At 67.8% G+C, this 56,421-nt stretch carries 57 protein-coding genes (2 of these 57 cut by a window edge); 39 read left to right on the forward strand and 18 right to left on the reverse strand.

Features of this window, described 5'->3' with window-relative positions:
* From F464_RS0103570 to F464_RS0103595, 6 genes are all read right to left on the reverse strand, one after another.
* Positions 1-356 carry the start of an AAA family ATPase gene (locus F464_RS0103570; protein ID WP_018988404.1) on the reverse strand. Its footprint begins 1,642 nt before the window's first position, so the window shows 356 of its 1,998 coding nt (coding positions 1-356); the start codon lies at positions 354-356; its stop codon lies beyond the left edge, outside the window.
* On the reverse strand, positions 353-817 hold the full coding sequence (locus F464_RS0103575) for a helix-turn-helix domain-containing protein (protein WP_018988405.1): 465 nt from the start codon (positions 815-817) through the stop codon (positions 353-355). The genes F464_RS0103570 and F464_RS0103575 overlap by 4 nt, the downstream gene beginning before the upstream one ends.
* Complete coding sequence (locus F464_RS27800) at positions 811-1,086, reverse strand: helix-turn-helix domain-containing protein (protein WP_018988406.1); 276 nt, start codon at positions 1,084-1,086, stop codon at positions 811-813. Before F464_RS27800 ends, F464_RS0103575 begins: the two co-directional genes overlap by 7 nt.
* Before the next feature lie 496 nt (positions 1,087-1,582).
* Complete coding sequence (locus F464_RS0103585) at positions 1,583-2,035, reverse strand: helix-turn-helix domain-containing protein (protein ID WP_018988407.1); 453 nt, start codon at positions 2,033-2,035, stop codon at positions 1,583-1,585.
* The gene (locus tag F464_RS27805; protein ID WP_018988408.1) at positions 2,032-2,301 is read right to left on the reverse strand and encodes a DUF4258 domain-containing protein; all 270 of its coding nucleotides are present in this window, start codon (positions 2,299-2,301) and stop codon (positions 2,032-2,034) included. Before F464_RS27805 ends, F464_RS0103585 begins: the two co-directional genes overlap by 4 nt.
* A gap of 95 nt (positions 2,302-2,396) precedes the next feature.
* Complete coding sequence (locus F464_RS0103595) at positions 2,397-3,761, reverse strand: tyrosine-type recombinase/integrase (protein ID WP_026295715.1); 1,365 nt, start codon at positions 3,759-3,761, stop codon at positions 2,397-2,399.
* Positions 3,762-4,090: 329 nt separating this feature from the next.
* Between F464_RS0103595 and F464_RS0103605 the strand changes: the two genes are divergently transcribed.
* From F464_RS0103605 to F464_RS0103635, 7 genes are all read left to right on the forward strand, one after another.
* On the forward strand, positions 4,091-5,752 hold the full coding sequence (locus F464_RS0103605) for a putative bifunctional diguanylate cyclase/phosphodiesterase (RefSeq protein ID WP_018988410.1): 1,662 nt from the start codon (positions 4,091-4,093) through the stop codon (positions 5,750-5,752).
* Positions 5,753-5,937: 185 nt separating this feature from the next.
* Positions 5,938-7,578 carry an acyl-CoA synthetase gene (locus F464_RS0103610; protein WP_026295717.1) on the forward strand — a complete coding sequence of 547 codons (1,641 nt, stop codon included), beginning with the start codon at positions 5,938-5,940 and terminating at the stop codon, positions 7,576-7,578.
* Positions 7,579-7,892: 314 nt separating this feature from the next.
* Positions 7,893-8,648, forward strand: a complete 756-nt coding sequence (locus tag F464_RS0103615) for an ABC transporter ATP-binding protein (RefSeq protein WP_018988412.1) — start codon at positions 7,893-7,895, stop codon at positions 8,646-8,648.
* The gene (locus F464_RS0103620) at positions 8,641-9,369 is read left to right on the forward strand and encodes an ABC transporter ATP-binding protein (protein WP_018988413.1); all 729 of its coding nucleotides are present in this window, start codon (positions 8,641-8,643) and stop codon (positions 9,367-9,369) included. The genes F464_RS0103615 and F464_RS0103620 overlap by 8 nt, the downstream gene beginning before the upstream one ends.
* 29 nt (positions 9,370-9,398) lie before the next feature.
* Complete coding sequence (locus F464_RS0103625) at positions 9,399-10,616, forward strand: ABC transporter substrate-binding protein (protein WP_018988414.1); 1,218 nt, start codon at positions 9,399-9,401, stop codon at positions 10,614-10,616.
* Positions 10,617-10,705: 89 nt separating this feature from the next.
* Positions 10,706-11,590: a branched-chain amino acid ABC transporter permease gene (locus F464_RS0103630; protein ID WP_018988415.1), complete on the forward strand. Its 885-nt coding sequence runs from the start codon at positions 10,706-10,708 to the stop codon at positions 11,588-11,590.
* Between the two features lie 69 nt (positions 11,591-11,659).
* Positions 11,660-12,589 (forward strand): branched-chain amino acid ABC transporter permease, encoded by a 930-nt coding sequence (locus F464_RS0103635; protein ID WP_018988416.1) that lies wholly within the window; start codon positions 11,660-11,662, stop codon positions 12,587-12,589.
* Between the two features lie 15 nt (positions 12,590-12,604).
* Here F464_RS0103635 and F464_RS0103640 read toward each other — a convergent pair whose 3' ends face one another.
* Positions 12,605-14,563 carry a flagellar assembly protein A gene (locus tag F464_RS0103640; RefSeq protein WP_018988417.1) on the reverse strand — a complete coding sequence of 653 codons (1,959 nt, stop codon included), beginning with the start codon at positions 14,561-14,563 and terminating at the stop codon, positions 12,605-12,607.
* A 136-nt stretch (positions 14,564-14,699) separates the two neighbouring features.
* Between F464_RS0103640 and thiL the strand changes: the two genes are divergently transcribed.
* From thiL to ilvA, 11 genes are all read left to right on the forward strand, one after another.
* A complete protein-coding gene (gene thiL, locus F464_RS0103645; protein ID WP_018988418.1) occupies positions 14,700-15,659 on the forward strand; it encodes a thiamine-phosphate kinase in 960 nt (319 codons plus the stop codon).
* A 21-nt stretch (positions 15,660-15,680) separates the two neighbouring features.
* Positions 15,681-16,160, forward strand: coding sequence for a phosphatidylglycerophosphatase A family protein (locus F464_RS0103650; RefSeq protein ID WP_018988419.1), 480 nt, complete (start codon positions 15,681-15,683; stop codon positions 16,158-16,160).
* 4 nt (positions 16,161-16,164) lie between these two features.
* Positions 16,165-16,644, forward strand: coding sequence for a nicotinamide-nucleotide amidohydrolase family protein (locus tag F464_RS0103655; RefSeq protein ID WP_018988420.1), 480 nt, complete (start codon positions 16,165-16,167; stop codon positions 16,642-16,644).
* Between the two features lie 85 nt (positions 16,645-16,729).
* Positions 16,730-17,764, forward strand: coding sequence for a recombinase RecA (gene recA, locus F464_RS0103660; protein WP_018988421.1), 1,035 nt, complete (start codon positions 16,730-16,732; stop codon positions 17,762-17,764).
* Between the two features lie 16 nt (positions 17,765-17,780).
* Complete coding sequence (gene recX, locus F464_RS0103665; RefSeq protein WP_018988422.1) at positions 17,781-18,230, forward strand: recombination regulator RecX; 450 nt, start codon at positions 17,781-17,783, stop codon at positions 18,228-18,230.
* Positions 18,217-18,939, forward strand: coding sequence for an LPS export ABC transporter ATP-binding protein (gene lptB, locus F464_RS0103670; RefSeq protein WP_018988423.1), 723 nt, complete (start codon positions 18,217-18,219; stop codon positions 18,937-18,939). Before recX ends, lptB begins: the two co-directional genes overlap by 14 nt.
* A 21-nt stretch (positions 18,940-18,960) precedes the next feature.
* On the forward strand, positions 18,961-20,409 hold the full coding sequence (locus F464_RS0103675; protein ID WP_018988424.1) for an RNA polymerase factor sigma-54: 1,449 nt from the start codon (positions 18,961-18,963) through the stop codon (positions 20,407-20,409).
* A gap of 29 nt (positions 20,410-20,438) precedes the next feature.
* Positions 20,439-20,765, forward strand: coding sequence for a ribosome hibernation-promoting factor, HPF/YfiA family (hpf, locus tag F464_RS0103680; RefSeq protein ID WP_018988425.1), 327 nt, complete (start codon positions 20,439-20,441; stop codon positions 20,763-20,765).
* 135 nt (positions 20,766-20,900) lie between these two features.
* Entirely contained in the window at positions 20,901-21,386 is a 486-nt protein-coding gene (gene ptsN / locus F464_RS0103685) for a PTS IIA-like nitrogen regulatory protein PtsN (protein ID WP_018988426.1), read from the forward strand.
* Positions 21,355-22,296, forward strand: coding sequence for an HPr(Ser) kinase/phosphatase (gene hprK / locus F464_RS0103690; RefSeq protein WP_018988427.1), 942 nt, complete (start codon positions 21,355-21,357; stop codon positions 22,294-22,296). The genes ptsN and hprK overlap by 32 nt, the downstream gene beginning before the upstream one ends.
* Before the next feature lie 86 nt (positions 22,297-22,382).
* Positions 22,383-23,903, forward strand: coding sequence for a threonine ammonia-lyase, biosynthetic (ilvA, locus tag F464_RS0103695; RefSeq protein ID WP_018988428.1), 1,521 nt, complete (start codon positions 22,383-22,385; stop codon positions 23,901-23,903).
* Here ilvA and F464_RS0103700 read toward each other — a convergent pair.
* On the reverse strand, positions 23,882-24,511 hold the full coding sequence (locus F464_RS0103700; RefSeq protein ID WP_018988429.1) for a 5-formyltetrahydrofolate cyclo-ligase: 630 nt from the start codon (positions 24,509-24,511) through the stop codon (positions 23,882-23,884). The two genes, ilvA and F464_RS0103700, sit on opposite strands and share 22 nt — an antisense overlap.
* A 39-nt stretch (positions 24,512-24,550) precedes the next feature.
* Between F464_RS0103700 and F464_RS0103705 the strand changes: the two genes are divergently transcribed.
* The 4 genes from F464_RS0103705 to F464_RS0103720 are packed head-to-tail and all read left to right on the forward strand — an operon-like array spanning position 24,551 to position 29,430.
* A complete protein-coding gene (locus tag F464_RS0103705) occupies positions 24,551-26,482 on the forward strand; it encodes a lytic transglycosylase domain-containing protein (RefSeq protein WP_018988430.1) in 1,932 nt (643 codons plus the stop codon).
* A 31-nt stretch (positions 26,483-26,513) separates the two neighbouring features.
* Positions 26,514-27,482, forward strand: coding sequence for a complex I NDUFA9 subunit family protein (locus F464_RS0103710; RefSeq protein ID WP_018988431.1), 969 nt, complete (start codon positions 26,514-26,516; stop codon positions 27,480-27,482).
* Positions 27,483-27,532: 50 nt separating this feature from the next.
* The gene (locus tag F464_RS0103715) at positions 27,533-28,189 is read left to right on the forward strand and encodes a glutathione S-transferase family protein (RefSeq protein ID WP_018988432.1); all 657 of its coding nucleotides are present in this window, start codon (positions 27,533-27,535) and stop codon (positions 28,187-28,189) included.
* Positions 28,189-29,430 (forward strand): multifunctional CCA addition/repair protein, encoded by a 1,242-nt coding sequence (locus tag F464_RS0103720; protein WP_018988433.1) that lies wholly within the window; start codon positions 28,189-28,191, stop codon positions 29,428-29,430. The genes F464_RS0103715 and F464_RS0103720 overlap by 1 nt, the downstream gene beginning before the upstream one ends.
* A gap of 39 nt (positions 29,431-29,469) precedes the next feature.
* On the opposite strand, the gene F464_RS0103725 is transcribed toward F464_RS0103720, so the two are convergent.
* Positions 29,470-29,664: a DUF2905 domain-containing protein gene (locus F464_RS0103725; protein ID WP_026295718.1), complete on the reverse strand. Its 195-nt coding sequence runs from the start codon at positions 29,662-29,664 to the stop codon at positions 29,470-29,472.
* A 167-nt stretch (positions 29,665-29,831) separates the two neighbouring features.
* On the opposite strand from F464_RS0103725, the gene F464_RS0103730 reads away from it, so the two are divergent.
* Both F464_RS0103730 and F464_RS0103735 read left to right on the forward strand, forming a co-directional pair.
* A complete protein-coding gene (locus F464_RS0103730; protein ID WP_018988435.1) occupies positions 29,832-30,638 on the forward strand; it encodes an alpha/beta hydrolase in 807 nt (268 codons plus the stop codon).
* A gap of 221 nt (positions 30,639-30,859) precedes the next feature.
* Positions 30,860-31,069: a hypothetical protein gene (locus F464_RS0103735; RefSeq protein WP_018988436.1), complete on the forward strand. Its 210-nt coding sequence runs from the start codon at positions 30,860-30,862 to the stop codon at positions 31,067-31,069.
* 103 nt (positions 31,070-31,172) lie between these two features.
* Here the strand turns inward: F464_RS0103735 and F464_RS0103740 are convergent, their stop codons facing one another.
* Positions 31,173-32,333 (reverse strand): class I SAM-dependent methyltransferase, encoded by a 1,161-nt coding sequence (locus tag F464_RS0103740; protein ID WP_018988437.1) that lies wholly within the window; start codon positions 32,331-32,333, stop codon positions 31,173-31,175.
* 109 nt (positions 32,334-32,442) lie between these two features.
* On the opposite strand from F464_RS0103740, the gene F464_RS0103745 reads away from it, so the two are divergent.
* The 8 genes from F464_RS0103745 (at position 32,443) to F464_RS0103780 (ending at position 42,981) form a co-directional block, all read left to right on the forward strand.
* On the forward strand, positions 32,443-33,189 hold the full coding sequence (locus tag F464_RS0103745) for a pteridine reductase (protein WP_018988438.1): 747 nt from the start codon (positions 32,443-32,445) through the stop codon (positions 33,187-33,189).
* Positions 33,190-33,242: 53 nt separating this feature from the next.
* Positions 33,243-34,235, forward strand: a complete 993-nt coding sequence (gene ttcA / locus F464_RS0103750; RefSeq protein WP_018988439.1) for a tRNA 2-thiocytidine(32) synthetase TtcA — start codon at positions 33,243-33,245, stop codon at positions 34,233-34,235.
* 124 nt (positions 34,236-34,359) lie between these two features.
* Positions 34,360-35,214, forward strand: a complete 855-nt coding sequence (locus F464_RS0103755; RefSeq protein WP_018988440.1) for an FHA domain-containing protein — start codon at positions 34,360-34,362, stop codon at positions 35,212-35,214.
* Positions 35,215-35,287: 73 nt separating this feature from the next.
* Complete coding sequence (locus tag F464_RS0103760) at positions 35,288-35,707, forward strand: YqaA family protein (RefSeq protein ID WP_018988441.1); 420 nt, start codon at positions 35,288-35,290, stop codon at positions 35,705-35,707.
* A gap of 21 nt (positions 35,708-35,728) precedes the next feature.
* On the forward strand, positions 35,729-36,088 hold the full coding sequence (locus F464_RS0103765; protein ID WP_018988442.1) for a RidA family protein: 360 nt from the start codon (positions 35,729-35,731) through the stop codon (positions 36,086-36,088).
* A gap of 146 nt (positions 36,089-36,234) precedes the next feature.
* Positions 36,235-40,134, forward strand: coding sequence for a DUF3683 domain-containing protein (locus F464_RS0103770; protein WP_018988443.1), 3,900 nt, complete (start codon positions 36,235-36,237; stop codon positions 40,132-40,134).
* A gap of 122 nt (positions 40,135-40,256) precedes the next feature.
* On the forward strand, positions 40,257-42,053 hold the full coding sequence (locus F464_RS0103775; RefSeq protein WP_018988444.1) for an ABC transporter transmembrane domain-containing protein: 1,797 nt from the start codon (positions 40,257-40,259) through the stop codon (positions 42,051-42,053).
* A 178-nt stretch (positions 42,054-42,231) separates the two neighbouring features.
* Positions 42,232-42,981, forward strand: a complete 750-nt coding sequence (locus F464_RS0103780) for a DUF5602 domain-containing protein (protein ID WP_018988445.1) — start codon at positions 42,232-42,234, stop codon at positions 42,979-42,981.
* Positions 42,982-43,027: 46 nt separating this feature from the next.
* Here F464_RS0103780 and F464_RS0103785 read toward each other — a convergent pair whose 3' ends face one another.
* The 4 genes from F464_RS0103785 to pyrE all read right to left on the reverse strand — a co-directional run bounded on the left by F464_RS0103785 (position 43,028) and on the right by pyrE (position 47,249).
* The gene (locus tag F464_RS0103785; protein ID WP_018988446.1) at positions 43,028-43,810 is read right to left on the reverse strand and encodes an NAD-dependent deacylase; all 783 of its coding nucleotides are present in this window, start codon (positions 43,808-43,810) and stop codon (positions 43,028-43,030) included.
* A complete protein-coding gene (locus F464_RS0103790; protein ID WP_018988447.1) occupies positions 43,807-45,882 on the reverse strand; it encodes a molybdopterin-containing oxidoreductase family protein in 2,076 nt (691 codons plus the stop codon). Before F464_RS0103790 ends, F464_RS0103785 begins: the two co-directional genes overlap by 4 nt.
* 112 nt (positions 45,883-45,994) lie before the next feature.
* The gene (locus F464_RS0103795; protein ID WP_018988448.1) at positions 45,995-46,624 is read right to left on the reverse strand and encodes a hypothetical protein; all 630 of its coding nucleotides are present in this window, start codon (positions 46,622-46,624) and stop codon (positions 45,995-45,997) included.
* Positions 46,602-47,249, reverse strand: coding sequence for an orotate phosphoribosyltransferase (gene pyrE, locus F464_RS0103800; protein ID WP_026295719.1), 648 nt, complete (start codon positions 47,247-47,249; stop codon positions 46,602-46,604). The genes F464_RS0103795 and pyrE overlap by 23 nt, the downstream gene beginning before the upstream one ends.
* 32 nt (positions 47,250-47,281) lie before the next feature.
* Between pyrE and F464_RS0103805 the strand changes: the two genes are divergently transcribed.
* The 6 genes from F464_RS0103805 to F464_RS0103830 all read left to right on the forward strand — a co-directional run bounded on the left by F464_RS0103805 (position 47,282) and on the right by F464_RS0103830 (position 50,331).
* A complete protein-coding gene (locus tag F464_RS0103805) occupies positions 47,282-48,064 on the forward strand; it encodes an exodeoxyribonuclease III (RefSeq protein WP_018988450.1) in 783 nt (260 codons plus the stop codon).
* Between the two features lie 226 nt (positions 48,065-48,290).
* Positions 48,291-48,602, forward strand: a complete 312-nt coding sequence (locus tag F464_RS0103810; protein ID WP_018988451.1) for a DUF883 family protein — start codon at positions 48,291-48,293, stop codon at positions 48,600-48,602.
* 4 nt (positions 48,603-48,606) lie between these two features.
* The gene (locus F464_RS0103815) at positions 48,607-48,990 is read left to right on the forward strand and encodes a phage holin family protein (RefSeq protein ID WP_018988452.1); all 384 of its coding nucleotides are present in this window, start codon (positions 48,607-48,609) and stop codon (positions 48,988-48,990) included.
* Entirely contained in the window at positions 48,987-49,304 is a 318-nt protein-coding gene (locus F464_RS27810) for a YqjK-like family protein (RefSeq protein WP_018988453.1), read from the forward strand. The genes F464_RS0103815 and F464_RS27810 overlap by 4 nt, the downstream gene beginning before the upstream one ends.
* A 116-nt stretch (positions 49,305-49,420) precedes the next feature.
* Positions 49,421-49,978, forward strand: coding sequence for a hypoxanthine-guanine phosphoribosyltransferase (locus F464_RS0103825; protein WP_018988454.1), 558 nt, complete (start codon positions 49,421-49,423; stop codon positions 49,976-49,978).
* Between the two features lie 11 nt (positions 49,979-49,989).
* Positions 49,990-50,331, forward strand: a complete 342-nt coding sequence (locus F464_RS0103830) for a DUF1840 domain-containing protein (protein ID WP_018988455.1) — start codon at positions 49,990-49,992, stop codon at positions 50,329-50,331.
* Positions 50,332-50,355: 24 nt separating this feature from the next.
* Here F464_RS0103830 and F464_RS0103835 read toward each other — a convergent pair whose 3' ends face one another.
* Positions 50,356-52,032, reverse strand: coding sequence for an FAD-dependent oxidoreductase (locus tag F464_RS0103835; protein WP_026295720.1), 1,677 nt, complete (start codon positions 52,030-52,032; stop codon positions 50,356-50,358).
* 206 nt (positions 52,033-52,238) lie between these two features.
* Between F464_RS0103835 and F464_RS0103840 the strand changes: the two genes are divergently transcribed.
* Entirely contained in the window at positions 52,239-53,045 is an 807-nt protein-coding gene (locus F464_RS0103840) for an IclR family transcriptional regulator (RefSeq protein WP_051092245.1), read from the forward strand.
* Between the two features lie 146 nt (positions 53,046-53,191).
* Here F464_RS0103840 and F464_RS0103845 read toward each other — a convergent pair whose 3' ends face one another.
* The 3 genes from F464_RS0103845 to F464_RS31875 form a co-directional block, all read right to left on the reverse strand.
* Positions 53,192-54,253 (reverse strand): protein-glutamate methylesterase/protein-glutamine glutaminase, encoded by a 1,062-nt coding sequence (locus F464_RS0103845; RefSeq protein ID WP_018988458.1) that lies wholly within the window; start codon positions 54,251-54,253, stop codon positions 53,192-53,194.
* Entirely contained in the window at positions 54,253-54,888 is a 636-nt protein-coding gene (cheD, locus tag F464_RS0103850) for a chemoreceptor glutamine deamidase CheD (RefSeq protein ID WP_018988459.1), read from the reverse strand. The genes F464_RS0103845 and cheD overlap by 1 nt, the downstream gene beginning before the upstream one ends.
* Positions 54,889-54,959: 71 nt before the next feature.
* On the reverse strand, positions 54,960-56,421 hold the 3' portion of the coding sequence (locus F464_RS31875) for a methyl-accepting chemotaxis protein (RefSeq protein ID WP_018988460.1). The gene runs 215 nt beyond the window's last position; the window shows 1,462 of its 1,677 coding nt (coding positions 216-1,677); its start codon lies beyond the right edge, outside the window — the gene reads right to left on this strand; the stop codon is at positions 54,960-54,962.

The raw sequence follows: 56,421 nt of genomic DNA on the forward strand, positions 1-56,421 counted from the left end.
GAGGACCTATGCCACGGGATCGAACGCAGGGTGGAACGAGTCGGCGCTACGCTGGTACGCGCGGAGGTATCGCGCCAGCCCGCAGCACGAGCCTTTGCGAACAACGTACCGGCCCCGACGCCAGAGCCGTTCATCGAACGCCATACCGCACGACAATCGGCCTCATCCTTGTAATTCGACGCGGTCGCACTCCACTCGTGCCAGTCGTCGAACTCGAGACCTGCCGCGCGGGCGGCCATGCCCACGCGCACCCACTCGACGCGCTCGCATCCCGCATCGATGGCCTGCAGCGCCGACCGAGCACGCACCCGATCGTCGCGCGCAAAAATGTTTTGGTCGTTCTTGACGAGTTTCAAGCCAGACCCCGCACGCGACGTACTTCAGCGACGTACTGCTGACCTGCGGCACCGGCAGCATGGATCGTTTCCGGCAACATGAAATATTCGGCGATCCGTGCGACCCGGCTGTCCGAGGTCGGAGCATCGATGTCATTTCTTTCGATCGACCAGCCCGCCGCGCGCAGCTTGAAAATGTGGTGAGCGGCACGAGACGATCCGTGACGCTCCCATACATCCTTGTGGGTCATTCGAATGCCGGCGAGCAGTTCCGCGAGAACTGCGCCCTTTACGCTGTTTGCACGCGGGAAGTCGGCTTGAACGGCTGCCGCGTTGGTCAAGCACGGCGCTGCCCTGTCTGCGCTGACAGGCGCAGTCGGCGCGTTATGCGATGCACCAACCACCACTTCAACGAAGTCAATGGTTTCGGTGTCGGGGCTCTGAGCACCGTCGACGGCGCGGCGATTCAAAGTGGTCAGCATGCTGCACCGCCTTTGCCGCCGGCGACGATGAACTGCTCGACATCCGCGGCAGGCCACAGCAGGAAGCGATTCGGACTTTTGATCGGCCTCAGGCCGAAGTAGTGCCCGTCGCGGCAAAGGGCCGCTCGCAGAGTGTTCGGCTTGACTTTAAGGAGCTCCGCAGCCTGTTCAGTGGAATAGTTGCGGAAGGCAAGGGGCGCATCACTGCCCCAGGGTGCGGGAATGGAACTGGAGTCGGCCGTTGCGGCCTTAGAAAACTTATCGCTCATAGTGTGTCCTGTTCGAGCAAATACCTCCCACGCAGCGAACTGCGTGGCACGTACTCGTTCGAAGGGGTCACATCACGTCGAAACGTGGGGAGCTGTCCTTCGCGGCCTGAGTGTTACCCACCTTCCTCGTCTTTCGCATTACGGCGAGCGTCTGAAGGTGCCCTTCTTGTTTTAGGGCGGCGCTGAGATTATTTAAATGATACCGGTGCCGCTAAATATCGGTCAATTTAAATAAACAAATGAAACTCAACAAGTTACGGAAGTTTAGCCAAACAACCCGCGTGAAACGGAACGCCTTCGTTCGGGTAACTGCGGAATTTTTCCGGTGACGGATCAACCGATATGACGCGCTCGATCACGCATACCGAAACCGCGCCACGGCACAACTTCACCTTCGCCTCAGCATTGCATGCCCAGTGCGCACCGAAAGTCTGCATGATGGTACGAATCTGCCCGCTCCATGATGGCATCGCCGCCGCGACTGGGGCGTGCCCGATCAGGCGGCGATACGCCACCTCTCCTGATCCCGCTGCGCGGTCATGGACTGATCCTCGCCTTCCTGGCGGTCGGTCTCGTTCCACTGCTCGATCAATTCCGCCAGCTTCGTCGTGCCGTCCGCGTGTTCCAGATAGAGCAGGCGCAACATGCGTTCGGCGGCCACGCTCGGGCGGCGACGGCTGCGCTCCCACAGCGAAACCGTTTGCTCGTCCACGCCCAGCGCATCGGCGAGCCGCTTCTGCGCCATTCCCATCTCGACGCGGAGGAATCGGATCTCGGGGCCCGAAAGGCGCTTGCGGTAATGCACGAGATGATGCGCAACGGCACGATGCAGTCCGTCGATATCTTCGATTTCGAGGCAACGGCCGACGCCCTCGACTTCCTCGAACCGGTAGCCGCTCGCCAGCCAGATACCTTTCAGTCCGCAGTCCTTGTATTCCAGCATCTTCATTCACCCTCGAAAGCGGTAGCGACGACAACCCATGCACCGTCGGGTTTCTGCTTGAGCACGACGCCCACTGTCAGGCACATCCCGGCGCTGCGTCCGCTCACGTTGCATCGCCAGTCTCCGCGCACGTCCTGATGCAGCGGCTCGGACACGGTCCCGGTACGCAGCACCTGAATAATCTGACGCCGGCCGATCTTTCGCTGCTGCATCCGTTCTTCGGCGTGCTGCGAGAACAGCAGGCGACGGCGCCCTTCCGCGGCCTCCTGCATCCATTGTCGAGCCTGGCGCTCGGAGGGCGGAAACGATTCAATCGGCGTCACCTACCGTACATTGTATGGGTTAATCGACCAAATTCAAGATTGCTTTAAGCACTGCGCAGCTGCACCACATTGGCGGGCGCAGTCACGCCCTTCTCGATGGCATCCAGCTTGTTCTCCCAAGCCGTCAGCGCAGCCGCTTTCTCGTCCAAATAGCTGTGTCGGTCGTAATGGGCGGCCTGCACGCCGCTGATGCCGTGGCTCAGCAACTGCGCGCGGATATCCTTGCTGATGCCCAGGCCGGCAAGCATGGTTTCAACCGTGCGGCGAATATCGCGAAGATCGAAGGATTCGCCACCGAGGTTGGCAGAGATTTCGGCAGCTCGGTTGCTCACCGTCTCACCCGTCATTGCCACGCGGCCGTGCGTCGAGAAAAGCCACAGACCGGTCGTGTCGGGTGCTCTACCCTCCTTGTCAGCACGTTCCTGCTCGCGTTTTCTGGCGCGTTCAGCCAACCCGGCGACCAGCCCCGCTGCCTTCGGCGCCAACGGCAGGAGATGTTCGCGTGCGGTCCGGCGCTTCCCCTTCCCATCCCACAATCGGAGCGTTGCCATGTCGGCGTTGTAGTCGCTCACTTTGGCGCGCAACAGTTGCGCCATGCGTTGGCCGCCAGCGTACAGGGCCAGTTTCAGGGCCTGGTCGGGTAGATCGTCACCCAAGGCCTTGAGGTAGGCACGCAATTCATCGACGGAAAGGGTGCGGTCGCCGCGCTGGACCGCAATCGCGGGGATGGCGTCGACGGGGTTGTGTTCGATGCCGAACGGGATCAGGTCGGCAGGCAGAGCGGAATCGAACGGCGCGCGCTTCGCGGCATTGAAAGCCGCGGACAGGTAGGAGCGCAGTACGCCAGCGGCCCGTTCCTTGCCGGCCTCGCGAACCTTGCGAACCGCCGCAGCGATTTGATGTGCAGTGACCTCGCGGGCCGGCATGCCGGCGGTCTCCGTGCTCAGATGGCACTTGAACAGGCTGCGAGCGGCGCTGGCGCTCTTGACCTTGCCGGCACGTTCCAGTGTAGATACATAGGCGTCGCACAAAGCGCGCAGGGTGTAACGCTGCCTGTGCTCCGCTTCGGCCTTGGCTGCCAGCTCCGCTGCTGCGGCGGCCGCTCGTGCGGCCTCGCGCGCTTCCTCTTCTTCACGCAGCGCCTCGCGCGGGTCGCGCCCTTCGTCGACCAGCTTTTGCCAAGCAAAGGCCTTCGCCTTCGCCTCGGGGAGGGGCACCGCCCCCACTTCCCCGATGGTGATGCGAATTTCCTTGTAGGCCAGCGTCGAGATGAAGATGAAAACCTTGCTCACCCCCCCACGAACGGGACGGCTGCGCACCGCCAGATGCGACTCCGTATCGCGTAACAACGCCTCCTTGGGGGGTCGCCAGTTGGCGATGCGGGTGTCTGTCAGTCGTTCCTTGGGCACGGCGGCCACCTTTGGGTAGGAATTGGGTAGGAATAGACTGCATTCTACGACATGCACCCATGTGCATCAATCCACTATTTCATATACCTATCAGTACATTACGTTCGCCGATGCATATCGATGAATTCCAAATTTCGGGGGGATTTTTGACTCTTAATCAATTGGTCGTAGGTTCGAATCCTACTGCCCCCACCAGATACCGAAAAGGCCAGCTCCCGGAGCTGGCCTTTTTGCTTTCCGCAACGCCCGCGACGCGGGCATATGACGATAAGCAAATCCAGCCTTCATCCGCTTCGGCATAATGGCCGGATGTGCACGAGAGGCGGATCATGACGGCCATCCAGGACTCAGGGCGACTTGCCCACATCGTCTTCCAGAACGCAGCCGAAGGCATCGCGATCACCGATCCCCAGGGGCGCATCCTGGCGGTCAACGGCGCCTTCACGACGCTGACCGGATACCCGGCCGGCGACGTCGTCGGCCACACCCCGGCGATCCTCCGCTCCGGCCGGCACGGGCGCGAGTTCTATGCGCGCATGTGGCTCGCACTGCGCGACGACGGTCGCTGGCAGGGCGAGATATGGAACCGCCGCAAGAACGGCGAGATCTACCCGGAGTGGCTATCGATCAGCACCGTGCGGGACGCGACCGGCGACGTGCTCCACTACGTGGGCGTGTTCACCGACATCTCCCGCATCATGGAGGAGCAGGTAAAGCTGCGCGATCTGGCCTACCACGACCCGCTCACGCGCCTGCCGAACCGCATGCTGCTGCGTGACCGCTTCGAACAGGCGGCGCGGCGCAGCCTGCGTGACGCGCGTCAGCTCGCGCTGCTCATGGTCGAAATAACGCCACAAGGCAAGGTGCCGAACGACCCCTTCCTCATCGCCGCGTCGGAGCGGCTGGCGACGCACCTGCGCGAAACGGACACGTTCGCGCGCTACGGCGAGAATGAATTCCTGGTACTGATCGAAGGCATCAACGGCCCGCGCGACGCCAGCGTGACGGCCGACCAGCTGCTCAAGGCCCTCGAGAAACCGCTCGCAGTGGACGATCTCGATGTCTATGCCGGCGCGAACATCGGCATCAGCCTGTACCCGATGGACGGCTACACGCTGGACGACCTCGCGACCGCGGCCGATGCGGCGATGCTGCAGGCGCGCGGCCAGCAACGCCGCGGGTTCCATTTCTACTCCGCCGAAATGACCGCCTTCGCGAACGAGCGCGCGACGATCGAACGCCAGTTGCGCCGCGCCATCGCCGATGGTGCGCTGGAACTCCACTTCCAGCCGCAGTTCGACGTCTCGGGCGACTCGGTGGTGGGCGTCGAGGCGCTGGCACGCTGGACCGATCCCGAACTGGGTATCGTCGAGCCCGAGCGTTTCATCCCGATCGCGGAAGACAACGGCCTCATCCACCCGCTCGGCGAATGGGTGATGCGCAAGGCCTTCACGCAATTCATCTCCTGGCAGGCGGCGGGCGTGGCGCCGCCGGTGCTGTCGCTGAACATCTCGGCACGCCAGCTCGAACGCGTCGATTTCGCCGACAGCGTCGCCGCACTCATCGCCGAGACGGGCATTTCGCCGCAGTCGCTGGAATTCGAGTTCCGCGAATCGGTGCTCTCCGACGTCGCCTACGTCGTACCCGCCCTCGAGACGCTCGACAGGATGGGAATCCGGCTGTCGATCGACGGTTTCGGCACGGGATTTTCGCCGCTCGGAAACCTCAAGACGCTGCCGATATCGAAGCTCAACATCGACCGCAGCTTCGTGAGCGGCATCGGCAGCAACCGCACCAACGACACCATCGTGCGCACGGTGCTGGGCGTCGCGCGCACGCTGGGGCTGCGCGTGATCGCCGAAGGCGTGGAGACCGAGGACCAGGCCGTGTTCCTGCGCGACCAGGGATGCGACGAGTTCCAGGGGCACCTCTACGGGCAGGCGGTGAGCGGCGAAGACTTCGTGCGGCGTTTCGCACGACCGCGAAATTGAGGGATTTCGCGCCGCATCCGTAACGGAATCGCCCATTACGGGCCGGAACAGTTTGGTGTGCTTAGGGGATTTGGGTACATTTGCGCCCAACCCCTCCAGGACTCCCACGGCCGGCAACGGCCACCCTCCCCGACAGGCGCCGGCAACGGTGTCATCGATCAACTACTCCGATAAAGAGGAAAATCGTGTCGAACAGTCCATATGAACAAGGCTTGGGCAAGAACGCGGCGAACTACGTGCCGCTCTCGCCCCTGAGCTACCTCGAGCGCTCGGCCTATGTGTATCCGCAGCGCACATCGGTGGTTCATGGCGGCCGCTCCTTCACCTGGGCGCAGACCTACGAGCGCTGCCGCCGCCTCGCCAGTGCGCTGGTGCAGAAGGGCGTCGGCCGGGGCGACACCGTCGCCGTGATGCTGCCCAACGTCCCGGCGATGTATGAAGTGCATTTCGGTGTGCCGATGACCGGCGCAGTCCTGAACACGCTGAACACGCGCCTCGATCCGGACGCGATCGCCTTCATGCTGGCGCACGGCGAGGCGAAGGTGCTGATCACCGACCCCGAGTTCGCGTCCATCGTCCGCCCCGCGCTCGAACGGCTCGACGGGCCGAAACCGCTCGTCATCGACACGCTGGATGCGGAGTACCCGGGCACCGACCGCTGCGGCGAGATCGAGTACGAGGACTTCATCGCCGGCGGCGATCCGAACTACGCGTGGAGCCTGCCGCAGGACGAGTGGGACGCGATCGCGCTGAACTACACCTCGGGCACGACCGGCAACCCCAAGGGCGTCGTCTATCACCACCGCGGCGCGTACCTGAACGCGGCATCCAACATCATCAGCTGGGGCATGCCGCAGCACGCGGTGTATCTGTGGACGCTGCCGATGTTCCACTGCAACGGCTGGTGCTTCCCGTGGACGATGGCGGCCAATGCCGGCGTGAACGTATGTCTGCGCAAGGTCGACGTCGCGCTGATCTGCGAGCTGATCCGCACGCACAAGGTCACCCACTTCTGCGGCGCGCCGATCGTGCACGGCATGCTGATCAACGCGCCCGAAGGCCTACGCGCGGGGATCGAGCACAAGGTCTCCGCGCTGGTCGCCGGCGCTGCGCCCCCGGCCGCGATCATCGAGGGCATGGAGCGCATCGGCTTCGACATAACCCATGTGTACGGACTGACCGAGACCTACGGCCCGGCCTCGGTGTGCGCGAAGCATCCGGAATGGAACGAGCTGCCGATCGCCAACCGCGCGGAGCGCAACGGCCGCCAGGGCGTGACCTACCACATGCAGCAGGCCATCTCGGTCATCAATCCGGAAACGATGGAACCGGTGCCAGCCGACGGCGAGACGATGGGCGAACTGATGTTCCGCGGCAACCTCGTCATGAAGGGCTACCTGAAGAACGAGAAGGCAAGCGAGGAGGCCTTCGCGGGCGGGTGGTTCCACACCGGCGACCTGGGCGTGATGCAGCCCGATGGCTACGTCAAGATCAAGGACCGCTCCAAGGACGTGATCATCTCGGGCGGCGAGAACATCTCGTCGCTGGAGGTCGAGGACGTGCTGTACCGTCATCCGGCGGTGATGACGGCGGCGGTCGTGGCGAAGCCCGATCCGAAGTGGGGCGAGGTGCCCGCAGCCTACGTCGAGGTCAAGGAAGGCGCCACCGTGACGGCCGAGGACATCATCGCGCACTGCCGCGAACACCTCGCGCGCTACAAGGTGCCGAAATACGTCGAGTTCTGCGTGCTGCCCAAGACCTCGACCGGCAAGATCCAGAAGTTCGTGCTGCGCGAGCAGGCGAAATCGACGTCCGCGATCGAGTAACGCGCGACTGCCGCCAGGCATCCGCGAAGGCCGCCGTTGCGCAAGCAGCGGCGGCCTTTTTCTTCGCGCACCGCGTACGGATCGAGCAGCCATGCGGGTTCACCCCTAGGCGGTACGCATTGACGCTCCCCGGCACGGGTGTTAACTTGTGCCGACCGTGATCAAGGATACATATCGATGCGACATGGATTCTTATAATCCATGAGCGGCTGTCCTTGCAGACTCCGCTACGACGCAACGTGTTTCAACCGGCACGCCGATGCCGGCGCAGTTCAGCTTCGACCCACAGAGAGAGGCAGGATCTGGCAGACGCGATGGGCACGGATCACATTCTTCAAACGACGGACCTGACGAAGGAGTTCAAGGGCTTCGTTGCGGTCGACAAGGTCAATCTGCAGGTGCAGCGGGGCACGATCCATGCGCTGATCGGCCCCAACGGCGCGGGCAAGACGACGGTCTTCAACCTGCTGACCAAGTTCCTCACGCCGACGCGCGGCACGATCCGCTTCAACGGCATCGACATCACGCCCGAGAAGTCTGCGCAGATCGCCCGCCGCGGCATCGTCCGCTCCTTCCAGATCTCGGCGGTGTTCCCGCACCTGTCGGTGCTCGAGAACGTGCGCGTCGCGCTGCAGCGCAAGCTCGGCACGAGCTTCCACTTCTGGCGCTCCGCCAGGAGTCTGGACGTGCTCAACGGGCGCGCGATGGAACTGCTCGAGTCGGTCGACCTGCAGACCTTCGCCGACACCGTGACGGTGGAGCTGCCCTACGGGCGCAAGCGCGCGCTGGAGATCGCGACGACGCTGGCGCTGGAGCCCGAGCTGATGCTGCTCGACGAGCCGACCCAGGGCATGGGCCACGAGGACGTCGGGCGCGTGGCCGACCTGATCAAGCGCGTCGCGGCCAACCGCACGGTGCTGATGGTCGAGCACAACCTCGGAGTGGTCTCGCACATCTGCGACACGATCACCGTCCTGCAACGCGGCGCCGTGCTCGCCGAAGGGCCTTACGAAGTCGTCTCGGCCGATGCGCGCGTGCTGGAAGCCTACATGGGTAGCGCACATGGCTAAGGCGAGCGCATTCACGCCCGACTCCGAGATGCTGCGGGTGCACGACCTGCACGCCTTCTACGGCGAGTCGCACATCCTGCACGGCATCGACTTCCAGGTGAACCGCGGCGAACTGGTGACGCTGCTGGGGCGCAACGGCGCCGGCCGCACCACCACGCTGAAGGCCATCCTGGGGCTGGTCGGCCGGCGCAGCGGCTCGATCATGATCAACGGCCACCAGGTCATCGACCTGCCGACGCATCGCATCGCGCACCTGGGCATCGGCTACTGCCCCGAGGAGCGCGGCATCTACGCCAGCCTGTCGACCGAGGAGAACCTGCTGCTGCCGCCCGCGGTGAACAGCACCGGGATGTCGCTCGACGAGATCTACGAGATGTTCCCCAACCTCAAGGAGCGGCGCAGCAGCCCGGGCAGCCGGCTGTCCGGCGGCGAACAGCAGATGCTGGCGATGGCGCGCATCCTGCGCACGGGCGCGCGCCTGCTGCTGCTCGACGAGATCACCGAGGGCCTCGCGCCGGTGATCGTGCAGGCCCTGGGCCGCGTCATCGCGCAGCTCAAGGAGAAGGGCCTGACCATCATCCTGGTCGAACAGAATTTCCGCTTTGCGGCGCCGCTCGCGGACCGCCACTACGTCATCGAACACGGTCGCATCGTCGAGATGGTCAGCAAGGACGAGCTTGAGTCGAAGATGCCCCTGCTGCAGAAACTGCTGGGCGTTTGAGCCAGCGGCATACAAGGAGGAGAGAGAGAATGAAGCGCAAGATTCTGGTTTCGACGGTCGCAGCCGCCGTCGCAATGGCGCCGGCGCTGTCGCCCGCGGCGACGACGGTCAGTGATGGCATCGTGAAGCTGGGCGTGCTCACCGATATGTCGGGCACCTATTCCGACCTGTCGGGCCCCGGCGCACTCGAAGCGACGAAGATGGCGGTCGAGGACTTCGTCGCGAAGGAGAAGCCCGACTTCAAGATCGAGGTGATCTCCGCCGACCACCAGAACAAGGCCGACATCTCGGCCAACAAGGCGCGCGAATGGTTCGACACGGCCAAGGTGGACGCGATCGTCGACCTCGTGACGACCTCGACCGCGCTCGCGGTGATGAAGGTCGCCAACGAGAAGAACCGCATCTCGCTCGTGAACGGCGCCGGCTCGACGCCGATCACCAACGAGCAGTGCAACGACACGACCGTGCACTGGGCCTACGACACCTACGCGCTGCCGGTCGGCACCGCGCGCGCGGTGGTCAAGCAGGGCGGCAAGAGCTGGTACTTCATCACCGCCGACTACGCCTTCGGCCACTCGCTCGAAAAGAACACCTCGGACGTCGTCATCAAGAGCGGCGGCAAGGTGCTCGGCAGCGTGCGCCACCCCTTCCCGGGCAGCGACTTCTCGTCCTTCCTGCTGAGCGCGCAGGCCTCCGGCGCGCAGGTGATCGGCCTCGCGAACGCGGGCGCGGACACGATCAACTCGATCAAGCAGGCCAAGGAGTTCGGCATCACACCCAAGCAGTCGCTCGCGGGCCTGCTGATGTTCATCTCGGACGTGCATAGCCTCGGCCTCGATGCCACCCAGGGTATGTACCTGACGACCGGCTTCTACTGGGACCGCAACGAGGAGACGCGCGCCTGGTCGAAGCGCTACTTCGAACGCATGAAGCGCATGCCGACGATGGCGCAGGCGGGCGACTACTCGGCGACCTACCACTACCTGAAGGCGATCAAGGCCGCCGGCACGGACGAAGCCAAGGCGGTGATGGCGAAGATGCGCGAGATGCCGGTGAACGACTTCTTCGCGAAGAACGGCAAGGTGCGTGTCGACGGCCGCATGGTGCACGACATGTATCTCGCGCAGGTGAAGAAGCCGTCCGAGTCGAAGTATCCGTGGGACTACTACCACATTCGTGAAGTGATCCCCGGCGACGAGGCCTACATCCCGCTGGCCGAGAGCAAGTGCCCGCTGGTGAAGAAGTAGGCACGCCCAGCCCGGCCATGACCGCGGGGTGATGGGCAGCGCCAGCGCGCACCACCCCGCGGCCGGCACCGACACCCGAGCGCGAGACCATGGACATCTTCGGCATTCCGATCCAGGCCCTGATGGGGCAGCTGTTGATCGGGCTCATCAACGGGTCGTTCTATGCGATTCTCAGCCTTGGGCTGGCAATCATCTTCGGCCTGCTCAATATCATCAACTTCGCGCACGGCGCGCTGTACATGATGGGCGCCTTCTGTGCATGGATCGGCCTGACCTGGCTCGGGCTCAACTACTGGGTCGCGCTGGTCGCCGTCCCCGTCGTCGTCGGCGCGTTCGGGATGCTCATCGAGCGCACGATGCTCAAGCACCTGTACCAGCTCGACCACCTGTACGGCCTGCTGCTCACCTTCGGCCTCGCGCTGATCATCGAAGGGCTCTTCCGCTACCGCTTCGGCATCTCGGGGGAAAGCTACCCGGTGCCCGAGCTGCTGTCGGGCGGCTTCAACCTCGGCTTCATGTTCCTGCCGAAATACCGCGCCTGGGTCGTCGCGGTGTCGCTGGTCGTGTGCTTCGGCAGCTGGTTCATCATCGAGCGCACCAAACTCGGCTCCTACCTGCGCGCAGGCACCGAGAACCCGCAGCTGCTGCAGGCCTTCGGCATCAACGTGCCGTTGATGATCACGCTCACCTACGGCTTTGGCGTCGCGCTCGCCGCCTTCGCCGGCGTGCTCGCCGCGCCGGTGCTGCAGGTGAACCCGGTGATGGGTTCCAACCTGATCATCGTCGTGTTCGCGGTGGTCGTGATCGGCGGCATGGGCTCGATCATGGGCTCCATCGTGACCGGACTCGGGCTCGGCCTGATCGAGGGCCTTACGCGCGTGTTCTATCCCGAAGCGTCGGCCGTGGTGATCTTCGTCATCATGGGCATCGTGCTGCTGCTGCGGCCGGCCGGACTCTTCGGGCGGGAGCGCTGAGACCATGCCCTGTCACCCCGCCCAACCGATCATTCCGGCGCACGGCGCCGCCGCACCGGGAATCGCACCATGAATGGCAAACACATCGGCTGGATCGTCCTGCTCCTGATCGGGCTGGCCGCGCCCTTCGTCGTCTACCCGGTGCTGGTGATGAAGATCCTGTGCTTCGCGCTGTTCGCCTGCGCCTTCAACCTGCTGCTCGGCTACACCGGCCTGCTGTCCTTCGGCCACGCCGCCTTCCTCGGCTCGGCGGGCTACATCTGCGGCTACAGCATGCAGAGCCTCGGCCTGTCGCCGGAGCTGGGCCTGCTCGCCGGCAGCGCCGGCGCTGCGGCGCTGGGCTTCATCTTCGGCAGCCTCGCGATCCGCCGTGCCGGCATCTACTTCGCGATGATCACGCTCGCGCTCGCCCAGCTCGTATATTTCCTCGCACTGCAGTTTCCCTTCACGGGCGGCGAGGACGGCATGCAGGGCATTCCGCGCGGCCGCCTGCTCGGCCTCATCGACCTCTCCGACACGATGAACATGTATTTCTTCGTGCTCGCGGTGTTCCTGTTCGGCTTCTGGGTCATCGACCGCGCGATCGACTCGCCCTTCGGCCAGGTCCTGAAAGCGATCCGCGAGAACGAGCCGCGCGCCATCTCGCTCGGCTACGACGTCGACCGCTACAAGCTGCTCGCCTTCGTGCTGTCAGCCGCGCTCGCGGGCCTCGCCGGCGCGACCAAGACCCTCGTGTTCCAGCTCGCATCGCTCACCGACGTGCACTGGCACATGTCCGGCGAAGTCGTGCTGATGACGCTGCTGGGCGGTGTCGGCACCGTATTCGGGCCGATCGTCGGCGCGACCATCGTCGTGAGCCTGCAGAACTACGGGGCGGAACTGGGCCAGTGGGTCACGGTGCTGACGGGCGCGATCTTCGTCCTGTGCGTGCTCGCCTTCCGCCGCGGCGTCGTCGGAGAGGTCGCGCACCTGATCAAGCGCTCCGGCATCCGGCCCTGACGCGGGCGCCGGCGCTCAGTCCGTCCGACCAGCGCTGCCGGCCGGGCTCCAGTCGAAGCTGCCGCTGCAGCCGGAGAACAATGGCCGGCTCCCGCCCGGCGTCGCCCGCAGGAAGGCCCTAAGTTCGCCGGGGGCGAGACCTTGCGGCGCCTTCGCGTCGGCGGCCAGATGCCGCGTGCGCACGATCAGGTCGCCCGCGACGTCGGCAATGCGGCACCGGATCGATGCGACCGCCGCCTGCCGCGCCGCCTCGACCCCGGCGATCGCCGCCAGCAGCTTCTCGCGCTGCGCTGCACGCGCCTTGCCCTGCTCCGACAACTGGGCCATGGCCCTGAGCACCGGCGTCACGCTATCGCGCAGCTTGTGGAAGGCGGCCTGCTGCTCGGCATTCAACACGATCTCCTGGCGGTGCAACCTGGCGGCGACGGTCAGATAGTTGGCCACCCCGGGCCGCGCGCGCAGGGTCTCCATGGTCGGCTTCGCCTGCTCGTCGGCCGCCTGCAGCTCGGCGAGCTGCGCGCGCGCTGCCGTGATCAGTTCGCCCTGCGTGTCTTCGGGCGGCAGCAGGACGGACACCACGGTCTCGGCCGGCCCGTGCGGACGCACCTGCGCGATGGCGATCCTGCGCCCGGCCAGCACCGATGCTTCGGCGAGGGCGATCTCCAGCTCTTCGGCGAGGATGTCGCAGCCGACAGCCAGCTCGCGTATCACGACGCGGCGGCCGACGATCAGGCTGTTCTCGGCGTGCTGCAGCGTCACTTCGCCCTCAGGCGCAAGGATCGTCGCCCCGCTGGCGCGCCCCTCCACCGCGACCTGCCCGCCCGGACTCACGATCACGCCACCGGACAGGTTCTTCTTCAGCACGACCGCGCCGCCGCGCGACACGAGCTTGCCGAACACGTCCGCGAAACTCGTCATGTTGAACCCCTCGACCACGCGGCCTTCCTGGATCTCGCCGTGCTCCTCGTAGTCGTCGCCCATCAGCACCAGGTCGCCCGTCGTGCGCAGGCTCACGCCGGCACGATTGACGATTTTTTCCGTGACCGAGACCTTGCTCGACGCGTCGTCGATGTCGAGGAAGCCGTCGATCGTCGCGACCATGAACTCGCCATCCGGACCGCTCTCGACACGTGTGCCCGCGCCGGCGAGCGCGGCGAAGTCGACATCCTTCGGCAGCGCCGGCGCCACCGCCCGGCCGTCGAGTTCGCGCCCCGCTTCGCCGAGCACCAGCGGCACCTTGCGCAGCAGCCTCTCGCCCGCGCGGATCTGCGGAAAGCGGTTGCGGAAGCTTGCGAGATTGACGCGCCCGTCCGGCAGCAGGCCGGGCGCGTCGTCGCGGTGCAGGCCGGCCGAGAGCTCCTCGACGCCCGCGTCGCGACCGGCGCCCGGGGGCACGGCGTGGGCGATCACGACCCTGCCCGTGTGCTCGCCGTCGATCGCTCCCCGTAGCGCCGCCTCGTCGATGCCACAGCGCAGTCCCTTCAGCCACGCCTGGGCGATGAACTCGTCGAAATCGAGGCGCGTCTTCTGCGTGACCGTCTCGAACTCCGCGCCGTCCGGCGAACCGCCCGCGCCCGTGTGCGGCACCGTGCAGTCAATGCTCACCGGCTCGAACAGGTACTCGGCACGGGCGCCCGAGATCTTGAGGCCGCGATAAAGGGGGATACGCACCGGCAGGATGTGGGTGATGGCTGCGGCGAAACGCACGCGGGGCGACCGTCCGGCCGCCGCGCAGGCCCGGACTTCGTCGTCCACGCGCCCCGCCTCGCAATCGAATGCCAGGCGCACGAAGGCGGGGTAATCGAGCCCGCGAAAACAGATGCCGCGGATGAACGCCTGCTCCACCCATGCGCGAAAATCCGCGGAACTGCCCAGCTGCGGCAGATCGGCCCACAGCCCGCCCTCATCACGGACGATGAAGCCCGGCAAGGGTTCATCCCCTTCCCGCCGCGATTCGGCCACGTTGGCGACCATCCCGCCCCCTGCCAGCAGTATTTATCTTCATCTTACGCGTCCGCGCGCAGCGTGGGCGCGTCGCGTTCAGGCGCCGTTGGTCGCAGCCGCCACGACTGCGGTAAGCTTGCGCGCGATCAACCCCGCAGCCCCGCCCATGCCCTCCGAGTTCGACCTCATCCGCCGCCACTTCACCCGCCCCGCGCGCCACACGGCGCTGTCGGTCGGCGACGACGCGGCCCTGCTCGCGCCGCGGGCGGGCATGCAGCTCGCCGTATCGACCGACATGCTGGTCGCCGGCACGCATTTCTTCCCCGATGCCGAGCCCGAGGCGCTCGGCTGGAAGACCCTCGCGGTGAACATCTCCGATCTCGCCGCGATGGGCGCCGAACCGCGCTGGGCCGTGCTCGCGCTGTCGCTGCCGGTCGCCGACGAAGCGTGGATCGCGGCCTTCGCCCGCGGCTTCTTCGCCTGCGCCGACGCGTTCGGCGTGGACCTTGCGGGCGGCGACACCACGCGCGGCCCCTTGAACCTGTGCGTCACGATCTTCGGCGAAGTCCCGGCCGGAACGGCCATCACGCGCGGCGGCGCACGCACCGGCGACGACCTGTGGATCACCGGCACGCCCGGCCACGCGGCCCTCGGCCTCGCCCATCTGCGCGGCGAAATCGCGCTCCCGCCGGCCGCCGCGCAATCCTGCCTCGCCGCCCTGCACCGCCCGCAGCCACGCGCCGCGTTCGGGCAGGCCCTGCGCGGCGTCGCCAGCGCGATGCTCGACGTCTCCGACGGCCTGCTCGGCGACCTCGGTCACATCCTCGAAAGTTCCGGCTGCGGCGCACGCATCGACGTCGCCGCGCTGCCCCTCGCCGCGCTGCACGCCTGCGGGGCAGACGAGGCCCTCGCGCGGCGTTGCCTGCTGTCGGGCGGCGACGACTACGAACTCCTGTTCACCGCGCCGCCGTCACAACGCGAACACCTCGCCGTGCTCGCGCTCGGGCACGGCCTGTCACTGTCGCGCATCGGCACGATCACCGCGACCGCCGGCGAACTCGTGCTGCACGAGGCCGACGGCCGCGAGCACACGACGGCCCACGCGGGCTACGACCATTTCGCCTGACCCACGCACCGAAACCCGTCCATGCGCCCCACTGTCCGCCTGCTCCTGAGCCACCCCGCGCACTTCATCTCGCTCGGCTTCGGCTCGGGCCTCTCCCCGCGCGCGCCCGGCACCGCCGGCACCCTCGCCGCCTGGCTGCTCTACCCGCTGCTGCGCGCGCCGATTTCCGAATTCGTGTTCCTCGCGCTGCTCGCGAGCTTCTTCGTCGCCGGCATCGTCGCGGCGGACCGCACCGGCCGAGCCCTCGGTGCGCCGGACCACGGCGCGATCGTGTGGGACGAGATCGTCGCGTTCTGGCTCGTGCTGTTCTTCGCCCCGCCCGGGCTGGCGTGGCAGGCGGCCGCCTTCGTGCTCTTCCGCTTCTTCGACATCGTCAAGCCGCAGCCCATCCGCTGGGCGGACAACCACGTTGGCGGCGGCTTCGGCGTGATGCTGGACGACCTGATCGCCGCCGGCTACGCGATCCTCGCGCTCGCGGTGCTGAAACACGTCCTGGGGTGAGCCGATGATCGACGAAGAACTGCACGCCCTGTCGCGCCGGGTCGGCGACTGGCTCGCCGCGCGCGGTGCGACCCTCGCCTGCGCGGAATCCTGCACCGGCGGCTGGGTCGCGCAAACCGTGACCGCCACCGCCGGCAGCTCCGGCTGGTTCGATCGCGGCTTCGTGACCTATTCCAACGAGGCCAAGCAGGAACTGCTGGGCGTCGCCGCCGCGACGCTCGCCCGCCACGGCGCGGTCAGCGAGGAAACGGTGCGCGAGATGGTCTCCGGCACCCTCGCGCACAGCCGCGCACGCTTTGCCCTCGCGGTTTCCGGCGTCGCCGGCCCCGGCGGCGGAACCGCCGCCAAGCCGGTCGGCATGGTGTGCTTCGCGTGGGGCGAGCGCGACGGCGAGCTGCGCAGCGAAACCGTCCACTTCGACGGCGATCGCACCGGAATCCGGCGCCAGGCGGTCATCCGCGCACTCGCCGGCATGATGACATAATCATTTTTGGATCGCCTTGCAGGCGAGCTGCAACACACCAGCAATCTCTGTGCCATAATTCCCCAACGTTTTGAAAGGACAGGACATGGACGACAACAAGGCCAAGGCCCTCGCCGCCGCGCTCTCGCAGATCGAGAAGCAGTTCGGCAAGGGTTCGATCATGCGGATGGGCGACGGCAACGTCGAAAAGGACATCCAGACGGTCTCGACCGGCTCGCTCGGCCTCGACATCGCACTCGGCCTCGGCGGACTGCCTCGCGGCCGCGTCGTCGAGATCTACGGCCCGGAATCGTCCGGCAAGACCACGCTGACGCTGCAGGTCATCGCCGAGATGCAGAAGATCGGCGGCACCGCCGCCTTCATCGACGCCGAACACGCGCTCGACGTCGGCTACGCCGAGAAGCTCGGCGTGAACATCACCGATCTGCTGATCTCGCAGCCCGACACCGGCGAGCAGGCGCTCGAGATCGCCGACATGCTCGTGCGCTCGGGCGGCGTCGACATCGTCGTCATCGACTCGGTCGCCGCGCTCACCCCGAAGGCGGAAATCGAAGGCGAGATGGGCGACCAGCTGCCCGGCCTGCAGGCCCGCCTGATGAGCCAGGCGCTGCGCAAGCTCACCGCCAACATCAAGCGCACCAACACGCTGGTGATCTTCATCAACCAGATCCGCATGAAGATCGGCGTGATGTTCGGCAACCCCGAAACCACCACCGGCGGCAACGCGCTCAAGTTCTACGCCTCGGTACGCCTCGACATCCGCCGCACCGGCGCGATCAAGAAGGGCGACGAGGTCGTCGGCTCCGAAACCCGCTGCAAGGTCGTCAAGAACAAGGTCGCCCCCCCGTTCAAGGAAGCGCACTTCGACATCCTTTACGGAGAGGGCATCTCGCGCGAAGGCGAGATCATCGACCTCGGCGTGGACAAGAAGATCGTCGACAAGGCGGGCGCCTGGTACTCGTACCAGGGCGACAAGATCGGCCAGGGCAAGGACAACACGCGCGAGTTCCTGCGCGGCAATCCCGCCCTCGCCCGCGAGATCGAGAACAAGGTGCGCGTCGCGGTCGGCCTCAAGGAACTGCCGCCCGAACCCGCGCGGCCGGCGGCCGAGGCGGCCTGACGCCCCTTCCCGGGTCATGGCGGAGACGAGCCTGCGGGAACGCGCATTGCGGCACCTCGCGCGCCGTGAGCACTCGCGCGCCGAGCTGGTGCGCAAGCTCGCCCCTCACGGCTCCGCCGAAGAGATCGACGAGGTGCTCGACCGCCTCACCGAACTCGGCCTGCTCAGCGACCACCGCTTCGCCGAAGCCTGGGTGCGCAGCAAGGCCGCGCGCTTCGGCACCGCACGCCTGCGGCGTGAGCTGGCACAGCGCGGGGTCGGGCGCGACACGATAGACGCGGCGCTCGATGGCGAGGCCGTCGAGGATGACATCGAACGCGCACGCGCCCTCTGGCGCGGCAAGTTCGGCGCCACACCGGCCGATGCGCGCGAGTGGGCACGCCAGGCGAGATTCCTGCAAGGTCGGGGCTTCGGCACCGACGTGATCCGCAAGATATTGAAAGAGAACCCCGATGAGTCTGCTTAAGGTCGCCGGACTGCAGAAACGCTACAAGGCGCGCACCGTCGTCCACGATGTCGGCTTTGAAGTCGGCAGCGGCGAGGTCGTCGGCCTGCTCGGCCCCAACGGCGCCGGCAAGACCACCTGCTTCTACATGATCGTGGGCCTCGTGCGCGCCGACGGCGGCGACATCCGCCTCGACAGCGCCGAACTCACGCACCTGCCGGTGCATGCCCGTGCACGCCTTGGCCTGTCCTACCTGCCGCAGGAAATGAGCGTATTCCGCAAGCTCACCGTCGCCGAGAACATCCGCGCGGTGCTGGAGCTGCAGGGCCTGAACAGCGACCGCACGGACGAGCGCCTCGAGGAACTGCTCGAGGAGCTGGGCATCGCCCACCTGCGCGACAACACCGCCGTGTCGCTGTCCGGAGGCGAGCGGCGCCGCTGCGAGATCGCCCGCGCGCTGGCGACCGACCCGCGCCTGATCCTGCTCGACGAGCCCTTCGCCGGCGTCGACCCGATCGCGGTGCTCGACATCCAGAAGATCATCCGCTTCCTGCGCGACCGCGGCATCGGCGTGCTGATCACCGACCACAACGTGCGGGAGACGCTCGGCATCTGCAACCGCGCCTACATCATCAGCGAAGGCCGCGTGCTCGCGAGCGGACGCCCCGACGAGATCGTCGCCAACGAACAGGTTCGCCGCGTCTATCTCGGCGAGCATTTCCGCCTCTGAGCGTCCTATCGACGAAGCGCCATGAAACCGTCCCTCCAGCTCAAGATTTCCCAGCACCTCACGCTGACGCCGCAGCTGCAGCAATCGATCAAGCTGCTGCAGCTGTCCACGCTGGAGCTGAACCAGGAGCTGGAACGCTTCCTCCTCGAAAACCCCATGCTCGAACGCGAGGACGGCGACGGCAGCGACTTTGCTCCGGGCTCCGCACAGGGCACGGCCGAAACAAGCGAAGCCGGCAGCCCGTCCGACGCCCCGGCCTCGAGCGAGGAGGCGCAACACGGCGAGGCCGAGCCGGCAAGCTTCGACGAGGCCGGCGAATGGTCGAGCGCGAGCAGCGGCTCGTCGAACCGCGACGATGACGACGACACCGATTTCCAGGAACTGCAGGCCGCCGGCACCAGCCTGCGCGACCACCTCGACCAGCAGGTGAGCCTGTCGCCGCTGTCGGACCGCGACCGCGCGCTGGTGCGCTTCATCATGGAGGCGCTCGACGAGGACGGCTATCTCAACCAGTCGCTCGAGGAACTGCTGCCGCTGCTGCCGCCGGAGCTCGAATACGACCTCGACGACCTCTCGATCGCGCTGCACCACGTGCAGAACCTCGACCCGGCCGGCATCGGCGCGCGCAACCCGCAGGAATGCCTGAGCCTGCAGCTCAGGGCGATGGTGTCCGGCCCGACGCGCGACCTCGCGCTGAAGATCGTCGACGACCACCTGGACCTGCTCGCCGAGCGCAACTTCCTGCGCATCAAGCGCGCCACCGGCTGCGATGACGACGCGCTGCGCGCCGCGCACGCGCTGATCTGCAGCCTCGACCCCCATCCGGGTTCGCAGCACTCTGTGCAGGAGACGCGCTACATCCTGCCCGACGTCGTCGTGCGCAAGATCCGCAACCGCTGGACGGTCACGCTCAACCCCGAGGCGATGCCCAAGCTGCGCATCAATTCCCTGTACGCCAGCATCCTGCAGCAGAACCGCGGATCGGGCGGCGCGCTCACCAGCCAGCTGCAGGAAGCGCGCTGGCTGATCAAGAACGTGCAGCAGCGTTTCGACACCATCCTGAGGGTTTCGCAGGCGATCGTTGACCAGCAGCGACAGTTCTTCGATTATGGTGATGTGGCGATGCGACCTCTGACGTTGAGGGAAATCGCGGACCAGCTCGAGCTGCACGAATCGACGGTTTCGCGAGTCACGACGCAGAAGTTCATGGCCACACCGCGCGGCGTATTCGAGCTGAAGTACTTTTTCGGCAGCCACGTTGCCACCGACACCGGTGGGGCGGCATCTTCCACGGCGATTCGAGCGCTGATTCGCCAGCTGGTGGAGGCCGAAGACAGGAAGAAGCCCCTGTCCGACGCGAAAATTGCCGAGTTGTTGGGCCAGCAGGGTATCGTGGTGGCACGCAGAACGATCGCGAAGTACCGCGAGTCACTCAATATCCCGCCGGTCAGCCTGCGCAAAGCGATCTGAAAGACGATCTGACAATACGAGGAAACATCATGAATCTCACCATCACCGGACATCACGTCGAAGTCACCCCCGCGATCCGCGAGTACGTCAACACGAAGCTGGACCGCGTCATCCGCCACTTCGACAACGTGACCAGCGTCAGCGTGATCCTGTCGGTGGAGAAGCTGCGGCAGAAGGCGGAGGTCACCCTGCACGTGCGCGGCAAGGACATCTACGTCGAGAGCGAGGACGGCGACATGTACGCGGCGATCGACAGCATGACCGACAAGCTCGACCGCCAGGTCCTGAAGTACAAGGACAAGAACTACGACCATGGTCACGACACGCTGAAGCACCAGCAGCCGACCGAGCTGTGATCCTTTAAATCACGCCTGGGGCCCGGGTGTGTTTATAATTCGCGCGTTTTCAACCCGCGCCTGCCGCACACCCCGAGCCTCTTCCCGTGCCCTCCCGGCATTGGCAAGGCCCGTGTCGAGCAGGTGGTGATTCGCATGAGCCTCATTGCCGAACTACTGCCCCCCTCGAACGTAGTCATCGATCTGGACGCGAGCAGCAAGAAGCGCGTCTTCGAACAAGCCGGACTCCTGTTCGAAAACAATCAGGGCATCGCCCGCAGCGTTGTTTTCGACAGCCTGTTTTCGCGCGAGCGACTCGGCTCGACCGGCCTGGGCCAGGGCATCGCGATTCCCCACGGCCGCATCAAGGGCCTGAAGGAAGCCGCCGGCGCCTTCCTGCGCCTGTCCGCCCCCGTGCAGTTCGACGCGCCCGACGGACGCCCGGTCACCATGCTGTTCGTGCTGCTGGTGCCCGAACAGGCCAACGAGACCCACCTGCAGCTGCTGTCCGAGCTGGCGCAGATGTTCAGCGACCGCGACTTCCGCGACCAGTTGCAGAACGCGCCCGACGTCGCGGCGATCCATTCGCTGTTCGCCTCCTGGGGTCCGCATGCGGCAGACCAGCGTCGCGCGGCTGTATGACCTGCACCGGGAACAGCTGGAGCTGACGCACGTCAGCGGCCGGCTCGACCGGGTCATCTCGGTCAACGAAGAACGCATCTGGCCGGCCGACCTCGTCGGCCACCTCAACCTGATCCACCCGACGCGCATCCAGATCCTGGGCGCGGCCGAGCTCGCGTGGGCGCAGCGCCATGCGCGCGACAAGGTCGCCCACCACCTTACCGAGATCATCGGTGCACGCCCGCCGGCGATCATCGTCGCCGACGGCTGCGAAATCCCCGAGATCCTGCGCGGCATCTGCGAATACGCCGACGTCGCCCTGATCACGACGCCACAGCCCTCCGCGAGCGTGATCGACCAGTTGCGCCTGTACATGTCGCGCGAACTCGCCGAGAAGATCTCGCTGCACGGCGTGTTCATGGACGTGCTGGGCATCGGCGTGTTCATCACCGGCAGCTCGGGCGCCGGCAAATCCGAACTCGCGCTCGAGCTGATCTCGCGCGGCCACGGCCTCGTCGCCGACGACATCGTCGAGTTCTCGCGCATCGCACCAACGGTGCTCGAAGGGCGCTGCCCGGAGATGCTCAAGGATTTCATCGAGGTGCGTGGCCTGGGCATCCTCAACATCCGCACGATCTTCGGCGAGACCGCGTGCCGGCGGAAGATGCGCCTGCGCCTGATCGTGCATCTGGAACGCCGTCTGCCGGGCCAGTCCGACCCGTCGCGCCTGCCGGTGCAGCACGAAACGCAGGGCATCCTCGGCGTGCAGGTGATCCGCACCACCCTGCCGGTCGCGGCCGGGCGCAACATCGCGGTGCTGCTCGAGGCCGCCGTGCGCTCGACCATCCTGCAACTGCGCGGCATCGATTCGACGCAGGAATTCATCGACCGCCAGCAGCGCCTGCTCGACGCCGACGGCGAAACCCTCTGACCGGCTGCTGCAGGACGGACGCTTGCCGCACTGCCGCATCGGCTGATACCCTCAAGGTCTTTGCGTCTGCCCGCAAAGGCCCCCTGATGACTGCCGCAACACCGGATTACCTGGAAAAGATCCTCAATGCCCGCGTCTACGACGTGGCCGAGGAAACACCGCTGGACCTCGCCACGAACCTCTCGGAGCGCGTGCATAACCGCATCTACCTGAAGCGCGAGGACATGCAGCCGGTGTTCAGCTTCAAGCTGCGCGGCGCGTACAACAAGATGGCGCACCTGTCGCCGCAGGCCTTGAAGCGCGGCGTGATCTGCGCCTCGGCCGGCAACCACGCCCAGGGCGTCGCCCTCTCCGCCCAGCGCATGGGGGTGCGCGCGGTGATCGTGATGCCGACCTCGACGCCGCAGATCAAGGTCGATGCGGTCAAGTCGCGCGGCGGCGAGGTCGTGCTCGCGGGCGACTCGTACTCCGACGCCTACGCCCACGCGGTCGAACTCGAGAAGACCGAGAAACTGACCTTCGTCCATCCCTACGACGACCCGGACGTGATCGCCGGCCAGGGCACGATCGGCATGGAGATCCTGCGCGCGCACCCGGACCCGATCCACGCGGTGTTCTGTGCGGTCGGCGGCGGCGGCCTGATCGCGGGCGTGGCGGCCTACATCAAGCGCCTGCGCCCGGAAATCAGGATCATCGGCGTCGAGACCGTGGATGCCGACGCGATGACCCGTTCGCTCGCCGAGGGACGCCGCGTTGCGCTGGACCAGGTCGGACTGTTCGCCGACGGCACGGCGGTAAAGCAGGTCGGCGAGGAAACCTTCCGCCTGTGCCAGCAGTACGTCGATGAAATGATCCTGGTCGACAACGACGCGATCTGCGCGGCGCTCAAGGACGTGTTCGAGGACACGCGCTCCATCCTCGAGCCCTCCGGCGCCCTCGCGGTGGCCGGCGCGAAGGAATACGCCAAGCGCCACAACCTGCACGGCAAGAACCTCGTCGCGGTGGCCTCCGGTGCGAACATGAACTTCGACCGCCTGCGCTTCGTCGCCGAGCGCGCCGAAGTCGGCGAGCAGCGCGAAGCCGTTTTCGCGGTCACGATCCCGGAGCGTCCGGGCTCATTCCGCAAGTTCTGCAGCGTGATCGGCAATCGCCACATCACCGAGTTCAACTACCGCTACGCCGACCCGCAACAGGCGCATATCTTCGTCGGCGCGGCGGTGCATAACCGCGCAGAGGCCGCGCGCGTCGTCGAGATGCTGGAACGCCACGAACTGCCGGCGGTGGACCTGACCGACGACGAGATGGCGAAGAGCCACATCCGCTACATGGTCGGCGGGCGCGCGCCGCACGTGAATCACGAGCTGGTGTACCGCTTCGAATTCCCCGAGCGCCCCGGTGCGCTGATGAATTTCCTGACCAGCCTGCATTCGGACTGGAACATCAGCCTGTTCCACTACCGCAACCACGGGTCCGATTTCGGCCGCGTGCTGGTGGGCATGCAGGTACCGCCCGAGGACAAGACTGCCTTCCAGGACTTCCTCGACCGGCTCGGCTACGAATACGCGGACGAGTCGGCCAACCCGGCCTACCGCATGTTCCTCGGCTGAGAACCTGTCTGCGCGGGGAAAGCGCCCGCCTCGGTGACTATCCAGTCCATCGGGCGGTCGTGCGGCTGCGGCCAGACGTCGTCGACGCGGGCAAACTCGAAGCCCAGCCCCACTGCGACGGGATTCATCACCGCCAGCGTGCGGTCGAAGTATCCGCCGCCGTACCCGACGCGGTAGCCCGCGGCATCGAAGGCATTGCACGGCACGAGGATCATGTCGGGAACGATGGGCTCGCCGTCCGCAGGATGGGGAATGCCGTGACGGTCGAGCGGCATCTCCATGCCGGGAATCCAGCGGCGGAACACCATCGGACCGGCCTGGTGCGGCACCACCGGCAGCACCGCGACGCGCGAGGCGTCCGCCGCCAGCCAGTGCGCGACCCAGGCGCGCAGGTCGGGCTCGCCGCGGTAGGGCCAGCAGAAGCCCAGGGTCGTGGGCGCCAGACGGGTGACAAGCTCGCCGAGATGGGTTTCGAAATGGCGCATCAGCGCAGCGCGATGTGTGGCCGTGAGCGCCTGGCGCGCGGCGATCGTGCGGGCGCGCAGAGCCCGGCGCTGTTCGGCGGGATCGGCGGAATCCGTGCAGGGGGCGATATGGGACGAAATCACTGTGGTATGGTCGGACTGATCGAAAGGGGATGGTAAGGGATGGCAAAGGGTTTGTGGGCGGCGCTGGCACTGGTGCTGGCGGGTCTGACGCAGGGCGCCTGGGGGCAGATCGGGGACGACCGCATTCTCGCGGCACGCGAAGCGCTGCGCACCGGCGACCGCGCGGCGCTGGAGCGCCTCGCCGCGGAGCGCGAGCCGCATGTGCTCGACCCCTACGTGCGCTACTGGCGGCTGACGAACGTCCTCGCCCGCCCCGAGGCGCCACCGGTCGGCGAACTCAACGAATTCCTGTTGCGCGAGGCCGATAGCCTGCTCGCCGAGCGGCTGCGCGGCGACTGGCTGCGGCACATGGCGCGCGAATACGACTGGAGCGGTTTCCTGCAGGTCTATGCGGACCTGCGCGAACCCGACGCGGAACTGCGCTGCCTGCAGCGCAACGCGCGGCTCGAGTCCGGCGACATGAGCGTGCTGGACGAGGTCCGCGCACGCTGGATGGAGCTCGCGGACAACCACAACGCCTGCGAGCCGGTGTTCCGCACGCTGGCAATGGCCGGCTACATCGGCAACGACGAGCTGTGGTGGCGGGCGCGGAGGCAGATCGACAGCCGCAGCCCGTCGAACGCGCGCACGACGATTTCGTGGATGAAGGCCGCGGACGCACCTTTCCTCGGCGACTTCGACCGCATGATGAAGAGCCCGTCGGCCTGGCTGGACCGCCTGCCGGCGAATTTCGCCGTCTCGCGCGCGGGCCGCGAACTCGCCCTCGGTGCGCTCGTGCGCATCGCGCGCGAGGACGTATCGTCCGCCTACGCGCGCTTCGCACGCATCGAGGAGCGCCTGGGCACCGAGGAACGCGCTTACATCCACGCGACGCTGGGCCATCACGGATCACTGCAGGGCTCGCCGGGCGCGACGCGCTGGTTCCGTGCCGCCGGCAAGGTGCCGATGAGCGCGGAGCAGCGCGCCTGGCGCGTGCGCGCCGAACTGCGCGTCGAGGACTGGCGCGGCGTGCAGGCGGCAATCGAGGGCCTCACCGCGGCCGAGCAGGCTCAGCCCGAATGGACCTACTGGCTCGGGCGCGCGCTCACGGCACAGAATCGCCCCGTGGAAGCCGCGGCCCTGTACCAGCGCATCGCCGGACAGCCCAGCTTCTACGGCATCCTCGCCGGCGAGGAGCTGGGCAACGCCTTCGCCGCGCCCTCGCGCAGCGGCACCGTCACGGCCGAGGACATCGCGCGCGCGGAGGCCGATCCGGGGCTGCGCCGCGCGCTCGCGCTGTACCGGCTCGAGATGCGCACCGAGGGCATGCGCGAATGGAACTGGTCGCTGCGCGGCCGCGACGAGGGCTTCCTGATCGCCGCGGCGCGGCTCGCGCTGCGCAACGAGATCTACGACCGCGCGATCAACACCGCCGAACGCACCGACCCGCAGGCGAACTTCGACCTGCGCTTCCTCACCCCCTACCGCCAGCTCATCGAGCCGCAGGTGCATCAGCAGGGCCTGGACATGGCGTGGGTATATGGCCTGATGCGCCAGGAAAGCCGTTTCATCGCGCCGGCACGTTCGAGTTCCGGCGCCCAGGGCCTGATGCAGGTGATGCCGGCCACGGGCAAGTGGGTCGCGCGCAAGATCGGCCTCGCCGGCTATCACCCGGGCATGCTGACCGACCCCGACACCAACGTGCTGCTGGGCACGAGCTACATGCGCCTGATCCTCGAGGATCTCGACGACCATCCGGTGCTCGCGTCCGCCGGCTACAATGCGGGACCGGGCCGCGCCCGCAAATGGCGTGACGAACGTCCACTCGAAGGCGCGATCTATGCGGAGACGATCCCCTTCGACGAAACGCGCGATTATGTAAAAAAGGTGATGGCCAATGCGGTCATCTATGCCGCGATGCTGGAAGCGAAGCCGCAGTCGCTGAAGGCCCGTCTCGGCACCATCTCGCCACGGCTGACGGCGGAACCGTAGCGCTGCCCGTCCTGCGCCAGGAGGCTGCAACATGAAACTGGAACGCGTCGTACTCGTCGGCGGCACCGGGTTTGTGGGCCGCGTCGTTGCGAACCGCCTGTCGCGCGAAGGCATAACCGTGCTGGTGCCGACGCGGCGGAGCATCCATGCCGGCGAGTTGCTGGTGATCCCGACCGTCGATGTGATCGAGGCCGACGTCCATGACCCGGCGACGCTGGAGCGCCTCTTCGCCGGCGCCGATGCCGTCGTGAACCTCGTCGGCATCCTGCACTCGCGCACGGGCCGCCCCTACGGCCCGGATTTCGCACGCGCGCATGTCGAACTGCCGCGCAAGATCGTCGCCGCCTGCCGGGCGGCGGGAGTCCCCCGCCTCGTGCACATCAGCGCACTCGGCGCAGCGGCGGACGGCCCCTCGGAATACCAGCGCTCGAAGGCGGCCGGCGAGGAAGCGATCCACTCGGCCGACAGCGCGCCGGCGTGGACGATCCTGCGCCCGTCGGTGATCTTCGGCCGCGAGGACAACTTCCTCAACATGTTCGTGCGCCTCGCGCAACGCCTCCCCGTCCTGCCGCTCGCGGGCGCCCGTGCGCGCTTCCAGCCGGTGCACGTCGAAGACGTCGCCGAGGTCGTGTGGCGCTGCCTCACCGAGGCGTCCGCACGCGGCCAGACCTGGGAGGTGGCGGGGCCGAAGGTCTACACGCTGCGCGAGCTGGTCGAATACGTCAGCGAGCTTTCCGGCCGGCCGCGCCCGGTGGTCCCGCTGCCGGAAGGGCTTGCGCTGCTGCAGGCACGGCTGATGGAGCTCGCGCCGCAGCCGCTGATGAGCCGCGACAACGTCCGCTCGATGCGCGTCGATAACGTCGCCACCGGCGCCCCCCTGCCCTTCGGCATGACGCCCGCAGGGCTAGAGGCGCTCGCGCCGACCTGGATCGGCGACAGCCATCTGCGCGCCCGCTACTACCCGATGCGCAGCCGCGCGCGCCGCGCGCGCCACGGCTGAGCCTTCCCCCTCCTTCCCTTTCCCCTGATGCAGAAAACGGAGACGACCGCATGAAGCTCATCATCGGCAACAAGAACTACTCGTCCTGGTCCCTGCGCCCCTGGATCGCCGCGCGCGCCAGCGGACAGGTCTTCGAGGAGATCCGCATCCCGCTCTTCACCGAGGGCAGCCGCGAACGCATCCTGCAGCACTCGCCCTCGGGGAAGGTGCCCTGCCTGATCGACCACGGCCTCGCGGTGTGGGACTCGCTCGCGGTGTGCGAATACCTCGCCGAGAAGGCGCCCGGCCTGTGGCCGTCCGATCACGCCGCACGCGCGGTGGCGCGCGCGATCAGCGCCGAGATGCACTCGAGCTTCCAGGACCTGCGCCAGAACATGCCGATGAACATCCGCAAGGACTACGCCGGCAAGGGCCGCTCGCCTGCCGTCGACGCCAACATTGCGCGCATCGAAAGCATATGGAACGACTGCCGCGCGCGCTTCGGGGCGAAGGGGAATCCGGGCGGCCCCTATCTCTTCGGCGCCTTCTCGATCGCCGACGCGATGTACGCCCCGGTGTGCTTCCGCTTCAGGACCTACGGCGTGCAGCCCGCCGGCGCGGCCGGCGAATACCTCGCTGCGATGCTCGCCCATCCCGCGATGAAGGAATGGGAAGCCACCGCCCGCGTGGAGACCGAATCCATCCCCGCCGAAGACCTGTACGGCTGATGCGTTGCTACGTCGTCGGCGGCGCCGTGCGCGACCGCCTGCTCGGACTGCCGGTCCAGGACCACGACTGGGTGGTCGTCGGCGCGACACCCGAGGAGATGCTCGCGCGCGGCTTCCGCCCGGTCGGCAAGGACTTCCCCGTCTTCCTGCATCCGCGGACCAACGAGGAATACGCCCTCGCGCGCACCGAACGCAAGAGCGGCCGCGGCTACACCGGCTTCGTCGTACATGCCGCGCCCGACGTGACGCTGGAGGACGACCTGCTGCGGCGCGACCTGACGATCAACGCGATCGCCGAGGACGAGGACGGCACGCTGATCGACCCCTACGGCGGACAGGCCGATCTCGCCGCCCGCATCTTCCGCCACGTGAGCCCGGCGTTTGCCGAGGATCCCGTGCGCATCCTGCGCGTCGCGCGCTTCGCCGCGCGCTTCGGCGACTTTCGCGTGGCGCCGGAGACCCTCGCGCTGATGCGCGCGATGGTAGCTGACGGCGAGGTCGACCACCTCGTGCCCGAACGGGTGTGGCAGGAACTCGCGCGCGGCCTGATGGAAGACAAGCCCTCGCGCATGCTGCGCGTGCTGCGCGAGTGCGGCGCGCTCGCGCGCATCCTGCCCGAAGTCGAGCGCCTGTTCGGCGTGCCGCAGCCCGTGGAGCACCACCCCGAGGTCGACACCGGCGAGCACGTGCTGCTGGTGCTCGACCATGCCGCGAAGACGCGCCAGCCGCTGGCCGTGCGCTGGGCCTGCCTGATGCACGACCTCGGCAAGGGCGACACGCCCGCCGACATCCTGCCGCACCACTACGGCCACGAGGCGAAGAGCGCGACGCGCGCGCGTGCGGTGTCGGAGCGCCTGCGCGCGCCGGTTGAGTGCCGCGATCTCGCGGTGATCTTCGCGCGCGAGCACGGGATTCTTCACCAGGTCGAGAAGCTGCGCCCGGAAACCATCGTCAAGGTGCTGGAGACGACCGACGCGCTGCGCCGGCCCGAACGCTTCGCCCTGCTGCTGGAAGCCGCGGCCTGCGACTACCACGGCCGGCCCGGCCGCGAGGCGCCCTACGGCCGCGCGGAACGCTGGCGTGTGGCGCTGGCGGCGATCCAGGGCGTGGATGCGGGCGCGATCGCACGCGCTTGCGACGACAAGTCGCAGATCCCGCTGCGCGTGCATGCGGCGCGCGTCGCCGCGGTCAAGGCGCTGGGCGGCCGGACCGCTGCCGACGCGGGACGCGATGCGAACTGAATTCGCGCCGCGCAGCGAACGAATCGACGCAGGCCTCGCTTACAGTGCCCGCAGGACTGCCCATGCCAGCAGCGACAGAAGGATCGTGCTGGTAAACGGCAGGTGAAACGGGCGGCCCAGGACGCGAAAATGCAGGTCGCCGGGAAGATGACCGAAGCGCAGCCGGGTCAGCCCGGGCCGGAACAGGCCGGTGACCAAGACCATCATCACGACGACGAGCAGCCATTTCAACACGCCGTGCCCCCACGATAAACGATCATTAGAACCCGCAAACGCCGGCACTCGCAATGCAATGCCGCGCGGCGCCGGAAACCGATACACCGCCCCCACTTGAAGGCCTTAGGGATGACCAAGCTCCTATCCAACGCACTGACCTCCCCCGACGCCATCGAGGCATGCGCATGAACGCCAACCGTTTCGGCGACCTCGAGGTCCTCGCCTGCAGCCCTTCGGGCAAGCCCGCATTCGCGACGCCGCTGCTCTTCATCCACGGCGCCTACACGGGCGCATGGTGCTGGGCGGAACACTTCCTGCCCTACTTCGCCGACGCCGGCTACACGTCCTACGCCGTGTCGCTGTCCGGGCACGGCGGCAGTCGGCGGCGTAGCGCGCTCGACACGCTGTCGATCGACGACTACGTGCGCGATGTCGCCGACGTCGTCGCCCGCCTGCCCGCGACGCCGGTGCTGATCGGCCACTCGATGGGCGGCATGGTCGTGCAGAAGTATCTCGAACGCGCCGGCGTGCCCGCCGCGGTGCTGCTGTGCTCGGTGCCGCCGCAAGGCCTCATGGGCTCGGCGATCGGCCTGATGTTCAACAAGCCCAACCTGATCCACGACCTCAACAGCATGCTCAACGGCGGACATCCCGAACCGCAGGGCCTGCGCGAAGCGCTGTTCCACCAGCCCGTCGACGATGCCGCGCTGATGCGCTACTACCGCCAGTGCCAGCCCGAATCGCATCGCGCAATCTGGGACATGACGCTGTTCAACCTCCCGCAGCCGGCACGCATGCACCGCCCGCCAATGCTGATCCTGGGCGCCGAGCATGACCACCTCATCCCGCCCGCGCAGGTCTCCATGACCGCCGCGCTCTACGGCGAGCCCGCGCACATCTTTCCCAACCTCGGCCACGGCGTGATGCTGGAACGCGACTGGCGCACGGTCGCCGATCACATCGCGGCGTGGCTTCCGACACAAATTGTTTGATCCAGCACTGGAAATCGTCATCATTCCCATTCATGATAAAAGCAAGGGCGCGAGGAGGCGCCCCCGACGACACCGCCACGCGGCGTGATTCCGCCCCGTGCCGGAGTTGAAAACAAAGCGCAAGTCCGCATATACCGAGCAAGGGATTCAGGAGTCGGACGCGGCTGCCGATGGTTCACACACAGGTAGCCGAATTACCCGAGCACGCAGCGGAGGCCAACATGGTGACGATCATGGACATGACGACGGGCAAGGCCATCGAGGAGCCGCCGGAAGAGTACGGCGACGAGGTCCTCAACGCGAACTGGCTGCCGCCGCAGCCCGAGGTCGCGGCCGGATTGCAGCAAGTCGAGCACGCCTCGCACGAAGCGCAGACGCCGCCGATAGACGTCGAGCATTTCCTCGAAGCGGTATATCGCTATCAGGAATGACGGGCGCGGCTGTAGCGCCGGACCGCACCGCACCGGTATTCCGCGCGAAGTGACGCTCGCCTGACACCCGCGCCGCGAGGCGCGGGCGGCATGTCTTATCGCGTTACAGCGTGTGCAGGCGGTCGCCGCGGGTAAAACCCAGCAGCGGTTCGCCGATGCCGCGCCCCACCGCGAGCACCTTGAACAGCTCCCCCATCTCCTGCGGCGTCGTCAGGCGCTGCACCGCGCGCGCCGCGCGGATGTAATCCGCGCTCTCCTCAGGCCCGCGCCGCGCGAGACACTCCAGTACCCCGCAGTTGAACAGGAAGGCCGCCTGGTTCGTGTAGCCCATCACGTCCAGCCCGGCATCGAAGGCGGCTTCGGCGACCGCGGTGAAATCGACGAAAGCCGTAATGTCGTTGAGCCCCGGCCACAGGAAGGGGTCGGGATGCGCGTTATGGCGGTAGTAGCACAGCAGCGTGCCGCTCGAACGCGAAGGCAGGTAGTACTCGGCGCGCGGATAGCCGTAGTCGATCAGCAACAGCGCCCCGCTTTCCAGTCGCGCGGCCCACTCGCCGATCCACGCGCGCGCCGCGAGGTTGATCTCGCTGACGTACTCGGCGCTGTCCGAGCGTGGCAGCTCGAGCGCAGCGGCGGCTTCGGCGACCGCACCGGCGGCGGGCGAATCGGCCCAGCGCAACACGCCCTCGCCGTCGACCGCGACGCCGCGCTCGTACAGCGCATCGCCGCGGGTCGCGACCACATGCACCGGCATCACGTCGAGCACCTCGTTCGCGACGACGGCGCCGGCGAAGCGCTCGGGCAGCGTATCGAGCCACTTCACGCGCGGCGCCAGATGCGGGACCTTCGTCGCCAGCGTGTCGAACTGGCGCTCGCGCAGCTCGCCCGAGACCTCGAGGATGCCGTAGCTTTCGGGCGCACAGCCGCGGCGCTCGAGTTCGAGCAGCAGGTCGGCGGCGAGCAGCCCCGTGCCCGCACCGACCTCGATCACATGCGCAGCGGACGCTCGCATCACCTGCTCGACCTGCGCGGCGAGCGCCTGCCCGAACAGCGGCGTGAGCTCCGGCGAGGTGATGAAGTCGCCGCCGGGACCGAACTTTCGTGCCCCGCCGCTGTAATACCCGAGGCCCGGCGCGTACAGCGCGAGCTCCATGTAGCGCGAGAACGGGATCCAGCCGCCCGCGTCGGCGATGGCAGCGGTGATCGTGCGGAGAAGGTGCGTGCTCTGTTCGAGCGCGTCGGCCGAAGGTTCGGGCAGGGACATGGGCGAAGTGCAACGGAAAACGCGTATTCTAACCCCCGCCGCACGGCCGGCCCCGCGCACGGCCACGGACGATCACGCATACAAGAAAGAATCACGGACCACCCCAACGATGGACACGCAGGACACTCCCGTCATCCTCATCACCGGCGCCGCGCGGCGCGTCGGCGCCGAAATCGCGCGCACGCTGCACGCCGCGGGCGCGAACGTGGTGCTGCACTACCGCAGCTCGGGCGACGCCGCCGACACGCTCGCCGACGCACTGAATCGCGTGCGGCCCGGCTCGGCCTGGACGGCGCACGCCGACCTGAAGGACGACGGCGCGCCCGAGGCCCTCGCAGAGGCGGTGCTGGCGCGCCACGGCCGCCTCGACGCACTGGTGAACAACGCCTCGAGCTTCTTCCCGACCCCGCTGGGCACGATCGATGCTGCCGCCTGGAGCGACCTGATCGGCTCCAACCTGAAGGGGCCGCTGTTCCTGTCGCAGGCCCTCGCCCCGGCGCTGCGCAAGGCACGCGGCGCGATCGTGAACATCGTCGACATCCACGCCGAGCGCCCGCTGCAGCACTACCCGCTGTACTGCGCGGCGAAGGCCGGGCTGCTGGGCCTGACGAAGGCGCTCGCGGTCGAGCTCGCCCCGGAGGTGCGCGTGAATGGCGTGTCGCCGGGCGTCGTGGTCTGGCCCGAGGACGGCCAGATCACCGCCACCGAGCAGGACGCGATCGTGCGCCACACGCTGCTCGGGCGCGCCGGCAGCCCCGCCGACATCGCCCGCACCGTGCGTTTCCTGGTGTTCGACGCGGCCTACGTCACGGGCCAGATCCTCGCCGTCGACGGCGGGCGCAGCGCCCATCTCTGATGCACTCCGCCGAAAGGTATAATTCCGCACGTTTTTCTAGCAGGACTTCCGCCGTGAACGCCCCCGCCGCTGCCGCCGAGGCAGCCCTCCCGTCCCCGGACGCGGACCCCGCCGTCGAGGCGCCTCTCTCCGCCCTTGCCGGCGACGCCCCCGCCGCTGCCGGCGACACACGCTTCTCCAACACCTTCCTGCGCCTGAAAAAGAAGCTCGAGCGCGGCGTCGGCAAGGCGATCGCGGACTTCAACATGATCGGCGAAGGCGACACCGTGCTGGTGTGCGTGTCGGGCGGCAAGGACTCCTACACGCTGCTGTCCTGCCTGATGGCGCTGCGCGAGCGCGCGCCGGTGAATTTCCGCATCGTCGCGATGAACCTCGACCAGAAGCAGCCGGGCTTTCCCGCCGACGTGCTGCCAGCCTACTTCGAGTCGATCGACATCGAGTACCGCATCGTCACGGAAGACACCTACTCGATCGTCAAGGACAAGATCCCCGAGGGCAAGACCACCTGCTCGCTGTGCTCGCGCCTGCGCCGCGGCATCATCTACCGCGTCGCGAAGGAGATCGGCGCGACCCGCATCGCGCTCGGCCACCACCGCGACGACATGATCGAGACGCTGTTCCTCAACATGTTCTTCGGCGGCAAGCTGAAGTCCATGCCGCCCAAGCTCGTCAGCGACAACGGCGAGCACGTCGTGATCCGCCCGCTCGCCTACTGCACCGAGAACGACATCGCCCGCTTCGCGCGCACGATGGACTTCCCCATCATCCCGTGCAACCTGTGCGGCTCGCAGGAGAACGCGCAGCGGAAGCAGATCAAGACCATGCTGCAGGGCTGGGCACGCGACTTCCCCGGGCGCATCGAGTCGATCGCGACGGCGATGAGCCAGGTCGTGCCCTCGCACCTCGCAGACAGTACGCTGTTCGATTTCCGCAACCTGACGCGCGACACACCGGTCGCCGAGGGCGACATCGCCTTCGACCGCCCGGAGCTGCCGGCGCAGAACCGAGTCATTCCCATCGTGAGTGAATTCACGGACGAAGACTGAGCGCCCATGCTGCCGGCTTGCATCGCCGGCGCTATTTGACGATCATCTTCGGACCCCGCGAATTCCCCATCAGCATAGTCCGGCCGGCACCCGGCCAGCCCGCAACAGCAACGGAACCCCGGTCATGACCCAGCCGAACAACGTCTGCGTCCTCGTCGCCGAAATACCCGGCGCGGACCGTTTCACCGACACGCTCGGCGCCGCCGAGGCGAGGCAGGCGCTGGAGCGCTGCCTGCACCGCATCGACCGCGCGATCGAGGCCAACGGCGGCACGGCGCAGCGCAGCGGCGCCGCCCGCGTCTGCGCGACATTCCCGCGCGGGGACGAGGCGGTGCTGTCCACCTGCGAGATGCTCGACCGCGTGCAGAGCCTGCCGCCGCTGCGCGGCCTGCGCATGACGATCTGCGTCGGCCTGCACAGCGGTGCGGCGAGCGCCAACGATGCGGAACTCGGCGCCGCGCGCCTGGCGGAGACGGCCAAACCGGGGCACGCGCTCGCGAGCGAGGCCGTCGTCAAGCAGCTGTCGGCCACGGGGCGGCAGTTCGTCGCCGCCTCACCCTCGCGCAACCCCGCGCTCGTCGGCCTGGGCTGGACCGCCTTCGCGGTCGCACGCCAGCCGGCCACCGGAGCCTCGGTGCCGGAGGAAAGCCGGCTCTGGCACCGTGTGCGCATCCGCCACGACCAGGACACCCTGTTCGTGGACGAAGCGCGGCCGGTCGTGCTGATCGGCCGGGAACTCGGCAACGACATTGTGATCGCCGACCCGCGCGCGTCGCGCCAACATGCCCGCATCGAGCGCCGGCGCGAAGGTTTCGTGCTGATCGACCAGAGCACCAACGGCACTTTCCTCACCTACGACGACGGCAGCGAGCGCTGCATCAAGGGCACTGAACTCATGCTCACAGGCAGCGGCCGCATCGGCTGCGGCTTCTCGGCGAGCGAGCTCGAGCGCGAGCTGGTGTTCATCGACGTCGTCTGATGCGCCACCCGGGACTGCGTGCCGGGCCTGCCGGAGCGGCTCCCGCCGCGTACATGCCCGCGCAGCCTCGCCGATGAGCTTCCTGTCCCTGCTCGACCCCGGCCCCGATGCCGGGCTGGCAGCCCTTTTCGTATCGAGTTTCCTGTCGGCGACGCTGCTGCCCGGCGGCTCCGAACTGGTGCTCGCCGGCGTGCTGAGCCTGCGCCCGGAACAACTCGTGCCCGCACTCTCGCTCGCGACGCTCGGCAACACGCTGGGCGGCATGAGTACCTGGGGCCTCGCACGCCTGCTGCCGCAACGCGCCGACACCAGCCGGCTCCACTGGGTGCAGCACCACGGCGCGCCGGTGCTGCTGCTGTCCTGGGCCCCCGTCGTCGGCGACGCCCTGTGCGCCGCCGCCGGCTGGGCACGCCTGCCGTGGCTGCCCTGCCTGCTGTGGATGGGCCTGGGCAAGCTGCTACGCTATGCGCTCATCGCCTTTTCCGTCACCTGACCTCCTTATCTCCCGTCCCCCATGAACATACAGCGCCTGGGCACCACCGCCCGCTATTCCGACATCGTCATCCACAACGGCACCGCCTGGATCGTCGAAGTTCCCGCCACCGAGGACGCCGACGCCGCGACGCAGACCGGCGAGATCCTCGCCAGCCTCGACGCCCTGCTCGCCCGCGCCGGGAGCAGCCGCGAGCGCCTGCTGTCGGCGACGATCTACCTCACCGACATGGCCGATTACGACGCGATGAACGCTGCGTGGGACGCCTGGCTGCCCGCAGGCACGGCGCCGTCGCGCGCCTGCGTGCAGGTCGCCGGACTCGCGCGGCCGGGCTGGCGCGTCGAAATCGCGGTGATCGCCGCGAGCGCCCGCGCGGACTGAACTTTCCCGTCAAAATCAGGCCGAAAACAAGTCCAACCCGTTGGAAAATCAAGACCCTACGCCGTTCAAGGATTTAGAGCGCGCGTCTATTGCACTGCAGTAAGTTACAATTTGCGGTTCACTGCCGTCTGGTACCGGAACATCTCATGACCCAACGCCTGCGCGAGATTCCCTATAACTACACCTCGTTCTCCGACCGCGAGATCGTCATCCGCCTGCTTGGCGCCGACGCGTGGCAGACGCTCAACGCCCTGCGCGAAGAGCGCGTCACCGGGCGTTCGGCGCGAATGCTGTACGAGGTGCTCGGCGACGTCTGGGTCGTTCAGCGCAACCCCTACTTGCAGGACGACCTGCTGGGGAACCCGGAACGGCGCAAGGCGCTGATCGAGGCGCTGCGCCACCGCCTCACCGAGGTCGAGAAACGCCGCGAGGAAAGCGCATCCGCGGACCCGGAGCGTAGCGACAACGTCGCCCGCCTCGTCACCGCCGCACACGGCGCGGTGGATCGCTTTGCCGCCTTCTTCGACGACACCGGCGCGCTGCGCAGGAAGACCCTCAAGGCGCTCGTCCGTCACACGCGGCGCGACAACATCTGCTTCGACGGCCACGCGCGCGTGTCGCACGTCACCGACGCGACCGACTGGCGCGTCGAGTACCCCTTCGTCGTCCTCTATCCGGATACCGAAGAGGAGATGGCGCCGCTCGTGAAGAGCTGCATCGAACTGGGCCTGACGATCATCCCGCGCGGCGGCGGCACCGGCTACACCGGCGGCGCCGTGCCGCTGGACGCGCGCTCGGTGGTCATCAACACCGAGAAGCTGATCGACCTCGGCAGGGTCGAGGAAACGCTGCTGCCCGACCGCAGCGGCAATCCCGCCCAGCCCTACATGACGATCCGCACCGGCGCCGGCGTCGTCACCGAGCGCGTGGCGGAAGCCGCCGCTGCGGCCGGCCGCGTGTTCGCCGTCGACCCCACCTCCGCCAGCGCCTCGTGCATCGGCGGCAACATCGCGATGAACGCGGGCGGCAAGAAGGCCGTGCTGTGGGGCACCGCGCTCGACAACCTGGCGTGGTGGAAGATGGTCACGCCGGACGGCAACTGGCTGGAAGTCGAGCGCCTCGACCACAACTTCGGCAAGATCCACGAGCAGGAGACGGTGCAGTTCCGCCTGCGCCGCTTCGATGCCGCGAACTACGCGCTGCTCGGTGAAGAGCTCCTGACGCTGGCGGGCGCCTCGTGCCGCAAGACCGGGCTGGGCAAGGACGTCACCGACAAGTTCCTCGGCGGCGTGCCCGGCGTGCAGAAGGAAGGCACGGACGGCCTGATCGTCGCCGCGCGCTGGGTGCTGCACAAGATGCCGCCGGTCACGCGCACGGTCTGCCTCGAATTCTTCGGCCAGGTGCGCGAGGCGGTGCCCGCCATCGTCGAGATCACCGACTGGTTCAAGCCGGGCGCCGAAGGCCACCGCCTGGGCGTGCAGCTCGCCGGCCTCGAACACCTCGACGAACGCTACGTGAAGGCAGTCGGCTACACGACCAAGGCCAAGCGCCACGGCCGGCCGAAGATGGTGCTGATCGGCGACATCGTCGGCCACGACGAGGCCGCCGTGATGGCCGCGGCCTCGGAAGTCGTGCGCATGTGCAACGTGCGCGCCGCCGAAGGCTTCATCGCGGTGAGCCCGGATCAGAGGAAGCGCTTCTGGCTCGACCGCTCGCGCACCGCGGCGATCTCGCGCCACACCAACGCGTTCAAGGTGAACGAGGACGTCGTGATCCCGCTGCCGCGCATGGGCGACTACTGCGACGGCATCGAGCGCATCAACATCGAGCTGTCGACGCACAACAAGCTGGAACTGTGCGACGCGCTGAGCGAGTTCCTGCAGGGCGACCTGCCGCTGCACCAGGGCGACGCGAACCTGTCTGCCGACGAGCTGATCGGCGACCGCCGTCAGGCCGCGCTCGACTACGTCGCGAGCGTGCGCCGCCGCTGGCAGTGGCTGCTCGATCACCTCGACCAGCCGCTCGCCGACGCCGAGAGCCAGTTCGCCGACTACGGCGTAATCGCTGGCGAGCTGACCAATCGCGCCGCCCATCCGGTGCTGTTCCACCGCCTGCAGGACTACTCGGTGCGCACCTCGTGGAAGGGCGAGCTCAAGCCGCGCCTCGACAAGATCTTCGACGGCGTGGTGTTCGCGCCGGTGCTCGCGCGCATCGAGGAAGTGCACAAGGAAGTGCTGCGCGGGCGCGTCTTCGTCGCGCTGCACATGCACGCCGGCGACGGCAACGTGCACACCAACATCCCGGTGAACTCCGACCACTACGACATGCTGCAGACCGCCAACCGTGCGGTCGACCGCATCATGGCGCTGGCGCGCTCGCTCGACGGCGTGATCTCGGGCGAGCACGGCATCGGCATCACCAAGCTCGACTACCTCACCGACGAGGAGATGGCGAACTTCTGGGCCTACAAGCAGAAGGTAGACCCGGAAGGCCGTTTCAACCGCGGCAAGCTGATGCGCAACGGGCCGGTCAAGGGCAACCTCGACAACGCCTACACGCCCAGCTTCAACCTGATGGGCCACGAATCGCTGATCATGGAGCAGACCGAGATCGGCGACATCGCGCACGACATCAAGGACTGCCTGCGCTGCGGCAAGTGCAAGCCGGTGTGCTCGACCCACGTGCCGCGCGCGAACCTGCTGTACAGCCCGCGCAACAAGATCCTCAGCACCTCGCTGCTGATCGAGGCCTTCCTGTACGAGGAGCAGACGCGCCGCGGCGTGTCGCTCGCGCACTGGGCCGAGTTCGAGGACGTCGCCGACCATTGCACGGTGTGCCACAAGTGCGAGAAGCCCTGCCCGGTCGACATCGACTTCGGCGACGTGTCGATCAAGATGCGCAACCTGCTGCGCAAGCAGGGCAAGAAGAGCTTCAACCCCGGCAAGGCCGCGGCGATGGCCTTCCTCACCGCGAAGGATCCGGCGACGATCAAGCTGATCCGCACCGGCATGCTCGAGTGGGGTTACAAGGCGCAGCGTCTCGGCCACCGCATCGGCAAATCGCTGGGCCTGATCCAGTCCCAGGTGAAGCAGCCGCCCGCGACGCTGGGCAAGCCGCCGCTCAAGGCGCAGGTGATCCACTTCATCAACAAGCCGATGCCCGGCAACCTGCCCAAGCGCACCAGCCGCGCGCTGCTCGACATCGAGGACGACAAGGTCATCCCGGTGATCCGCAACCCGCAGGTGAAGCGCGACGAATCGGACGCCGTGTTCTACTTCCCGGGCTGCGGCTCGGAGCGCCTCTTCAGCCAGGTCGGCCTGGCGACGCAGGCGATGCTCTACCAGATCGGCACGACCACCGTGCTGCCGCCCGGGTATCTCTGCTGCGGCTACCCGCAGACCGCCGCCGGCGAGGACGACAAGGGCCAGCAGATCACCACCGACAACCGCGTGCTCTTCCACCGCGTCGCCAACACGCTGAACTACCTCGACATCAAGACCGTGATCGTGTCCTGCGGCACCTGCATGGACCAGCTGCTGAAGTACCAGTTCGACAAGATCTTCCCCGGCTGCCGCCTGCTCGACATCCACGAGTACCTGATGGAGAAGGGCGTCAAGCTCGAGGGCGTCACCGGTACGAAGTACATGTACCACGAGCCCTGCCACACGCCGATGAAGGTCCATTCGGGCATCAAGGTCGCCAACGAGCTGATGGGCACGCGCGTCGACCTGAGCGACCGCTGCTGCGGCGAATCGGGCACGCTCGCGGCCGCCCGCCCGGACATCTCTACCCAGGTGCGCTTCCGCAAGCAGCAGGAGATCGAGAAGGGCGCGGCCGCGCTGCGCGACGGCGGCCACGATCCGGTCAAGATCCTGACCTCCTGCCCGTCCTGCCTGCAGGGCCTGCACCGCTACGCGAACGACGCGGGCGGGGTGGACGCGGACTACATCGTCATCGAGATCGCCAAGCACGTGCTCGGCGAGAACTGGATGCCGGAGTACGTGCAGCGCGCCAACAGCGGGGGGATCGAGCGGGTGCTGTTGTAGGAGCATTCCGCAAACGTAGGGCAGGAGTAGCCGAAGGCGTATCCTGCCATCGGGCTCCTGGGGTGGCATTACGCGCTGTGGCGGCGGGATGCGCTGCGCGGCGGCAGGACCGATAATCGGGCATGACCCGCGACATCGCCCTCCCTGCCGGCAGTCCCCGCCGCCTCTCCGTGCTGAAGGGCCTGTGGCCATTCCTGCACCCCTACCGGGTGCGCGTGGCACTCGCCTTCCTGCTGCTGTGTCTCGGCTCGGCGCTCATCCTGCTGATGCCGCTGGCTTTCCGCGACCTCATCGACTTCGGCTTCGGCGAACCGGCGCGCCCCGCCGGCGGCCTGCTCGCCGGGCTGAGCCTGGACGCGCACTTCGTCGCGCTGTTCGGCCTCGCGAGCGCCTGGGCGCTCGTGGTGTCGGTGCGCTACTACACCGTCTCGTGGATCGGCGAACGCTCGACAGCGGACCTGCGCAGCGCGGTGTATGCGCGCGTGCTCACCCAGTCGCCGCAGTTCTTCGAGACCCTGCAGACCGGCGAAGTGCTGTCCCGCCTCAGCGGCGACGCGACACTGATCCAGACCGTCGTCGGCAGCTCCGTCTCGATGGGCCTGCGCAGCCTGTTCCAGTTCGTCGGCGGCATGGTCATGCTGGCCGTCACCAGCTTCCACCTGTTCTCGCTGAACCTCGGCCTGATGGCCCTGCTGACCCTGCCTATCCTCGCGATCGGCCGCAAGGTGCGCCGGCTCTCGCGCGAATCGCAGGACCGCATCGCCGACGCCTCGGCGCTCGCCGGCGAGATCCTCAACGCGATGCCGACGGTGCAGGCCTGCACGCAGGAGGCGCACGAAGCGGCGCGCTTCGCGGGGGCCACCGAGACGAGCTTCGCGACCGCGATCCGGCGCACGCGCGTGCGCGCCGCGCTGACCGCCCTGATCATCACCGCGGTGATGGGCACCATCGTGTTCGTGCTGTGGATCGGCGTGCGCCAGGTGCACGCCGGCGCCATGACCCAGGGCCAGCTCGCGTCCTTCGTGCTGTATGCCGTGCTCGTCGCCGGCGGCGTCGGCACGCTGGCCGAAGTGTGGGGCGACGTGATGCGCGCGGCCGGCGCCGCCGAGCGTCTGCTCGAGCTGCTGCACGCCGACACCGCGATCCGCGAGGCGCCCCGCCCGCAGGCGCCGGCGCGTCCGGCCGAAGCCGCGCTCGCCTTCGAGCACCTGACGTTCTGCTACCCGGCCCGCCCGCACACACGCGCACTCGACGACATCTGCCTCGACGTTGCGCCGGGCGAAAGCGTCGCCCTCGTCGGCCCCTCGGGCGCCGGCAAGACCAGCCTCTTCATGGCCCTGCTACGCTATTACGAAGCGACCGCCGGCCGCATCCTGCTGAACGGACAGGACATCCGCGAGCTCAGCCTGCACGACCTGCGCCGCGCCATCGCCATCGTCCCGCAGGACCCGGTGATCTTCTCCGCGAGCGCGCTCGACAACATCCGCTACGGCCGCGCCTCCGCGACCGACGCCGAAGTCCGCGCCGCCGCCCGCGCCGCCCTCGTCGACGAATTCGTCGAACGCCTGCCCGAAGGCTACGGCACCTTCCTCGGCGAACGCGGCACCCGCCTGTCTGGTGGCCAGCGCCAGCGCATCGCGATCGCGCGCGCGATTCTCAAAGGCGCCCCGCTCCTGCTCCTGGACGAAGCCACCAGCGCCCTCGACGCGGAATCCGAGATCCTCGTACAGAAGGGCCTCGACACCGCGATGGAGGGCCGCACGACCCTCATCATCGCCCATCGCCTCGCCACCGTGCAGAAGGTCGACCGCATCGTCGTCATGGACCAGGGCCGCATCGTCGAGACCGGCACCCCGGCGGACCTGCGCCGCCAAGGCGGGCTTTACGCACGGCTGGCGACCTTGCAGTTCGGGGTCTGAGAGGCTGGGGGGGCAACGGAATGAGCCGGCCCCCTCCATTGCAGTCCCGCCATGATCGACTACATTGAAACATCACGCCGGGCTTGCGGAATCGCCCTGCCACCGTGATACCGTTCGACCGGTTGCGGAAGGGAGAATCATGATGCGGACGCATGCGCGGGCGTGGCGGAATCTCTGCATGACGGGCGCAACGGTGCTCGCCGCGCTCGGGGCAGGGACCGCCTTGGCGGAGGGCAAGGCGACGGCCTATGAGGGCAAGCCGGTCAGAATCGGGCAGGGCACGGCACACACGGTGATACGCACCGGTGCCGACGGCGCGGTGGCGGCGATCGGCCTGTCATTCACGGAAGGCACGCTCGAGGCCCTGCCCGTCGCGGCACCCGGCACCAATCCGCGCTTCGCTTACGTTCTGCAGATGCCGACGAAAGGTCCCAAGACGGTCGTCGATCATGTCGTGATCGACTGGGAATCCGTGGGCCACCCGCCACCGCAGGTCTACGACGTGCCGCATTTCGATTTCCATTTCTACCTCGTGAGCCGCGACGAGGTGTCGAAGGTCCGTTTCAACGGCCCGAACGACTCGGGCGATCCGGCTCAGCAGCCGCCGGCCGAACTGATGCCCGCAGGCTACGTGCTGCCGCCGGGCACCGCCGTGCCGCGGATGGGTGCGCACGCGATCAATCCCGCTGCGCCCGAATTCCAGAAGCAACCGTTCACGACGACCTTCATCTACGGCTACTACAAGAAGCGCCTGACCTTCGTGGAACCGATGGCAACGCTCGAATTCCTCAAGTCGAAACTCTCGTTTTCGGCAGCGGTGCCGCGGCCCGCGAGATACGCCAAAGCTGGCGCCTATCCGTCCAGCTACAGCATCGGCTATGACGGGGAGAGAAAGGTCTATGAGGTGACGCTCGGAGACCTGCGGTAAGTCACAGAAAGCCGTGGCGCCGGATCCCGCCGCACCAGCGTCCGGCTCAGTCCTCCAGCGGACGTTCGGGGTGCAGCCGGCGCCACAGCTCCGGCATCGCTTCGGCGGCACGCATCTTCAGGCGATGCGTCACGACGTTGCTGACTTCCGTCTCGCCGGGGTTGATCTCGACGCTGGGAACGCCTTCCCGGGCGGCCCACCAGACGGGGCCGGAGATGTAGGGAAAGACGCTGGTGGTACCGATCGACACGACGAGGTCGAGGCCGTGCGAAATCAGCGTTTCCAGGCGGTGCAGGCCGGCTTCGGGGAGCATCTCGCCGAACAGCACGACGTCGGGACGCAGGACGCCACCGCATTTGGGGCAGGCGGGGGGAAGCTGGAGGCCGGCATAGTCCTTGACGCTGCGGCGGTGCGTGCATTCGGTGCAGCGCAGGTGGTGCACGGTGCCGTGGATCTCGATCAGGTGGCGGGAGCCGGCGTCGCTGTGCAGGCCGTCGACATTCTGCGTGAGCACCCACACGCCGGGCTTCTCATGCTCCAGCGCGGCGATGATGCGGTGCGCGATGTTGGGCTGGGCGCCGCGGCAGTTGGCTTCGATCTGGGCGATGTACTTCCACGCGATGTCGGGGCGGCGGCTCATCATCCGGCCGGAGAGCGCATCCTCGATCATCAGTCCCTCGTCGGTGAGCCGCTCGTGGTACAGGCCACCGATGCCGCGGTAGGTCGGCAGGCCGGAGTCGGCGGACATGCCGGCGCCGGTGATGAAGAGGATGCGGGAGGCGTCGGCGATCAGGCGCGCGACGCGGTCCAGGGTGTCCGCTTCGCTCACGCTTTCTCCACCTCTACGAGGCAGTCGTAGAAAGTCGGCCCGCCGCCCAGGTCAGTCAGCGCGGGCGAGGTGACGGCGTTGGCGTTCTCGCCGTCGCCCGAGAGTTTGCGCCACCACACCGAGGGGCACACGACGAGGCCCGGCCGCACGCGGTCCGTGACGACGGCCTGCGCGTGGAAGGCGCCGCGGTCGTTGCCTATGCGCAGGCGCTCGCCTCCGGCGATGCCGCGCGGCGCGGCGTCGTCGGGGTGGATCTCGAGCTTCGGCCCGCCTTCCTGTTCGAGGAAGCGCGGCAGGTTCGCGAAGCTGGTGTTGAGGAAGTTCCGCGCGGGTGGCGAGATCATCGCAAGCGGATAGCGCGCCGCGAGCGCCGGATTGCTGACGGGCGACTCGTGCGGCGGCACCCAGCCCGGCAAGGGGTCGAAGCCGCGCTGCGCGAGCGAATCCGACCAGAACTCGCACTTGCCCGAAGGCGTCGGGAAGTTACCGCTGGCAAAGGGCGCGAAGGGGCGTGGCAGGTTCAGTCGCGCCCAGCCGCGCGTGCGCAGCGTCTCGGGGTCCAGGCCCAGCGCGCGGTTGTCCCGGCGCTTGAAGGCCTGCGCCGCGATCTCATCGTCGGACTCGCACAGCGCCGCATCGCTGAAGCCCATGCGCGCAGCGAGCAGCCGGAACACTTCGCTGTTGGGCTTCGCCTCGCCCAGCGGCGCGATCGCGGGCTCGTTCGTCAGCGCGTAGAGGTGGCCGTAGGCCTTGTGCACATCGCGGTGCTCGAGCTGGCTGGTCGCGGGCAGCAGGATGTCGGCGTAGTCGGCGGTGTCGGTCTGGAAGAGCTCATGCACGACGCAGAAGAGGTCTTCGCGCAGGAAGCCTTCGCGCACGCGCGTGCCGTTGGGGGCCACCGCGACCGGGTTGGAGTTGTAGACGTAGAGCGCGCGGATCGGGGGCTCGTCCGCGGCGAGCAGCGCCTCGCCTATCGTCGCCATGTTGATCGTGCGCGGCGCGCGCGCGTGATGCGCGGGGTAGAGATCCGGCCGCTCCAGCGCCTGCTGGTCGACCGGAAAGTTGCCGGATGTCGACAGCAGCGCACCGCCCGCGGGATGGCGCCACGCGCCGGTGAGCGCGGGCAGGCAGGCGATGTTGCGCATCACCGTCGCACCGCCGGCGCAGCGGTTGAGGCCGTAGTTGAGGCGGATCGCCGCCGGCTTAGTGCTGCCGTATTCGCGCGCGAGGCTGCGGATGGTGTCGGCCGGCAGGCCGGTGAGCGGCGCCGCCCATTCCGGCGTGAAGGCCTGCACGCGTTCGGCGAGCGCGTCGAAACCGACCGTGTACGCGTCGATGTAGTCGCGATCGATGAGGCCGTCGGCGATCAGCACCTGCATCATCGCCAACGCCAGCGCACCGTCGGTGCCGGGCCAGGGCGCGAGGTGGACGTCACACTTCGCGGCCGTCTGCGAGCGCCACGGGTCGATGCACACGAGTTTCGCGCCGCGCCGCTTCGCCTCCAGGATGTAGCGCCAGCCGTGCAGGTTGGACACGACCGGGTTGCCGCCCCAGATCAGGATCAGCCTGGCGTCGACGATGGCTTCCGGGTCCATGCCGACCGAGGCGCCCATCGTCGCCTTCCAGCCTGCCGCACCCGCCGACGCGCAGATCGTGCGGTCGAGCAGCGAGGCGCCGAGGCGGTGGAAGAAGCGGCGGTCCATGCTCTCGCCCTGCACCAGGCCCATCGTGCCGGCATAGCTGTAGGGCAGGATCGCGCGCGGATCGTCGGCGGCGATCGCGGCGAATTTTTCCGCGATGGTGTCGAGTGCCTCGTCCCACGAGATGCGCTCGAAGCGCCCTTCCCCCTTGCGCCCGACGCGCTTCATGGGGTGCAGCAGGCGCTGGTCGGAATAGACGCGTTCGAGGTAGTGCGCGACCTTGGTGCACAGCGCGCCATTCGTGAAGGGCAGGTCGTCGGCGCCGCGGATCTTCGTTGCGCGGCCATCCTCGACGGTGACTTCCATCGCGCAGGTGTCGGGACAGTCGTGCGGGCAGGCGGCGCGGACGACCTTGCTGGCAGCATTGCTCATGACCACTCCTGAATCACCACGGACCGCGCGGCGCGCGCCAACCCGCAACCATCGGGCCGGACTCCCGACCTTCCGCCGACGGCCGGCTGATGAGGGCCGGCCCGCCGCATGTTCAGCGCTGCTTCGCGGCCGCGGCGCTCAGTTCGATGTATCGGGCGCGGTCGGCCTCGAAACGCGCACGGGTCGCTTCGAGTTCTCGCGTCCTCTCCTCCATCAGCCTGCCCTGCGTCGCCAGCTCGCTGTCGATCGAACGCAGGTTGGCTGCGAGATCGCGCGGCAGGTCGCGCCCCTTGTGGAACTCGGCTTCCTTCTCGAAGCGCTGGCGCTTCGAGCGCAACTCCTTGTCGCGCTTGCGCGCCTCTTCGATGCTGCGCTCGATGTCGCCGATGTCGCGCTCGCGGCGGCGGTCGAGGTCGTCGACACTCGCGTAGGTCTCCAGCAGGGCCTGGTCGACGCGGCGCTGCTTGACCTGACGGGTCTCCTCGTCCTTCTTCTGCTGCTCCACGGCCTTGCGGCGGGCAATTTCGTCCGCACTCAGCGGCGCGGACACCTCGCGCTTGATCGTGCCCTGCGCCCCCATCTCGCGGTACGCACGGCCATAGCAGGCCTGCGGCAGCACGTCGCCGCACTGGCGCCGGCCATCGCCATCCTCGCAGCAATACACCTTTGCGCCGGCCGTGTTCGCCAGCGTCAGGCCGAGCAGGAGCGCGGCGAGGAGTTCAGGACTGCGTCGCGATGCCATAGGTGTTCCGGTAGGCCTGCACGGCCACGAGGTTGGCGGCCAGCTCGGGACTGTCGCCCAGGTAGCCGATCAGGTCTTCGAGCGTCGCGACGGCAACGACGGGGATGCCGAAGGACTCGCGCACTTCCTGCACCGCCGACTTCTCGCCCTTGCCGCGCTCCATGCGGTCGAGCGCGATGACGACACCGGCCGGCTCGGCGCCCGCGCCGCGGATGATGTCGACCGACTCGCGCACCGAGGTGCCGGCGGAAATCACGTCGTCGAGGATCAGCACGCGGCCCTTGAGCGGCGCACCGACGAGGGTGCCGCCTTCGCCGTGGTCCTTGGCCTCCTTGCGGTTGAACGCGAAGGGCAGGCTCACCCCCTGCTCGGCCAGGCGGATCGCGACGCCCGCGACCAGCGGAATGCCCTTGTAGGCCGGTCCGAAGAGCATGTCGCACGGCACGCCCGCGGCGACGATGGCGCGCGCGTAGAAGCCGCACAGCTCGCGGAACGAACTACCGTCGTCGAACAGCCCGGCGTTGAAGAAATACGGCGAATTGCGCCCCGCCTTGGTCACGAACGACCCGAATCGCAGCACGCCCTTGTCGCAGGCCAGCGCGATGAAATCCCGGCTAAAATCCACGCTTTGCATCCAGTTCTGGGTTATCCGGCCGAATGTTACGCATCATCACTCTAAACCTCAACGGCATCCGCTCGGCCACCACCAAGGGCTTCCTCGACTGGCTCGGCGCGCAGGATGCGGACGTCGTCTGCCTGCAGGAACTGAAGGCGCACGCCGTCGACCTCAGCGACGCGATGCGCGCACCGGCCGGCTACACCGGCTACTTCCACCACGCCGAAAAAAAGGGTTACAGCGGCGTCGGCCTGTACGCGCGGCGCACGCCGGACCGCGTCGTCGAAGGGCTGGGGATCGCCGACATCGACGCCGAGGGCCGCTTCCTGCAGCTCGATTTCGGGCAGCTCTCGGTCGTGTCGCTGTACCTGCCCTCGGGATCGAGCTCCGAGGAGCGCCAGCAGATCAAGTTCAGCTTCATGGAACGCTTCCTGCCGCACATGGCGCAACTCCACGCGAGCGGGCGCGAAGTCGTGATCTGCGGCGACTGGAACATCGCGCACAAGGCAATCGATCTCAGGAACTGGAAGTCGAACCAGAAGAACTCCGGCTTCCTGCCCGAGGAGCGCGCGTGGATGACGCGCGTGCTCGATGAACAGGGCTGGGTCGACGTCTACCGCCGCCTGCATCCGGACGCCACCGACGCCTGCTACACGTGGTGGTCGAACCGCGGCCAGGCCTGGGCGAAGAATGTGGGCTGGCGCCTCGACTACCAGCTCGCGACGCCGGGCATCGGCGCGACGGCGCGCGAGGCGCGGGTGTTCAAGGAGCAGCGCTTTTCGGACCACGCGCCGCTCACGGTCGATTACGACTGGGCGGGCTGAAGAACGCCCGCGCGGACGCGCCGCAGGACACCAAGGCGAAGCTGCGCGCCCCCGTCACGAAGCCGCTGTAAAGGGACTCCAGCGCCCGGGACGCACCGCGTCCGGCGGAAAACGTCACGCAGGATAGGCTTTCAGCATTTGCCATCGCGCCGGAATGGGGCTAGCCTGAATGTGCCTCGTGCGCTCGCGCGCGCCACAGTTCCCAGCACAGACAGGGGTACGAAAAATGTCCAACAACGCCGATGTTTCCCGCGAAAAACTCGTTTCCGACTTCAAGGTCGTACTGAGTGATGCCGAGGAGTTGCTCAAGCTGACCGCCGGACAGGCCGGCGACCGGCTGAGCGAAGTCCGCGGCCGCCTCGGCGACCGCGTGGTCGCCGCGAAGGACCGCATTTCCGACATGGAGGCTGCGGCGGTCGAACAGGCCAGGAAGGTCGCCAACGCCACCGACGACTACGTGCACAAGAACCCGTGGCAGTCGGTCGGAATCGCCGCCGGCGTCGCCTTCCTGCTCGGACTGCTGTCGGGCCGTCGCTGACTCCGTGGCCGAGGAGCATAAGCGGGCCCTTGCCGGCAGCCTGCGTGGCTTCCTGGAGGCCGGCCTTGCGACTGCCCAAACGCGGCTGGAGTTGCTCGCCGTCGAGGCGCAGGAAGAAAAGCTGCGCCTCACGGGGCTGCTCTTCAACACCCTCTTGAGTGCGGTGTTTCTCGGTTTCGGCGTCGTGTTCCTGGCGGTGTTCCTGACGGTCCTGTTCTGGGACGACCACCGCCTGCTCGCGCTGGGGCTGGGCACCGTCGCCTTGTTCGCGGGCGGGGTGCTGACGGCGCGCAACGCGGCGCGTGAAGTGAAGCGCGGCAGCCGCCTGTTCGCGGCGAGCCTGGGCGAACTCGCGCGCGACCGCGAGGCGCTGCGGCCACGCGAATGAACCCGCAACAGGTCGAACTGGCACTGCGGAAGCAGCGCCTGCAGTTCGACGCCGAGCGGCAACGCGAAACGCTCGTCGCAGGTTTCGAACGCATCGAATCCGTGCTCGATATCGTCGACCGCGCCCGCGACCAGGCGCGCGGACTGCGCGACCATGTGCCGCTGCTGTCCGCACTGGCGTTCGCCATCGTGCTCCTCCGGCCGCGCCTGGCACTGCGCGTGGCACGCCGCGCCTGGTTCGGATGGGTGCTCTACCGCCGGCTCGGGCGCGGCCTCGATCCCCTGATCGGCTTCCTGCGGCGCTTCGCGGCCTGAGGGCCGGCGTGTCCGCTGCGCGTGCGGGCCGGACCTCGCATGCCTGCATCGTGGGAGCGCCTGTCCCGGCGGTCCGGTAGAATTGCAGGATTCAATCACACCGCAGGAGATCCGCGATGTCCGTCGATCTGGACGAAATCGTCCGCGTGCGCGAGGAGGCCGACTGCCTGGCCGACGGCGCGACCGTGAATGCGGCACTGGACCGCATGGCCGCGGAAATCACCGCACGGATGGCGGACAAGAATCCGCTCGTCTACGTGGTGATGAACGGCGGCATGATCCTGGCCGGACAGATCCTGCCGCGCCTGCCCTTCCCGCTCGAGCTCGCTTACCTGCACGCCACGCGCTACGGCCACGCGCTGAAGGGCGCAGACCTCGACTGGCGCATGCGACCGACGCAGGACCTGCGCGGACGCGCGGTGCTGGTGCTCGACGACATCCTCGACGAGGGCCACACGCTGCACTTGATCCTCGAATACCTGAAGGGCGAAGGCGCCGCGGAAGTGCGCTCGGCGGTGCTCACCCACAAAGTGCACGAACGCAAGGCCTATCCGGGCATGCGCGCGGACTTCACCGGGCTCGACGTCGCCGACCGCTTCCTGTTCGGCTGCGGCATGGATTACAAGGGCTACTGGCGCAACGCGCCGGGCATCTACGCGGTGAAGGGACTCTGAGGAACAGGACGATGCTGATCACCTTCAAGTCGGCCGCGGGCGCCGATGTCATCATGTTCGGCGAGATCGCGAAGCGGCTCGTCGCGATCCTCGGCAAGGATCCGCAGGACGGCAAGGGCATCGTCACCGTCGAACAGCTGCCAGACGCGATCGCGCGCCTGCGTGCGGCGATCGACGAGGACAAGGCGCGCCAGGCCGGCCACCCGCAGGACGAGGACGAGGACGAGGACGACCCCGATCCCGAGCGCCACGGCATGGCCGCGCCGGTGAGTCTCGCGCAGCGCGCATGGCCGCTGCTGGATCTGCTGCAGCTGTCGCAGAAGGACGGCGTGCCGGTGGTGTGGGGCGTGTAAACGCACTGCGCGGCGTGCGCTCCTTCAGGCGTTGCAGGTGGCGCGGGCGAGCGCGGCGCGCACCTTCGCGAGGTCGAAGCTGCGCCAGCGCGCAGCGACATGCTGGTCGGGGCGGATCAGGTAGCTCGTGCCGGGCTTGAGGTCGTAGCGTTCGCGGATGCGGCCTTTCGCGTCGATCAGCGTTTTCACGCCCGCGGGCGCCTTGCCACGTTCGGCGACGACCAGCACTTCGACGGGAATCGTGCCCTCCGCGAGCGCGGCGAAGGCATCGGCCGTCGCGGCATCGACGTCGCCCGCATCGGGCGTGCCGTACAGCAGCCGGAAGCGGTTGCCGGCAGCCTGCAGCAGCCATTGCTCGCCGCTCGCCGTTTCGATCGGCGCGTCGTCCATCGGCGCGCCGGGCACCATGTTGCCGGCGAAGACTTCCACGTCGGGCGTGTTGAGGGACGACTCGACGAGGAAGCTCGGCACCGACAGACGTCCCGAATTCACCAGCGCACGCGCGAACGGGTAGTCCTTCGCCAGCCCCAGCACGGCATTGCGGAAGGTCCGGCTGGTCGCACTCTTGGGGGTGATGAAATCGGTCGAGCGCGTCGAGTTCATGAGATTCTCGTCGGCCGCGGCGACGCGCTCCCCGGAATAGGTGTCGAGCAGGCGCTCGGGCGCCTTGCCGTCCAGCACCAGCCCGAGCTTCCACACGAGGTTGTCGGTGTCCTGGATGCCGGAGTTCGCGCCGCGCGCGCCGAAGGGCGAGACCTGGTGCGCGGCGTCACCCGTGAACAGCAATCGCCCGTGGCGGAATTCGTGCATGCGGCGGCACTGGAAGGTGTACACGCTGACCCATTCCAGTTCGAACTCCCTGTCGTCGCCGAGCATTGCCTTGATGCGCGGGATCACCTTCTCGGGCTTCTTTTCCTCCTCCGGATCGACGTTCCAGCCAAGCTGGAAGTCGATGCGCCACACGTTGTCGGCCTGACGGTGCAGCAGCACCGACTGGTTCGGGTGGAAGGGCGGGTCGAACCAGAACCAGCGCTCGGTGGGGTAGTCCGCCTTCATCACGACGTCGGCGATCAGGAAGCGGTCCATGAAGATCCTGCCCTCGATGTCCAGCCCCATCATGTGGCGGATCGGGCTCCTCGAACCGTCGGCGACCACCACCCAGCCGGTGTCGATCGAATACACCCCGTCGGCCGTCTCGACGCGCAGCGCGACGCGCTCGCCGTGGTCGGTGACCGCGATCACGTTGTTCTTCCAGCGCAGGTCGATGTTCGGCAGCGACTGCGCGCGGCGCACGAGGTATTCCTCGAGGTAGTACTGCTGCAGGTTGATCATGCCCGGGCGGTGATGGTCGGGCTCGGGGCACAGGTTGAAGTTGAACACTTCCTCCTCGCGGAAGAAGGTGCGGCCGACGTTCCACGACACGCCCTTCTGCACCATCTCCTCGGCGCAGCCGAGGCGGTCCAGCACTTCCAGCGTGCGCTTCGCGTAGCACACGCCGCGCGAGCCGATCGATACCGTGTCGTCGTTGTCGAGCAGCACGACGGGCACGCCATGGATCGCCAGGTCGATCGCCGCGGTCAGGCCGACCGGCCCGGCGCCGACGACCACGACCGGATAGCGCCCCTCGCTCCCCGCTCGCCCCGCGGCGAGCTCCGACGGGCGCCGGTATTCGAACTTCGGGTACTGGTAGGTGCTCAGCACGGGTGCCTCCTCCTTCCTGTCGTACTTGCCGACGCCGCCTTCCATCAGGCGCATCACCAGCCGCCGTTCGGCCCGGCCGGCGCTGTGCATGTCGCATGATGATGCGGTTTCATGCCAGCCCGCAATTTGTTGATCGTCAATGCATTCGCTACCATTGAATTCCTGCCGCGTCCGGTACGCCGTACAACGGCCAAGATTTGCGCCCCATGGGAGATAAGACCTTGAACCACGATCTCGGTGCCGAGCGTCCCGGCGAACGGGGCAACGACCGCCGCGGCATCCAGTCGATCGAAGTCGGCGGCGCGCTGCTGCAGGCGCTGGTGCGCGAGGGCGCACCAATGATCCTCAAAGATCTGGCGCGCGAAGCGGGCATGCCGCCGGCCAAGGCCCACCCCTACCTCGTCAGCTTCGGCAAGCTCGGCCTGATCGAGCAGGATCCGCTCACCGGCCGCTACGGCTTGGGCGCCTTCGCGCTGCAAATGGGCCTGACGGCGCTGCACGGCCTCAACCCGCTGCGCGTCGCCGCCCCCGAAGCGGCGCGGCTGTCCGACGAGATCCAGCAGAACGTCGCGATCGCCGTCTGGGGCAACCAGGGGCCGACCATCGTCAGCATCGAGGAATGCAGCCGCCAGGTGCATGTGAACATGCGTGTCGGCACCGTGATGGACCTCCTCAACTCGGCCACCGGCCGCACCTTCGCCGCCTTCCTGCCGGCGCGCATGACGACCGCCCTCATCGCGGACGAATTCGCCCGTCAGGCCCTCACGCGCGAACAGCTCGAGTCCGAGTTCGCCGAGATCCGCCGCGAGCGCCTCGCCCGCGCCCTCGGCAAGCCGATCCCCGGCATCAACGCCTTCACCGCCCCGGTCTTCGACCACACCGGCCATCTCGCGCTGGCGATCACCGCCATGGGCCCCAGCAGCAGCTTCGACCCCGACTGGAACGGATCGATCGCGAGGAAACTGCGCACGTGCGCGGAGGCGATTTCGGCGCGGCTGGGGAAGACGGGCTGATCAAGGAAGGCGGGCCGGAGCGGCATCCGGGCGAGGTGCAGCCCCGGCTCAGTGGCGGAATCGGAACTGCGGCCGACCGCCCGGGGGCGCGGCGACAAGCGCGCGCCGACCGATCGGACGGCCCGCCCGACGGAGTTTCGGGCGGTTCAGGAAGCAGGCTCGCGCAGCAGCGTTAGCAGATGCTGGGCGATGCCCGCCGGTGCCGCGATGCTGTCGACACTGCCGGTGGCAATGGCCGCCTTTGGCATGCCGAACACCACGCACGACGCCTCGCTCTGGGCGAAGTTGCAGGCCCCGGCGCGCTTGAGCGCACGGATGCCCTCGGCGCCGTCCGCACCCATACCCGTGAGGATGACCCCGACCGCATCGCGGCCGGCACTGGCAGCCGCCGCGTGGAAGAGCACGTCCACCGACGGGCGATGGCGATTGACCGGATCGGCCTGGCTCAGCCGGATCACGTAGCCCGCGCCGGCGCGCTCGACCAGCATGTGCGAATGGCCGGGGGCGATGTAGGCGTGTCCGGGCAGGGCGCGCTCCCCGTCCTGCGCTTCCTTGACGCGGATCCGGCAGATTTCGTCCATGCGCTCGGCGAACATGGCGGTGAAGAGTTCCGGCATGTGCTGCACGACGAGGATGGGAGGGGCGTCGGCCGGCATGTGCACCAGCACATCCCGCACCGCGTCGACGCCCCCGGTGGAGGCGCCGATGACGATCAGCCGGCCCTTGGTCCGCACGCCGGGGATGCGGCCGGTCAAGCCGGCGGCCACCTCGGCGCGCCGCCCGGGCGGCAGGCGCAGCCGCGCGCACGCAGCGGCGCGGATCTTGTCCGCAACCTCCTCGCCGAAGGCGGCGAGCGCCAGGGCGTCGTGGCCGGCCGGCTTGGTGACGAAGTCCACCGCGCCGAGCTCTAGGGCCCGCAAGGTCACGTCCGCGTGCTCCTTGACCAGCGAGGACACCATGATCACCGGCATCGGGCGCAGGCACATCAGTTTCTCGAGGAAGGTGATGCCGTCCATGCGTGGCATCGTCACGTCCAGCGTCAGCACGCGCGGATTCAGCGCCTTGATCTTTTCGCGCGCGACGTAGGGATCGCCGGCTGCGCCAACGACGCGCAGATCGGCCTGCGCATTGATGATCTCGGCCAGCATTCCGCGCATCACCGCAGAGTCGTCAACCACCAGCACGTCGATCGGCGCGGCGGTCTTCATCAGAACAGATCCACTTCGCCGCCCATCCGCGACACGCCCAGGCGCCGGGCGTGGCGATCCTCGCGTGCGATGACGGTCTCCTGGTCGGCGCTGCGCAGCTCCTTCAGCAGCACGCGCCCGGTCTGGGTGAAGAAATACAGCTTGCGCGGCAGCACGCCCCCCAGATCGCTGGCGACCACGGCGATACGCTCGCGCCGCAGGTAGGCGAGTGCGAACGCGGCGTTGCGCCGGCCGATGTCGGTCACCCCCTGAAGGACGCGCGCGCCGCCGAACACCTTGGCGAGCAGGCGATATCGCTCGGCGCCGAGGCCCAGCAGGCGGTTGATCAGGACCTCCATGGCATAGGCGCCGTAGCGCGCCGACGGGCTCAGCTGCCGTCCGGGGTCGCCGCCGCATTCGGGCAGCATGAAGTGGTTCATGCCGCCGATGCGCGCGACGGGATCGTAGATACAGGCCGACACACACGAACCCAGCACCGTGACGACCGCCAGATCACGACCCGAAACGTAATAGCCGCCCGGGCCGATCTTGGCCGCGAGACGGTTGAACTCGCGATCCAGGTACAGATCGGCAGCGTCCGAGGCGAGCGCTCCGCGCTGCGGTTCGGCAAAACCGGTGCCCGGGGCCATCGACATCCCTCACTCGCCACCGGGGACGGGCCGCCCGCCCGCGGCGGGCCGAACCGGACGGGCGGATTGCATGGTGCCTAGAACTCCTTCCAGTCCTCGCCGCCGGCGCCCGCCATCGCCAGCCGCCCGACCGGCATGTGCGGGGCCCGCCGCTCCGCCGCAGGGCTCCAGTCCGGCGCGCGCCACGCACCGGGCTCGGCGGCGCGATCGCTGCCATCGTCGAGCTTGAAGCGGCGCACCATCTCGGCGAGGCGCAAGGCCTGGTCCTGCAAGGATTCACCCGCCGCAGCCGACTCCTCCACCAGGGCGGCGTTCTGCTGGGTGACCTTGTCCATCTGGCTCATCGCCTGATTCATCTGCTCCATCCCGGCCAGCTGGTGTTTGGAGGCGACCGCGATCTCGTCCATGATCTGGACCACCTGCTGGATGCCGGTGAGCACTTCCAGCATGGTCTTCCCGGCCGCATCCACCATCACGTTGCCGGCCGCGACCTTTTCCACCGAGTCGCCGATCAGGGTCTTGATCTCCTTGGCCGCCTCGGCGCAGAGCTTGGCGAGATTGCGCACCTCGCCGGCCACCACCGCGAAGCCACGACCCTGCTCGCCGGCGCGGGCCGCCTCGACCGCCGCATTCAGGGCCAGAATGTTGGTCTGGAAGGCGATGCCGTCGATGACGGCGATGATGTCGACGATCTTCTTCGAGCTGGCGTCGATCGAGCCCATGGTCTCCACCACCCGATCGACCATCGCGCCACCGCGGGTGGCCACGGCCGAGGCGTTGGCCGCGAGCCCGTTGGCGAGCTCGGCGTTTTCCGCGTTGCCCTTGGCGGTGGTGACGAACTCGGCGATGCTCGCCGCCGTCTGCTCGAGGCTCGACGCCTGCTCCTCGGTGCGTTGGGAGAGGTCGGTGTTGCCCGAAGCGATCTCCTCCGATGCGGTGGAAATGGTTTCGGTCCCGCCGCGCACCTCGCGCACGATGGTCTTGAGGTTCTCGTTCATGCGCTTGAGCGCGGCGAGCAGCATGCCCACCTCGTCCTGGGTGGTGACCTCGATGTTGCCGGTGAGATCGCCGTCGGCCACCCTGTTCGCCAGGTGCACCGCCTCTGCGATCGGGCGGGTGATCGAGCGCGCGAGCAGGTAGGCGAAGATCGCCGCGAAGGCCTCGAAGAGGAGCGTGAGGACGGCGAGCGCGACCAGTTGGCGGTCGACGGTGAGCCCGGCGTCGCCGGCAGCGGCATCCAGGCTTTCGACGTAGCCCGCGCCGAAGGCGCGCACCGCCTCCTCGTAGGCCAGGGCCGTCGTCGCGACCCGCTGGCGCAGTTCCCCCAGCGCCGCGCGATCGCCCCGCGGGCGGAACCCCGCCACGGCGTCGCGCGCGGCATCGTAAGCGGTGCGCGCATGGCCGACCTCGGCAAGCAGTCGCCGATGCTCACCGGTCAGGGGCAGCGCCTCGATGCGCGCCTGGATCGCGGCGATCTCGTCGTTCGCGTCCTTGGCCGCCACCGCCAGCCGGGCGGTGAGCGTCGCGTCGCCGCTGTGC

This window comes from Aromatoleum toluclasticum ATCC 700605 (assembly GCF_000378245.1).
GTDB lineage: Bacteria > Pseudomonadota > Gammaproteobacteria > Burkholderiales > Rhodocyclaceae > Aromatoleum > Aromatoleum toluclasticum.

Coding starts and splice junctions, on each gene's coding strand:
- F464_RS0103575 (WP_018988405.1), bottom strand. CDS start 817: ATGCTGACCACTTTGAATCGCCGCGCCGTCGACGGTGCTCAGAGCCCC.
- F464_RS27800 (WP_018988406.1), bottom strand. CDS start 1,086: ATGAGCGATAAGTTTTCTAAGGCCGCAACGGCCGACTCCAGTTCCATT.
- F464_RS0103585 (WP_018988407.1), bottom strand. CDS start 2,035: ATGAAGATGCTGGAATACAAGGACTGCGGACTGAAAGGTATCTGGCTG.
- F464_RS27805 (WP_018988408.1), bottom strand. CDS start 2,301: ATGCAGGAGGCCGCGGAAGGGCGCCGTCGCCTGCTGTTCTCGCAGCAC.
- F464_RS0103605 (WP_018988410.1), top strand. CDS start 4,091: ATGACGGCCATCCAGGACTCAGGGCGACTTGCCCACATCGTCTTCCAG.
- F464_RS0103615 (WP_018988412.1), top strand. CDS start 7,893: ATGGGCACGGATCACATTCTTCAAACGACGGACCTGACGAAGGAGTTC.
- F464_RS0103620 (WP_018988413.1), top strand. CDS start 8,641: ATGGCTAAGGCGAGCGCATTCACGCCCGACTCCGAGATGCTGCGGGTG.
- F464_RS0103625 (WP_018988414.1), top strand. CDS start 9,399: ATGAAGCGCAAGATTCTGGTTTCGACGGTCGCAGCCGCCGTCGCAATG.
- F464_RS0103630 (WP_018988415.1), top strand. CDS start 10,706: ATGGACATCTTCGGCATTCCGATCCAGGCCCTGATGGGGCAGCTGTTG.
- F464_RS0103635 (WP_018988416.1), top strand. CDS start 11,660: ATGAATGGCAAACACATCGGCTGGATCGTCCTGCTCCTGATCGGGCTG.
- F464_RS0103640 (WP_018988417.1), bottom strand. CDS start 14,563: ATGGTCGCCAACGTGGCCGAATCGCGGCGGGAAGGGGATGAACCCTTG.
- thiL (WP_018988418.1), top strand. CDS start 14,700: ATGCCCTCCGAGTTCGACCTCATCCGCCGCCACTTCACCCGCCCCGCG.
- F464_RS0103650 (WP_018988419.1), top strand. CDS start 15,681: ATGCGCCCCACTGTCCGCCTGCTCCTGAGCCACCCCGCGCACTTCATC.
- F464_RS0103655 (WP_018988420.1), top strand. CDS start 16,165: ATGATCGACGAAGAACTGCACGCCCTGTCGCGCCGGGTCGGCGACTGG.
- recA (WP_018988421.1), top strand. CDS start 16,730: ATGGACGACAACAAGGCCAAGGCCCTCGCCGCCGCGCTCTCGCAGATC.
- recX (WP_018988422.1), top strand. CDS start 17,781: ATGGCGGAGACGAGCCTGCGGGAACGCGCATTGCGGCACCTCGCGCGC.
- lptB (WP_018988423.1), top strand. CDS start 18,217: ATGAGTCTGCTTAAGGTCGCCGGACTGCAGAAACGCTACAAGGCGCGC.
- F464_RS0103675 (WP_018988424.1), top strand. CDS start 18,961: ATGAAACCGTCCCTCCAGCTCAAGATTTCCCAGCACCTCACGCTGACG.
- hpf (WP_018988425.1), top strand. CDS start 20,439: ATGAATCTCACCATCACCGGACATCACGTCGAAGTCACCCCCGCGATC.
- ptsN (WP_018988426.1), top strand. CDS start 20,901: ATGAGCCTCATTGCCGAACTACTGCCCCCCTCGAACGTAGTCATCGAT.
- hprK (WP_018988427.1), top strand. CDS start 21,355: ATGCGGCAGACCAGCGTCGCGCGGCTGTATGACCTGCACCGGGAACAG.
- ilvA (WP_018988428.1), top strand. CDS start 22,383: ATGACTGCCGCAACACCGGATTACCTGGAAAAGATCCTCAATGCCCGC.
- F464_RS0103705 (WP_018988430.1), top strand. CDS start 24,551: ATGGCAAAGGGTTTGTGGGCGGCGCTGGCACTGGTGCTGGCGGGTCTG.
- F464_RS0103710 (WP_018988431.1), top strand. CDS start 26,514: ATGAAACTGGAACGCGTCGTACTCGTCGGCGGCACCGGGTTTGTGGGC.
- F464_RS0103715 (WP_018988432.1), top strand. CDS start 27,533: ATGAAGCTCATCATCGGCAACAAGAACTACTCGTCCTGGTCCCTGCGC.
- F464_RS0103720 (WP_018988433.1), top strand. CDS start 28,189: ATGCGTTGCTACGTCGTCGGCGGCGCCGTGCGCGACCGCCTGCTCGGA.
- F464_RS0103730 (WP_018988435.1), top strand. CDS start 29,832: ATGAACGCCAACCGTTTCGGCGACCTCGAGGTCCTCGCCTGCAGCCCT.
- F464_RS0103735 (WP_018988436.1), top strand. CDS start 30,860: ATGGTGACGATCATGGACATGACGACGGGCAAGGCCATCGAGGAGCCG.
- F464_RS0103740 (WP_018988437.1), bottom strand. CDS start 32,333: ATGTCCCTGCCCGAACCTTCGGCCGACGCGCTCGAACAGAGCACGCAC.
- F464_RS0103745 (WP_018988438.1), top strand. CDS start 32,443: ATGGACACGCAGGACACTCCCGTCATCCTCATCACCGGCGCCGCGCGG.
- F464_RS0103755 (WP_018988440.1), top strand. CDS start 34,360: ATGACCCAGCCGAACAACGTCTGCGTCCTCGTCGCCGAAATACCCGGC.
- F464_RS0103760 (WP_018988441.1), top strand. CDS start 35,288: ATGAGCTTCCTGTCCCTGCTCGACCCCGGCCCCGATGCCGGGCTGGCA.
- F464_RS0103765 (WP_018988442.1), top strand. CDS start 35,729: ATGAACATACAGCGCCTGGGCACCACCGCCCGCTATTCCGACATCGTC.
- F464_RS0103770 (WP_018988443.1), top strand. CDS start 36,235: ATGACCCAACGCCTGCGCGAGATTCCCTATAACTACACCTCGTTCTCC.
- F464_RS0103775 (WP_018988444.1), top strand. CDS start 40,257: ATGACCCGCGACATCGCCCTCCCTGCCGGCAGTCCCCGCCGCCTCTCC.
- F464_RS0103780 (WP_018988445.1), top strand. CDS start 42,232: ATGACGGGCGCAACGGTGCTCGCCGCGCTCGGGGCAGGGACCGCCTTG.
- F464_RS0103790 (WP_018988447.1), bottom strand. CDS start 45,882: ATGAGCAATGCTGCCAGCAAGGTCGTCCGCGCCGCCTGCCCGCACGAC.
- F464_RS0103795 (WP_018988448.1), bottom strand. CDS start 46,624: ATGGCATCGCGACGCAGTCCTGAACTCCTCGCCGCGCTCCTGCTCGGC.
- F464_RS0103805 (WP_018988450.1), top strand. CDS start 47,282: ATGTTACGCATCATCACTCTAAACCTCAACGGCATCCGCTCGGCCACC.
- F464_RS0103810 (WP_018988451.1), top strand. CDS start 48,291: ATGTCCAACAACGCCGATGTTTCCCGCGAAAAACTCGTTTCCGACTTC.
- F464_RS27810 (WP_018988453.1), top strand. CDS start 48,987: ATGAACCCGCAACAGGTCGAACTGGCACTGCGGAAGCAGCGCCTGCAG.
- F464_RS0103825 (WP_018988454.1), top strand. CDS start 49,421: ATGTCCGTCGATCTGGACGAAATCGTCCGCGTGCGCGAGGAGGCCGAC.
- F464_RS0103830 (WP_018988455.1), top strand. CDS start 49,990: ATGCTGATCACCTTCAAGTCGGCCGCGGGCGCCGATGTCATCATGTTC.
- F464_RS0103840 (WP_051092245.1), top strand. CDS start 52,239: ATGGGAGATAAGACCTTGAACCACGATCTCGGTGCCGAGCGTCCCGGC.
- F464_RS0103845 (WP_018988458.1), bottom strand. CDS start 54,253: ATGAAGACCGCCGCGCCGATCGACGTGCTGGTGGTTGACGACTCTGCG.
- cheD (WP_018988459.1), bottom strand. CDS start 54,888: ATGTCGATGGCCCCGGGCACCGGTTTTGCCGAACCGCAGCGCGGAGCG.